The sequence below is a fragment of the Lientehia hominis genome (genome assembly GCF_021044755.1).
Classification (GTDB): Bacteria; Bacillota; Clostridia; order Lachnospirales; family Lachnospiraceae; genus Lientehia; species Lientehia hominis.
Genome location: NZ_JAJNOR010000005.1, coordinates 54,853 through 112,162, shown reverse-complemented (window position 1 = coordinate 112,162; position 57,310 = coordinate 54,853). Strand labels below are relative to the sequence as shown.

Here is a 57,310-nt window from a genome sequence, read left to right as displayed (position 1 = left end):
TGACTATCGCTCATGAGTTATGATATAATAGCCGCGGAGGACGAGGCGGAGGCTTCGTTTCTCAGATCAGACATACCATATCATAGCTTCGAGGGCGAAGAAGTTTTTCGTTTCAAATTCCCCTTGGAGAAGAAAGGGGTTTTAGAGTATGAAACGAGAAAAATTTTCATCCAGGCTTGGCTTCATCCTGATTTCCGCGGGCTGTGCCATCGGACTGGGCAATGTGTGGAGGTTCCCTTATGTGACGGGAAAATATGGCGGGGCGGCATTTGTCCTGATCTATATTTTCTTCCTGCTGGTTCTGGGACTGCCGATCATGGTAGCAGAGCTGGCTGTGGGAAGAGCGAGCCAGAAAAGTGCGGCCAAATCCTTTGACGTGCTGGAACCGAAAGGGAGCAAGTGGCATTGGTACAAATGGGGCGCCATGGCAGGGAATTATCTGCTCATGATGTTTTATACCACCATTGCCGGATGGATGCTTTATTATGTATATAAAATGGCGTCCGGTCAGTTTACCGGGCTGAACGCTGATCAAGTAGCCGGTGAATTTACGGGCATGACACAGCAGCCAGGCCTTATGACGGGATTTATGGTCGTCATTGTACTGCTTTGCTTCGGGATCTGTGCCATGGGGCTGCAGAAGGGCGTAGAGCGCGTCACAAAGTTCATGATGATCAGCCTGTTTATTATGATGATCGTGCTGGCAGTTCATTCTGTCACATTAAAAGGCGGCCAGGAGGGGCTTAAATTTTACCTGCTCCCGGATTTTGGAAAACTGCAGGAGCACGGCCTCTGGGAAGCCATCTATGCAGCCATGGGGCAGGCGTTTTTTACGCTGAGCCTGGGAATCGGAGCCATAGCCATTTTTGGCAGCTACATCAATAAAGAGAGAAGGCTGACAGGGGAGGCCATCAGCATTACAGCCCTTGACACACTGGTAGCATTAATCGCCGGTCTTATTATCTTCCCGGCCTGCTTTGCCTATAATGTCAATCCCGGCGAGGGCCCCAGCCTGATCTTTATCACTCTGCCCAATGTATTCAACGCCATGAAATTTGGCAATGTCTGGGGCACCCTGTTTTTTGTGTTCATGTTTTTTGCGGCGATCTCTACCGTAATTGCCGTATTTGAAAATATCATATCGTTTGCTACGGATTTGACGGGCTGTTCCCGGAAAAAGGCGGTTCTCGTAAACATTGTGGCGGTCATTGTGCTTTCCCTGCCCTGCGTGCTGGGCTTCAATCTCTGGAGCGGTTTTCAGCCTCTGGGCGCCGGCAGCAACGTACTGGATCTGGAAGACTTCATCGTCAGCAATAATCTGCTTCCCCTGGGAAGTCTGGTATATCTGCTGTTCTGTGTGACCAGATATGGATGGGGCTGGAAAAAATTTACCGGTGAGGCCAACGAAGGAAAGGGAATGAAATTTCCCGGCTGGGTGCGGGGATATGTGACCTTTATCCTGCCCTTGATCGTACTGTTCATCTTTGTATGGGGATATCTGTCCAAGTTCATCTTCCATTAAACAGCCGGTTCAGGGGAGTCTGAGAATCCGTACCAGGAAAGGAAAGACATAATATGGAAATGGATTCACAGATCATGCATAAGGCGGAGGTCCTCATAGAGGCGCTGCCCTATATCCAGCGCTTTAACCGGAAGATCATCGTGGTGAAATACGGCGGAAGCGCCATGGTGGACGGGCAGCTGAAAAAAAATGTCATCAAAGACGTCGTGCTTTTAAAGCTGGTGGGTTTTAAGCCGATTATCGTCCATGGAGGCGGAAAGGAGATCAGCAGCTGGGTGAAAAAGGTGGGAATGGAGCCGCAGTTCATAAACGGTCTCCGCGTCACCGACGAGCCCACCATGGAAATCGCTGAAATGGTCCTTAACCGGGTGAACAAAAATCTGGTGCAGATGGTCCAGGAATTGGGGGTCAAGGCTGTGGGGATAAGCGGAAAGGACGGCGGACTGCTGAATGTGGAAAAGAAGCTGCCGGACGGACAGGACATCGGATATGTGGGAAATGTAAAACATGTCAGTCCGAAGCTTTTGTATGACCTTTTAGAGAAGGATTTCCTTCCGATCGTCTGTCCTATCGGATATGACGACGGCTTCCGCACCTATAATATCAATGCGGATGACGCGGCCTGTGCCATAGCGAAGGCGGTCAATGCAGAGAAACTGGCTTTCCTCACTGATGTGGAGGGGGTCTACCGGGATTTTGAGGATAAGAGTACCTTGATCTCGGAGCTTACCCTGAATGAGGCAGAGCGGTTCGTAGCACAGGGAATGGCAGGAGGCGGCATGATACCAAAGCTTCAAAGCTGTGTGGATGCCCTGAAGCAGGGGGTTTCCAGAGTACATATCCTGGATGGCCGGATTCCCCACTGCCTGCTGCTGGAGATTTTTACGAACAAAGGAATCGGTACGGCGATACTGAACAGTGAGGAGGAGAGGTATTTTTATGAAGGCTGAAGAATACATGGCGCGGGGAGAGAGCGTACTTCTCCATACTTATAACAGGACTCCAATTGTGTTTGACCGCGGCGAGGGCGTCTGCCTCTATGACATCGAGGGAAAACGATATCTGGATTTTGCTGCGGGCATCGCGGTGTTCGGACTCGGCTACCATAATCCGAGATTTGATGCCGCGGTGAAGGCACAAGTGGATAAGCTGATCCATACCTCAAATCTATATTATAATGTCCCGGCCATTGAAGCGGCGGAAAAGCTGGTAAAGGTGACAGGGATGGACAGGGTCTTCTTTACCAACAGCGGTACGGAGGCTATAGAAGGCGCCATAAAGACCGCCAGAAAATATGCGGTGCAGAAGGACGGCCGGACGGATCATGAGATTATCGCAATGAACCACTCCTTTCATGGCAGGAGCATGGGAGCGTTGTCTGTCACAGGAAATCCCCATTATCAGCAGGATTTCCGTCCTTTGATCGGCGGGATCAGATTTGCGGAATACAATGATCTGGACAGTGTGCTGGCTCAGGTGACGGACCGGACTTGCGCCGTCATCCTGGAGCCAATCCAGGGAGAAGGAGGGATATATCCGGCAGATGCGGAGTTCCTCCGGGCTCTTCGGAAACTCTGTGACGAAAGGGACATCCTGCTCATTTTTGATGAGATTCAATGTGGGATGGGCAGGAGTGGGAAGATGTTTGCCTGTCAGCACGCGGGTGTCCTGCCGGATGTGATGACAGCGGCGAAAGCCTTGGGGAACGGACTTCCCATCGGAGCGTTTCTGACTACGGAAAAAGCCGCCTCCCTGGTGCCGGGAGACCATGGCAGCACCTATGGAGGAAATCCTCTTGTCTGCGCGGGCGCCCGGGCTGTGCTGGACATTTTTGAGAGTGAACATATTCTGGAGCATGTTTGTGAAGTGGGTGTTTATCTATGGGATAAGCTGGAGATGCTGAAGGAGAAATATCCGGTCATCAAGGAGCATCGGGGAAAAGGACTGATCCAGGGGCTCGAGTTCCGGAAATCTCCTGCTGAGATAGCAGCAGCGGCCATAAAGCGGGGCGTGATTCTGATAACTGCCGAAAACAACGTCATCCGATTTGTGCCGCCTCTGATCATCGAGAAAGAACATGTGGATGAGATGGCAGAGGTGTTGGAGGAATGTATAGAAGAATACCTTTGAATACCTTTCAAACAAACTTATCTTAACGAATCAGAGGAGGCAGGAGGAAGTCCGCTTCCCGCACCGAAATCGTGACGGCCCGGAACTTCTGCCGGTGTCTTTATCAGGGCCAATTGAATGATTCCAAAAAGTATCTTATATCTTGATTTGAAACGATTATTCCCTTTTGCATTCATAAAGCTTTCTGTTTTGGATAAACTAACAAAAATGTGAGTTGATTCAGAATGGAGGGCTTTTTATGTTTGGAATTCTTATTGCCTTATTGTCTGGCGCGCTTATGAGTGTCCAGGGGGTGTTTAACACAGAAGTGACTAAAGCCAGCAGTGTCTGGGTGGCCGCCGGGTTCGTACAGCTGACTGCGCTCATAACCTGCGTTGTGGCATGGTTCATCACCGGGAGGCAGCCAATCCTGGCTTTCTGGCAGGTAGAGCCTAAGTACATGCTGCTCGGGGGTGTCATGGGAGCTTTTATCACTTACACGGTAATAGAAGCGATGGGCAGTCTGGGGCCTGCCCGCGCCGCTATGCTGATCGTGGTCGCCCAGGTAGTCGTCGCCTATGTGATTGAATTATTTGGAATGTTCGGCGTGGAAAAGGCCGGATTTGAATGGCACAAGCTTGTCGGCATGGTAGTCGCGGTCGCCGGAATTGTGATTTTTAAGTGGTAAGCTCTTGTAAAGGCCGGGGGTTTCAGGTAAAATAAAAGAGTGTGAGATTTGAGAAGCGTCCGCCGGATGGAGGATGCTGTGAAGAGAAGAAGAAAGAAAAACGAGATAAGACGAAAGACGGTGCGGCCGGCTCTTTTGGCGCTGGCGGCGGTACTCTTGCCAAGTCTTTCCGGATGTGGAAGGACTGAACATGTATGGCTGGAGACGGAGAGCATACCAGCCGAAAAAACAGAGGCTTTTACGGATATGGATAGTGTGGGGCAGAATACGGCTGATCCCGCGGAGGATGAACCAGACACAAACATTTGGGTCCACGTGTGCGGCGCGGTATCCGTACCGGGAGTTTATGAGCTTCCGTTTGGAAGCCGGATCTATGAGGCCATAGAGGCAGCCGGAGGCATGGCGGAGGGAGCGGCGGCAGATTATCTGAATATGGCCGGGACTCTTTCAGACGGGGATAAAGTGGCAGTTCCCTTCCTTTCTGAGCTGTCCCAGGAAGAACAATACGGGGGAGATACAGCGGAAAACGGCGGTGAGCCGGGGGCCTCGAATGACGGTCTGATAGATATCAATCATGCGGAAAAAGAACTTCTGATGACCCTTCCGGGCATCGGGGAAGCGAAAGCGGAGGCGTTGATCGCCTATCGGGAAGCACATGGAGCCTTTGAGCGGCCGGAGGACATCATGCAGGTGTCCGGAATAAAGGAGGCAGCATATGAAAGGCTTAAAGATAAAATAACAGTCAGGTAAATGATTGAGAAGCAGGGAGAACGAGATGGCGAACAGAATTTTGGTTGTGGACGACGAAAAGCTGATAGTGAAGGGAATCCGCTTCAGCCTGGAGCAGGAAGGGATGCAGGTGGACTGTGCCTATGACGGACAGGAAGCCCTGGACTTTGCCAAAAAGAATGACTATGATGCGGTGCTTCTGGATGTGATGCTGCCGGTATATGACGGATTTGAAGTCTGTCAGCAGATTCGGGAGTTTTCCGATATGCCGATCATCATGCTCACCGCTAAAGGTGACGATATGGATAAGATTCTGGGGTTAGATATGGGAGCGGATGATTATATCACAAAGCCTTTCAATATTTTGGAGGTAAAGGCGAGAATCAAAGCCATCATCAGAAGGAACTCAAAGAGGGTGAAGGACGGAGAGGAGAAAAGTGTCCTGAAGGTCAAGGAATTGACCATGGACAAGGAGAGCCGCCGTGTGTTCATCGGGGAGAAAGAGATTAACCTGACGGCCAAGGAGTTCGATCTGCTGGAGCTTCTGCTCACCAATCCCGGAAAGGTATACAGCAGAGAAAAGCTGCTCAACATCGTATGGGGGTATGAGTATCCCGGCGATGTGAGGACAGTGGATGTACATGTGAGAAGACTGCGTGAGAAGGTGGAGGCGAATCCAAGCGACCCGCAGTATGTCTATACGAAATGGGGCGTTGGTTATTTTTTCAAAGGATAAGACACGGGAAAAGAAATTTAAGAGATTAAAGAGCCTGCGTTTGATATGGTTTGTCCTGTTGGTTTTGATCGGTTCTGTCCCTGTGGTGGTCATCAACCGGATCGTGCTGGCGACATCCGGCAATAATGAGGTCCAGTCCAGAATCTCCCGGATACAGAATCAGTGGATGATCGTGGCCGACCAAGTATCTAAGAGCGGCTACGTAGATAATCCGCAGAATGAAGTCGTCGAATCGGAGCTGGTACAGATGGCGAGTCTTCAGGACGGAAGGGCTATCGTAGTCAATCAAGGCTTTCGCACGATAAAAGATACATATGATATCGACACCGGAAAATATAATATTTCGGAATCCGTACTGAAGTGTTTTTCTGGTGAAGCAAATGTAAAATACAGTCCGGGGGCCCAGTATATCGAGTTCACCCAGCCCATCTACAGCTCTGACAGCACAAAAGTGGTTGGGGTCATGATTTTGTCTTCTTCCACCCGTTCCCTTGTAGAGCTGGCGGACAAGCTTGAAAGCCGTATCTGGATGCTGGAAATCATAGAATTCGGGATTCTGGTCGTTCTATCAGCGCTGCTTTCTTCTTGGATGACAAGGCCGTTCCGAAAGATAGCGGCTTCCCTTACCCATGCCACGGAGAACCCGCTTGGAGAGGAGATAAAGGTCAACGATTACACGGAGACCATGGCGATTTCCGATGCTTATAATAAGACACTCAAGCGTCTGCGTACCCTGGATGAATCCAGACAGCAGTTTGTATCCAATGTCTCCCATGAGCTGAAGACGCCGATCACTTCCATCAGGGTATTGGCAGACTCCCTTTTGTCGCAGGAAGATGTACCGGCGGAGCTTTATCAGGAATTCATGGCGGACATTTCCGAAGAGATTGACCGGGAAAGCCAGATCATCGAGGACCTGCTTACTTTGGTGCGGCTGGACAAGGCGTCAACAGAGCTGAATGTGACTCAGATCAATGTCAATGAGCTTTTGGAGTCGATTTTGAAACGGCTGAAGCCGATCGCTCAGCAGAAAAATGTGGAATTGGTCCTGGAAAGCTTCCGGCCTGTCCTTGCGGAGCTGGATAAAACGAAATTTACTCTGGCCATCAGCAATCTGGTGGAGAATGCCATCAAGTACAACAATCGGGATGGCTGGGTTAAAGTGAGCCTTAACGCAGACCATAAATTCTTCTATGTAAAGGTGGCGGATTCTGGCATCGGCATTCCGGAAAGCGATCAGGAACATGTGTTTGAGCGGTTTTACCGGGTAGATAAGGCGCGGTCCAGAGAAGCCGGCGGCACAGGGCTCGGCCTGGCCATTACCAAAGGAATCATCTATTCCCATCATGGGGCCATAAAACTATACAGCAAAGAAAATGAGGGCACAACATTTACGGTGAGGATCCCTCTCATATATATTGCATAGCAGGAGGGAAAAGCGATGAGACGGAATTTGAGATATCTGCTGCTCCTCCTGGCAGTAGTCTGCGGGCTGTCTGCCTGCGGAAAAAAAGAAGCGGCACAAGAGGAGTTAAAGGACGGAGAATATTATATTTATTATACGAACCAGGCATCTACAAAGCTGAAGACAGAGGTCTGCACCGCTTCGGCAGGAGAGGACGTCCGCGCCCTGGCAGATTTTCTTCTGAAAAAAATGCAGGAAACGCCTCAGAATATGGAGCTCATCACGGCGGTACCGGAGGAAGTTAAGATCATACGGACGGAGATGGGGGACAGAGGCCAGCTGTTTGTTTATTTCAATGCGGCTTACAACGGCATGGAGGCCATAAAAGAAATCATGTGCCGTGCGGCTGTAGTGAAAACACTCACTCAGATCGACGGAGTGGATTATGTGGGCTTTTATATCAATGACCAGCCGCTTCTGGACGCGTCTCAAAATGCCATAAACCTGATGTCGGCATCCTCCTTTGTGGAGAATACCGGAAGTGACACTGCGGAGCTTCAGAAGGTTCAGCTGACCCTTTATTATGCGGATAAGACAGGGACTAAGCTGGTGGAGACAGAGAAGAGCATAGTGTGCAGCATGGGGATATCCATGGAAAATCTGGTGGTCAGCCAGCTGTTAAAGGGAGGAGACGGTGAGAGCACGTATGACACGCTGCCAAGAGATGCGTCGGTTTTGAGCGTCACAGTTAAAAAAGGGATCTGTTACGTGAATTTTAACTCTACCTTTTCCACTGGAGCGCTGAACGTAAGTGATTATATTCCGATTTATTCCATTGTGAACTCTCTTACGGAGCTTCCCAATATCAATAAAGTGCAGATTTCTGTGGAAGGAGCCAGCAGTATAAAGTTCCGGGACAGCATTTCTCTGGAGCAGCCCTTTGAGCGGAAGATGGATTATGTGGACAATCCTGGAAGCGCAGAGATCATGGAGAGTGAGACTGCTAAATAGGATGTTAATGCAGACGAAAAGAAAGGATCATAAAGAGTGATAAAACGGCCGTTGCTGTGGTATGCAGGAGCTTTCGTACTTGGAGAGGTGCTCGCCCTGTATGGCTTTAGGGCCTCAGAGGCGGCGATGGTCAGAGGAACATTCTTATTAGGAGCGGCAGCGGTTTTTACCTGTATTTCGGTCTGCTGCCGTAAAAGTATCAGAATGGGGCAAAGTAAGCTGCTGTGGCTTGCTTTGCCTGTTTTTTTTGTGGCCGGAGCAGCTCTCGCCATGATGGCAGAAAAGGAAACTTACCTCGACCCGGTTTTTACGGCAGAAGATAAAGATGAGCTTGAGGCAGAAATCTCCGGAGTCATAGAAAGGATAGAAAGAAAAAGCAGGGATAAGGAGGAGATCCGGCTGTGCCTTAAGGATTGTACGGGAATCCTGTCCGGGAAAGAGACGATGAACGGCGGAAAAATATATGAGCTTGGCAGAGTGACCGTGATATTTAAGAAGACGCCGGCTTCAGTGCCGGAATCGGCAGAGGGAAGGCGGGTACAGGCCCGCTGCAGGCTGGCGGCCATGGAAGTACCAGGGAATCCTGGACAGTTTGACAGCAAGGGTTATTACCGGGCTCTGGGAATTTCTTATTTTGCTTATGGAGAAGATCTGGAGAAGGTGAGCGGAAGCTGTGATATCCTACGGGTATCCATGAGGAGACTTCGGGAATGGATGGCAGAGAATCTGGAACAGGCGGCCGGCGGGCAGGACGCGGGATTGTTCCGGGCTATGGTTCTGGGAGAAAAATGGGCGGCGGAGGAGGAAATAAGGAGCCTGTACCAGAATGCGGGGATCGGGCATCTCTTTGCGATCAGCGGTCTTCATATTTCACTGGCAGGTATGGGAATCTACCGGGTACTCAGAAAAGAAATGAAACGGTCCTTCACGGCGGCAGCCTTGGGCTGTGCAGGGGCATCCTACTGTTATTATCTGATGACGGGAGAGGGGACCAGCGCCGGCCGCGCATTTTTGATGCTCAGCGTATATGGGGCAGGGCAGGTTTTTGGACGGCAATATGACCTTTCGACAGGGGCGGCTTTTGCGGCACTGCTGCTGCTGGTGCGTTCGCCGCTCCTGCTGTTCCAAAGCGGCTTTCAGCTGTCCTTCGGTTCTGTATTGGCTCTGGGGATTTTATTTCCCTGTCTTCAGACGGCATTTCGGAGGGAAGAAAGGCCGTCCCAAACCAGAGAGGAAAGAGGGGTCAGAAAATGGAAGGGGAAGCTGACAGCGGCTCTGCTCTCCGGCCTGTCTATTCAACTGGCCACGATTCCGGTTCAGGCGGCTTCTTTTTATCAGGTGCCCGTTTTCGGCCTGTTGTTAAACTTATTGCTGCTTCCATTGTTTCCCATCATCGCGTCCTCCGGAATATTCGGTGCGTTATTGGGAGGACTGTTTCCCCGGATCACCAAAACCGTACTTTTTCCAGCCAGACTTCTGCTCCGCTTCTATGCGTCTGCCTGCGGTTGGAGCCTGAGACTTCCGGGAGCCATCTGGCGTACAGGCCGGCCGGAAAACGAGCAGCTTTTGTTATACGGTGTGCTTATGGCGGCTCTGCTCTGCTTTGGAAAAAGAAGAGCGGAAAAAGGGCGGACAGCATGGAGACGAACTGTGCGTATAGGAATATGGATCGTGCCGTTCTGTCTGATGCCGATTCCCTGGCACGGGCTGGAGCTCGTTTTCCTGGATGTGGGACAGGGTGACGGCTGCTTTGTCCGGCTTCCGCATGGACTGACATTCTTGATAGACGGAGGCAGCTCCAGCGAGAAAGAGCTTGGAAAATACTGCCTGGTCCCTTTTCTGGACAGCTATGCGGTGGATAAGGTGGACTATGTCATGGTCAGCCACGGAGATGAGGACCATATTAACGGGATTCGGGAACTGATGGAGGAGAAAAGAATCGCTCACCTGGTCTTGCCGGAGGGGCAGGAAAGGGAGCAGGAGGCTCTGGCCGGCATGAAGAATCAGGCAGAGCAGCTGGGGATTCCGGTGCGATATCTGAAACAGGGAGAGACCTTTCATGTGGGAGAGGCTTCTTTTACCTGCCTTTGGCCGGGCAACGGCAGAGGACAAACGGACAACGGCCTGGACAGTAATGAAGCTTCCATGGTGCTGTGGTTTTCCTACAGGAAATTTGACGTGCTGTTTACCGGTGATCTGGAGGGCACAGGAGAAGACGGAGTGAAACGGTATCTGGAGAGATGGGGCGGAAGGGAAGAAAAGAAAATAGATGTTCTGAAGGCGGCCCATCACGGATCCAAAAACGGATGCTCGGAAGAGCTTCTACAGGAAATAAATCCGCCGTATACAGTCATTTCCTGCGGACGGGGAAACCGATACGGCCATCCGTCAAAAGAAGCAATGCAGAGGCTGGAGGCGGTGCAAAGCCGCATTTTCCGTACAGATCAGGACGGAGCGGTGACGGTGAGGAGCGACGGTGTGTCTATGAAAATCCAGAAAACAAAGTGACATGGAAACGGGAACATGATATAATATTACACAATATAGATCATAACAAGAATCAATATAAGAGACCGTTTAGGAGGATACTATGAAGAGACTGATTTCTATCGGAGAGGCGCTGATTGACTTTGTGCCGCATCAGATTGGATGTGAGTTAAAGAATGTCAAGGACTTTAAGGGCGTAGTGGGGGGCGCCCCTGCCAATGTGGGAGGAGCTTATATCAAGCTGGGCGGACCGGCGGCGATGATCACCCAGCTGGGAGAGGATGCTTTCGGGGACCGGATCGTGGACGAATTCATGGGCCACGGCATTGACGTGAGCCATGTGCTGAGAACGGATGCGGCAAATACCTGTCTGGCATTTGTATCCCTTAAAGAAGACGGAAACCGGGAATTTTCTTTTTACCGGAAGCCCAGCGCGGACATGCTGATGAGTGCGGACGTGGTGAAAAAGGAATGGTTTGAAGATGCTTATGCCCTTCATTTTTGTTCCCTTTGCCTGGGAGATTTTCCGATGAAGGAAGCGCACCGAAAGGCCATTAGCTTCGCGCTGGAATGCGGCGATATGATCAGCTTTGACCCGAATATCCGCCTTCCCCTCTGGAAGGATTACGATGAACTCCGCAGGGCCATCCGGGAATTCATTCCCTACGCTCATGTGCTCAAGATTTCGGATGAAGAGCTGGAGTTCATAACCGGATGTACCAGAGTGGAAGATGCAAAGGATGCCCTGTTCCAGGGAAACGTTCAGCTGGTGATCTATACGAAGGGAGCGGACGGAGCGGAGGCTTATACGAAGACGGCATCTGCTGAAGCGCCGTCCAGAACGGTGAAGGCGATTGACACCACAGGAGCAGGGGATGCTTTTATCGGATCGTTTTTATATCAGCTGTCCAGGGACGGTGTTACAATCGATACCCTTAAAGACTTGACGAAGGAGCAGATGGAGAAATATCTGCTGTTCTCCAATCGCTACTGTGAATACAGCGTACAGGGGAATGGAGCGATCGCATCGTATGCGGCCAAAGAGCAGTTCGAGGAATTTTTGAAAGAGAAGTAGGAATTATATGAAGGTATTGAGCCAGGATATTAAAAACCATACGTTTAAGCCGGTCTACTGCCTGTACGGTGAAGAGGCCTTTTTGAAAAAGAGCTTCAAAAACCAGCTGAAAACAGCAATCATCGGAGAAGACACCATGAATTTTCAGAGCTTTTATGGAAAAGAAGTGGATGTGCCCGAGATCATCAGCCTGGCAGATACTATGCCGTTTTTTGCGGAAAAGCGTTTGATCCTGGTGGAAAACAGCGGTTTGTTTAAAAAGGACGCCGAGCCTCTCGCTTCTTATCTGCCCGGTATGCCGGACAGTACGATACTGATCTTTGTGGAGGAGCAGGTAGACAAGCGGAATAAGCTGTATAAAAAGGTAAAAGAGCTTGGGTATGCGGCAGAGCTTTCCAGACAGCCGGAATCCCAGCTCAAAACCTGGATCCTGAGAATTTTAAAGCAGGAAGGAAGACAGATTTCCCAGACGGCCATGGAGCTTTTATTGAGCTCCGTGGGAGATGACATGGAGCATATCCGGACGGAGCTTGAAAAGCTCCTTGCTTATACGGAGGGAAGAGAAGGGATTACACCGGCTGATGTGGAGGCCGTCTGTTCGGTGCAGATCACGGGACGGATTTTTGATATGATCACGGATATCGCTGCCAGAAGACAGACCAGGGCGTTGGAGAAATATTATGATCTGATGGCGCTCAAAGAGCCGCCGATGCGGATTCTGTTCCTGATAGCCAGACAGTTCAACCAGCTCTTGATCGTGAAGGAGCTGACTGCATCGGGCAGGGGAAAGGATGAGATAGCCAAAAAGGCGGGTATTCAGCCCTTTGTGGCGTCGAAGGCCATTGCCCAGTCAGGGAGCTTCCGGATGGAAGAGCTGCGGGACTATGTCAGGAAATGCGTCGAGGCAGAAGAAGCGGTCAAGACGGGACGTATGGCGGACAGCCTGGCGGTGGAGCTTCTGATAACGGAGTTTTCCAGGAGCAGGTCTTAAATTTTATACCTTTGAATACCTTTCAAACAAACTTATCTTTGCAGATCAGAGGGGACAGGAGGAAGTCCGCTTCCATCCAGGCGGGTCGCTGGCAGCCGTAACCAGCATCTTTGCGGCCTTCAGTCGGTCCTTTCCAACTGACATGGATAAATCGATGTTTTTCCATGTCAGATTCCAACAAAAATCCGCATGATATGCGATTTTTGCCTCCCTGCGGCCGGTGTTCCCCAAACGGAGGGAGGCAGAAACGGAAATACCGATTCCGTTTCTGAGCGAACAGGAGACGGGAAATCATAAAGATTTCCTGTCGACATGTGAGCGGTACTGCCGGAGCGGGGATAAAGCGGCCCCTGCATCGCCAGCGAGCCGAAATCGTGACGGCTCGGAATTTCTGCCGATTTCTTGACTAAAACTAATAGAATGATTCCAAAAAGTATTTAGTATCATATAAATAAAAAGACCGGGAATGTGTCTGCCCGGTCTTTTTGATTGTCAAAAGCTAAATTAGATATGTTTTATTATTTCTTCTGGGCGGCCAGCTTTGCTTTTTTGCTGAACCACATGCCTTTTCCCCTCACGGGAGAACCGTCTTTCTTGAAGATCGCAAATCCTGTCAGCCCATAGATGATTGCCATAACGGGGCAGAGGAGCGGCAGGAACGAATACGGCAGAGAAGATATCGTGGGCACGCCCAATACGCCGGATACATAGATTGCCGCCATGGACCAGGGCACGAGGAAGGAGAAAATGGTGCCGCCGTCCTCCAGGGTCCTGGAAAGTACATAGGGGGCCACATCAGCTTTATCGTAGGAATCCTTGAAGATTTCACCGGGCAGCAGAATCGATACATATTGGCTGGCGGTGAGCACTACGGTCAGAAGGCAGGTGAACAGAGTGGTGATGACCAGCGGACCGGGCTTGCGCACCAACGCTTCCAGTTTGCCCAGGATGGCGCTCAGCACACCCATTCTCTGCAGAAGCTCGCCAAAGGAAAGACAGAGCAGGGAAAGAGAGACCGTGGTCATCATGCTGGAGATACCGCCGCGGTTGAACAGCTTGGCTACAACTTCATTTGCAAAGTCAAATTTGAATCCGGTGGCCATGGAATCGAATACAGTCGCAATGCTGAACTGGGGCTGAGCGATGAAGGCCACGATGATACCGGCAATGGTTCCGGCCAGCAGAGCCAGGAAGGAAGGCACCTTCCGGATTGCAAGTACAATGGTCAGAATCGGTATCAGCAGCAGGAAAGGAGATACGTTGAAGGTCGAAGTAATACCTTCGGAAATCGCCGTTACGTTGCCCAGATCCACGTTGGATGCGTTGTACTGGAATCCGAGTACGAAGTACAGGATCGCTGAAATGATCGTAGCGGGGACCGTGGTAAACAGCATGGATTTGATATGCAGGAAGATATCCGTGCCGGCAACAGCAGGGGCAAGGTTCGTGGTATCGGAGAACGGAGACATCTTGTCGCCGAAAATGGCGCCGGAGATGACCATACCGGCGGTGAGGCCGGGGTTGATGCCGATGCCGTAGCCGATGCCCATAAAAGCAACGCCCAGGGTACCTGCAGCTGTATAGGAGCTTCCGGTGAAGAAGGAAACGATACAGCAGATGATGAAGCCGACCAGCAGGAAATAGGACGGAGACAGGATCTTCAGTCCGTAATAGATGATGGAAGGCACTACGCCGGATACGATCCAGGTGCCGACTACCATACCTACGCTCATCAGAATCAGGATGACCAGTATAGCCTTCTTACATCCGTCCAGGATGATCTCCTGGACTTCATTCATGGAAAAGCCGATGCACATGGCGATGATGGCCATGGCCACCAAAACCAGTGCAAATACGGTAACTGTGGTCAGTTTGAGAACTGCCAGCCCGACTGCCATGATCGCCACCATCACGATCAGGGTAAAGATGGCCATCGGAAATCCCATTCGTTTCGATTCTTTTTCTTTACTCATCTTTCATCCTCCTTATTTGCAGCCGGGTAACAGGTGTTTTTGGTCTCCAGGCTGATTTTTCCCTCTTCGTAATCTTTTTTTACCTTATTAATATCACGCTTTGCAGGGTCTCCATATCCGCCGCCTCCGGCCGAAACTAAAGTTACAGTGTCTCCAGATTCCAGAGGGACGTTGCGTACCTTGTTCTGCGTGTTGATTTTCCTGCCTTCATGGCAGACATCCAGATAGGACGTGGAACCTCCCATGCCGCCCTGCAGTCCCCAGGGCTTCGTCCGGCTTCTTTCTGTGGAAGCGGCCGCCAGCACGGTGTTTTCGCTGTCGTCCAGGATGCAGATGCCTCTGCGGATGCCCATGCCGCCCCGGTACATGCCGGGACCGCCGCTGTCCTCTTCCAGCGCATATTCTTTGACTAAAAGGGGATACTCCATTTCCAGAGATTCGATGGGGAGGTTGGAGCTGTTGGTCATATGTACCTGTACGGCATCCAGGCCGTCTTTATTGTAACGGGCACCGTTTCCGCCGCCGATGGTCTCCACATAGACATAAGGCTTACCGGAACGGGCGTCCTGTCCGGCGATACTGAAAAAGGTTACGGCTCCGCAGCCCGCGGCGATGACATTTTCCGGGTCAATCTTTGCGAAGGCGCCGAAGATAACGTCTGCCAGACGCTGGGTCGTAGTCTCACGGTCAAATGTGGGTGCCGGCTCGCTGGCGCAGACGATAGTGCCGGGCTCTGCCTTTACGTCGATGCTGTCAAAGAAACCGGAGTTTGCGGGTATGGTCTTATCCAACAGGCATTTCACCGAATAGAATACTGTGGCCAGCAGAGCACTTTTTACACAGTTATATGGGCCGGTCACCTGAGGATGGCTTCCGGAAAAGTCAAACAGGAGATGGTCCCCGGAGACGACCAGCTTTACCCGAATCTGCAGGTTTTCGTTGCCGTTCCCGTCATCATCCAGGATATCTTCAAATTCGTATTCTCCGTCCGGCAGGTTTTGGATTGCTGTCCTGGCTTTCTTTTCTCCGTATTTGAGCCATTCCCGGCAGAATTCAAAATACGTTTCCAGTCCGATCTTTTCACAGAGCTCTACGATCTTGTCCGCGCCGAATTGGTTGGTGATGAGCTGCGCCTGGATGTCTCCGCGGCGCTCTTCCTTGAGCTGGAAGTTGAGAAGGATCAGGTCATAGATATCTTTATTGAGCTTCCCTTTTTCATAAAGCTTCACCACGGGAATGCGGAGGCCTTCATCGAAGATAGTCGGACCCCTTCTGGAGCGGTCCGCGTGATGGCCGTTGTTTACCACAAAGGCAATCAGCTTTCCTTCATAAAAAACAGGCTTTACCAGGGCAATGTCCGGAAGATGAGAGCCGCCGCCGGTATAAGGATCGTTGGCGATGTAGACATCTCCGTCGTATATTTCCGATTTATCCCATCTTTTCAGGAGCTCCTCCACCGCGCCGAAGAGGGAGCTGAAATGGATCGGAATATGCTGAGCAAGGGAGAGGACCTTGCCGTCTGCATCGAAGATGGCCACGGACAAGTCCTTTCTCTCTTTGATATTTGTGCTGTATGCGGTTTTAGTCAGGATGACTCCCATCTGCTCCGCGATGGAGAGAAGGCCGTTGCTGATGACCTCCAGGGTAATGGAATTAATGTGACTCATGGAAACGTCCTCCTGTTCTAGTAATGATCATATTGAAATATTCGTCCACCACGGCTTTCTGGTTTTTGAGGATAATGGTGGTGGAATCCATCTGCTCCACGATTGCAGGACCTGGAATCACATTGCCGCAGTGAAGCAGGTCGCGGTCATAGAGAATGTATTTTTCACGGCTGCCGTCCTCCATGAGCACCATACGGCTGCCCATGACAGCGGCAGAAGCGTCTTCTCCCACGAAGTCCTCCCGCTCGATCTGAGGCTTGCTGATATGGCCGATGGCGGACAGACCAAAATTGACGATCTGAATTTCGTCGGCGGAAGTATAGGAATACAGCCGCATATAAGTTTCAGTGAACTGTCTGGTCAGGTCTTCCATGGAGGCAATGCTGTCATCTACGGATACGACGATCTCATAGTTCTGCCCCTTGTAGCGCATGTCCAGATAGTATTCCAGCTGGCGGTTCTCTTCCAGGATGTTTTCCTTGTCAAACCATATCACAGCCTCTTTTTTCAGGCGGCTGTACATATCCGTGATGCAGGAGAACGGCGTATGGTTCAGATCCATGACGCTGGTCTGCACAAAGTCACGCCGCATATCCTCCGTCAGAAGGCCGTAAGCAGCCAGGAGGCCGGGGGCCTTTGGAATGATCGCGGTGGACATATTGAGCTCTTCTATAAGCTCGGCCGCATGAAGCGGACCGGCTCCTCCGAAAGCTACCAGTGAAAAGTCAGTGGGATTGTAGCCTTTTTCCACAGTGACGTTTTTGATTTCCTTCACAATATTGGAATTGCCGACGGTGATGATGCCGCGGGCCGTTTCTTCCACATTCATATTAATCTTCTCAGAGAGGCTCTCCACTGCTTTGAAGGAGAGGGTGGAATCAATGGGAAGCTGGCCGTTCAAAAGCTCTTTATTATTCAGATGTCCGAGGATTACACGGGCGTCTGTAATAGTAGCTTCCTTTCCGCCGCGGGCATAGCAGGCAGGACCGGGCTCGGCTCCGGCGCTCTGAGGGCCAACCTTCAGGATGCCGCCGCTGTCCACCCAGGCAATGCTGCCGCCGCCGGCTCCGATGGTGGATATATCGATAGAGGGAATCCTTACAGGATACCCGCTGATGTTTTTATCCTTGGAGCTCTCGATATTGCCGTTAACGATCATGCTGATATCGGTACTGGTCCCGCCCACATCGAGGGTGATGACGTTCTTGTAATCGATCAGATTCGTCAGATACTGGACGCCGATGACACCCGCGGCCGGGCCGGAGAGGCCGGTCTTTATGGGATAAGCAGCAGCCTCCCGGATGGACATAAGTCCGCCGTTGGAATGGTTGATATATACCTTTTTGATTCCGATCTGCTCCAGAGTGTGTCTCAGGCTGTCCAGATATTTTTTTACCTCGGGCCCTACGAAGGAATTGAGGACCGTACCGCAGAGCCGTTCAAACTCACGGAACTGGTTGGAAATCTCACTGGAGGTAGAAATATAAATTCCGGGCAGATGCTCTTCAATGAGGGCTTTTACCCTTGCTTCATTCTCAGGATTTAAGTATGCGTTTAAAAATAAAACGGCCACAGCCTCGGCGCCGCTCTTCTTGAGCTCTTCTATCAGCGCCAGGATCTCTTCGTCCTGGAGTGCCTCCAGGATCTCGCCCTTATAGTTCATACGTTCCGTCAGTTCAAATCTCAGATTCCTGGGAACCAGGACGGGAGCCTTGTCCATCTGGAGATCATAAAGGTCCGGACGTTTCTGCCGCCCGATCTCCAGAAGGTCACGGAAGCCCTTTGTGGTCACCAGGGCCGTGCGTGCTCCCCGGCTTTCCAGGATGGCATTGGTCGCTACGGTAGTGCCGTGGATAAAGCGGTCTACATTTTCATAATTCAGACCGTATTTTTCCACGATCTTACGGACGCCTCCCACGACTGCCTGGGATTGGTCCTTTAAAGAGGATGGCAGTTTATAGACCATCAGCTCGCCAGTTGTTTCATCAATTGCGCATATGTCGGTGTTGGTGCCGCCGACGTCGACGCCGATTCTGATTTTGTTCACGTTAAATCTTCTCCCCTCATTCTGTCTGATATGGCCTCCCCTCAGGATACGTTTCCCGTCGGAGAGCATTTGCTGTTTTGGAACTCGAATCTGTATAGGAAATCTTTCCTATATAATAAAAGAGCAGCCACATGCACGGTATATGCACATGGCTGCTTTACATCATTGTAAGCTGTAATCCAAAACGTTCCGGCTGCGGTACGCCCGGAAAAGCTGGCATTAATGTCCTGTAGTGTCAAACTCACTTTATCTGTCGTCCAATTAACTCCATGCCCCCAGGTATATCATAGTGCTCTTTTGAAGCTTGGCGGGCTTCAAAAACAGTCTTGCACCTATTCGATGCAAGCCCAAGCGCAAAACGCTTTCGGCAGATTTCCCTTTCCCACAGGCTGTGGTACTGATGATTTCCGCGCCCCTATACATACCTAACAATTATAGCGAATCAAAACGTCAAAGTCAACTGAATCCCTTTACTTTTCAAAAATATCGGCAATTACCTTTAACTGGTCCATGATTTTGATGTGCTGCGGGCAGTGGCCCTCACAGCTGTGACATTCAATACAGTCGGACGCGGCGCCGCGCCCGAGGGCCTGGCGTCGATAGTGCATCTGAGGAAAATTGTTCTGCCCATACTGCATCATCAGGTTATAGACGGAAAAATAGCCGGGGATGTTGATATTCATCGGACATTCATCGACGCAGTATTTGCAGCTGGTGCAGGGAATGGCTTGAATCTCCCGGAGAACATCTGTCACGCGGGAAATCTGTTCCAGTTCCTCTCTGCTGAGGGGGTGAAAATCATCCATATAAGAAAGATTGTCTTCCAGCTGGGAAGGAGAGGACATTCCGCTGAGTACCATCATGACCCCTTCCTGGGATGCGGCGAATCGGATGGCCCAGGATGCCGGAGAAGCGTCCGGAGAATATTCACGGAAGATTTCTGCTGCCTTTTTGGGGAGGTTTGCCAGACCGCCTCCCTTGACCGGCTCCATGACGATGACCGGCTTTCCAAATCTGCGGGCTGTTTCCCAGCATTTTCTGGATTGGATGATCTCACTGTCCCAATCTATGTAATTGAGCTGAATCTGGACGAATTCCATCTCCGGATGGGCGAGGAGAATCTCCTCCAGGACATCGGCGCGGTCATGGAAGGAAAAACCGATGTGACGTACTTTTCCCTCCGCCTTCAGTTTTTTCATGAATTCAAAGCCGCCGTACCGTGTGGTTTCTTCAAAACGGTCTCTTCCCATGTTATGGAGCAGATAGTAATCAAAATAATCCACCTGGCAGCGTTTGAGCTGGGTATCAAAAAAACGTTCATAGTCTTCCGGCCCTTTGACCAAGAAGGCAGGCATTTTATCGGCCAGAAGATAGGCATCGCGGGGATATCTCTTTACCAGCGCTTCACAGACCGCCTCTTCGGAATGCTCCTTATGGTACGGATAGGCGGTGTCGATGTAGCAGAAACCCTGGGCGAGATATCGGTCGATCATTTTGGAATAAGTGCCGATATCAATGGATGTGGGGTCATCGGGATTCAGGAGCGGAAGACGCATTGCGCCGAAACCCAGTCTTTTTTGCGGATTCAGTTCTGCCATAGAAATTCTCCTTTTTTAATTTAGAATAACAAAGAATCCTGTCAGCACACCATTCTGACAGGATTCCACTTCGGTTTATTCAAGTTATGATTTATGCGATTCCGTTTACCGCTTTTGTCAAACGGGCAACTTTTCTGGAAGCTGTGTTCTTGTGATAGATACCTTTGGAAGCAGCTTTGTCAATCTCACTGATAGCAACCAATAAACCTGCCTGTGCTGCAGCCTTGTCACCGGCAGAAATAGAAGCTTCAACCTTTTTCACCATGGTCTTGACCTTTGATTTAATTGCTTTGTTCCTGGCAGCTTTTGCTTCGGCCACCAGAACCCTCTTCTTTGCGGACTTAATATTTGCCAATTTGTACACCTCCAAATCAAATAAAATTGTCTTCATTTATCTGGTTTGCATTAAAGCCGGACACGGACAGTCTAATGTAAACATACTTTTATATTCTATAGGAAAAAGCAATAGCTGTCAATACATATTTCGGGAAAAATTGTAAAAGCTAGTAGCAAAAATGAACAGGAAAAACTGGCCGGCGGAAAGAGAAAAAGAAGGAAGCCAGAGGAAAGGACAGGAGAAATATGGAAAAGACAGACAATAATGCAAATGACCTTTGGACGGAAGACGAGTTACTTGAAAAAACAGAGGGTATACAAGTTCATACAGACCTGGCTCTGGAGGCCAGAGAGTCAGTCACGGAGGGGGAAGAAGGAATCCCGGGGGTACGGATAGAGGAATCCTGCAACGAAAATTCTGGTGTTAAGGTGACGCGTGTGGAGATAGTGGATGAACGGGGTGAGAAGGCAATAGGGAAACCAAAGGGAATCTATATCACCTTAGAAGCAGAACAGATGGCGGTGCCGGATGAGGGCTACCACCGTGAAATCTCGAAGGAACTCGCGCATTATATCGGGGAACTTTTGGAAAGCTTCGGATGCCCGCAGTCTGTGTTGGTGGTAGGATTGGGAAATCATGAGGTGACCTCCGATTCTCTGGGGCCGAAGGTGCTGGACAACCTGATGATGACCAGACATCTGCGGGGCGGGAATACAGATGAAAAACGAGAAAAAGGTGTCCGGATCGTCAGCGGGATCGTGCCCGGCGTCATGGCACAGACCGGAATGGAGACTGCGGAGATCGTCAGAGGCGTGGTAAAGGAGACGAATCCGGAGGCAGTAGTGGTGATAGATGCCCTGGCGGCGAGGAGCGTCAGCCGTTTAGCTACGACTATCCAGCTGAGTAATACGGGAATCCAGCCGGGTTCGGGTGTAGGGAATCACCGGCACAGCCTGACGAAGGAGAGCCTGGGGATTCCGGTCATCGCGGTGGGAGTTCCCACTGTTGTAGCGGCGGCCGCCATTGTTTACGATACGGTGGACGCTCTGTCGGAGCTTTTGGAGGCGGCGGGGGCTTCATCTGCCGCGGACGCGGTGGAAGGGATGCGGATGGACGAGCGGTATCAGATGGTAAGGGAGCTCATAGAGCCAAGATTCGGTCCGATGTACGTAACTCCCGGCAATATCGATGAACGGGTAAAAAGGCTCAGCTTCACCATTTCGGAAGGGATCAACATTGCTTTTCAGGGTTGAGATTAAAGGAATCATCTGCATGTCCTGGTCATATGATGGTATGAAGTGACCGGCGGTTTTCCGCGCGGATAATACAAGCCCTGGGGACATGGATATGGCCGCGGGTTTCCGGGAATGTCCGGGAAAGGAGGAAGGTATCTTGAGTTTTTTCAACAGGCACCACGATTCACGGGGGAGCGGGGCGGCGTTGGTCGTACTGGTGGCATTCGGCTGGTTTCTTCTGCGGGGAGGGCCGGCGCGGCTCACTGCTCTGGCCGCCCGGCTTCCCATGTCCTCCTTTGTATCGAAGGAAGAAGCCCGGGCCGTGTCCGCCGGGGAGGGGGGAAGCGGGGCCTTTGGTCTTAACACGGGCCAAAAATTCCTGGAATTGGCGTCGGGCGTACATTCTATCTCCCTGTTCCTCGGAGAACAGGATGCGGCTCTGGCACAGGCGCAGCCGGATCCGGCCTATCAAAATTTCCAAAAAGAAAATGAAATGCATGGTGAGACACAGGATGAACCAGAATCGACCGCCGAAGCCGGAGCAGCCAGTGCGTCTGAACCGGCGGAGACGACCGCGGCCGGGCAGACAGAGACGGACGGGAGCGCGCCGGAAAATGAGGGCGGGGCGGAAACGGCTGCGGAAGGAATCGGGGAGGCGGCGGGCCAGCCGGCCATGGCGGCCACGGAGATCAAAGGTACAGTATATACGGCGGAACAGCTGTCGGATTTTGATTTTTTGAAGAGCAAGTTTTTTTACGTACATAAATCAACGACCGCATATCCGGAACAGCTGGATGCCAATATGCTGATGAGTAAAGACCTGAGCCTGCCGGAGAGCGGAGAACCGCAGATTCTTCTATTCCATACCCACGGCAGCGAAGCCTTTTCTGATTCTGCCGAGGGAGACCCGAACATGACCGTTGTAGGAGTCGGAAATTATCTGGCGCAGCTGCTGTCGGAGCAGTATGGGATTCAGGTCATCCACAATACGGAGGTCTTTCCTTATTCTGATTCGTATTCTATGGCTCTTGGCATGCTGAATCAAACACTGGCGGAGAATCCAAGCATCCAGGTGACCATCGATCTGCACCGGGATTCCGGTGGACATGACGTGGTGGATATCAACGGGAAGCCCACTGCGCCGATTATGTTCTTCAACGGAATGTGCCAGACTCCCGACGGACCGTTGGACGGTGTCGAGAATCCATATCTGCTCGACAACCTGGCCTTTAATTTTCAGATGAAGCTGAAAGCAGAGGCCTATTATCCGGGATTTACCTTAAGGACTTTCCTGAAAGCTTACCGGTACAATCAGCATGTGCTGCCCAGGGCGACTCTTGTGGAGGTGGGTACGGAAAACAATACCTTCGAAGAGGCCAAAAATGCAATGGAGCCTCTGGCGGATATTCTGTATAAAGTGCTGAGGGGAAAATAGTGATGCCTTCCATACATCACCGCTAAAAAGCCTTGCGGGAAAAATAAACTCGTTGTACAATTGAGTAGCAAACTTCGAGTGAGAGAATATACCGATCATATACAGGAGGAAACTATGGCAGCAGACCAGAGTAAGATTCGGAATTTTTGTATCATCGCCCATATCGACCACGGGAAATCTACACTGGCCGACAGGATTATAGAGAAGACTGGCTTGCTCACCAGCCGGGAGATGCAGTCCCAGGTGCTTGACAATATGGAACTGGAGCGGGAACGGGGAATCACCATTAAATCTCAGGCTGTCCGCACCGTCTACCGGGCGGAGGACGGAGAAGAATATATCTTCAATCTGATCGATACTCCCGGACACGTCGATTTCAATTACGAGGTATCCAGGAGCCTGGCGGCATGTGACGGGGCTGTGCTGGTCGTGGACGCCGCCCAGGGAATCGAGGCGCAGACCATGGCGAATGTGTATCTGGCCCTGGACCACGGTCTGGAGGTGTTTCCGGTTATCAATAAGATTGACCTGCCGAGCGCGGAGCCCCAGAGGGTGATCGATGAGATCGAGGATATCATCGGAATCGAGGCTCAGGACGCACCGCAGATTTCCGCAAAGTCAGGTATTAATATAGAAGAAGTGCTGGAACAGATCGTGAAGAAGATTCCGGCTCCTTCGGGAGACCCGGAAGCTCCTTTACAGGCCCTGATCTTTGATTCCGTTTATGATTCTTATAAAGGCGTCATCGTATTCTGCAGAATCAAGGAAGGAACCGTGAAAAAAGGAACGAGGATTCGCTTCATGGCCACGGGAGCCGAATTTGAGACTGTGGAGATAGGATATTTCGGAGCCGGACAGTTCATACCCTGCGACGAGCTCTCCGCCGGCATGGTCGGCTATGTGACGGCCAGCATAAAAAACGTTAGAGACACGCGGGTGGGCGATACGGTGACGGATGCGGAAAGGCCCTGTGCAGAGCCTCTGCCCGGATATAAGAAGGTAACGCCGATGGTATACTGCGGCCTTTATCCGGCGGACGGCGCGAAATACAACGATCTGAGAGACGCTCTGGAAAAGCTTCAGCTGAACGACGCTTCCCTTCAATTTGAACCCGAGACCTCCATCGCTCTGGGATTCGGATACCGCTGCGGATTCCTGGGCCTCCTCCATCTGGAGATCATCCAGGAACGGCTGGAGCGGGAATATAACCTGGATCTGGTGACGACAGCGCCGGGTGTGGTGTATAAAGTCTACAAGACTAATGGAGAGATGATGGAGCTTACCAATCCGTCCAACCTGCCGGACCCCGCGGAAATTGAATATATGGAAGAACCGGTCGTGAAAGCGGAAATCATGGTAACGACAGAGTTCATCGGCGCGATCATGGGACTCTGCCAGGAGCGGCGCGGCGTGTATATGGGCACGGAATACATGGAAGATACCCGCGCACTGCTTCGGTATGAGCTGCCGTTAAATGAGATCATCTATGACTTTTTTGACGCTTTGAAATCCCGTTCAAGAGGCTATGCTTCTTTTGATTATGAGCTGAAGGGATATGAGAAGTCTGAGCTTGTTAAGCTGGATATTCTGATCAATAAGGAGCAGGTGGACGCCCTTTCCTTTATCGTTCATGCCGACACTGCTTATGAACGGGGCAGGAGGATGTGTGAGAAGTTAAAGGAGGAGATACCGAGGCACTTGTTTGAGATTCCCATTCAGGCGGCCATTGGAAACCGCATCATCGCCAGAGAAACCGTAAAGGCCATGAGGAAGGATGTGCTGGCCAAGTGTTATGGCGGCGATATCAGCCGGAAGAGAAAGCTGCTGGAAAAACAGAAGGAAGGAAAAAAACGGATGCGCCAGGTGGGAAATGTGGAAATTCCTCAGAAGGCTTTCATGAGTGTGCTGAAGCTGGATGATAAGTGATGAGCGGGGTACGCAGAACGCCTCTGGAGCTGTACGTACATGTTCCCTTTTGCATAAGGAAATGCGCCTATTGTGATTTCGTATCCGGCCCTGCGGACGCAGAGGAAATGGCGGGATACGTAAAAGCTCTTCTGTCGGAGATACAGGCCGCCGGCAGGATGGAAAAAGTTTCTGGATATGAGGTGGTGTCCGTCTTCTTCGGAGGAGGGACTCCTTCTATTTTAAAAGCGTCTGATGTGGAAAGGGTCCTGAAGAGTATCCGGATGGTATTTTTTATGGAAGAAGGGGCGGAGATCACACTGGAAGCGAATCCGGGGACCCTCACGCCGGAGAAGCTTACGGCTTACCGCCGGGCAGGAATCAACCGTCTCAGCCTGGGGCTGCAGTCGTCTGATGACAGAGAGCTGGCCCTTTTAGGGAGGATTCATACGTTTGACGTATTTCTGGAAAGCTATCGTATGGTCCGTGACGCCGGATTTTCCAATGTGAATGTGGATCTGATGGCGGCTCTGCCGGGACAGACAGAGGTAAGCTTCCGCAAGAGTCTTGAGGCTGTGGCAGAGCTGGAGCCAGTGCCCCCGGAGCACGTTTCTGTATACAGCCTGATCATAGAGGAGGGAACTCCCTTTTATGCCGCCTACCACGAACAGGCTGAGGCCAGAGCGGCTGGTGAAGCGGACACCGGCCTGCTTCCATCGGAAGAGGCGGAGAGGAACATGTATTACATGGCCCGCAGCTTTTTAAAGGAGCGGGGATATGACCGCTATGAGATTTCCAATTTTTCGCGTGCGGGATATGAATGCCGCCATAATATCGGCTATTGGACTGGAGTCTCCTACCTGGGTTTTGGCATATCCGCTTCTTCTTATATAGAAGGAAAACGTTTTATCAACGGTGAGGACCGTAAGGCATATGTGGAGGCCATGGGGGAACTGGAAGAGAAGAGAAATAGCGGGGCAGTTTTGAGGAAGGTCCGCAGAGAAGAAGAAATCGTCACCAAGGACCGGGCGATGGAGGAATTCATGTTTTTGGGGCTTCGGATGATGTGCGGTGTTTCTGAAAAAAGATTTGCGGAGCGGTTTGGAGTGTCCATGGAAGAAATATACGGCCCGGTTTTGGAAAAGATGGCCCGGGACGGACTGATGGTCCGGGATGGAATACGGTCGGCATGGAAGCTGACGGAAGCCGGAATTGACGTGAGCAATTATGTGCTCGCAGATTTTCTGCTGTGAAAAGAGATGGATAAAAAGCATGCGGGAAAGGGTCGAGGCTTTCCCGCGTGAGAGTTGGTGGAGTAAAAGAGGTTGGCAATATCTTTTACAAGTATTATCATACTTGTGGAAATGAAAGAGTTCCATCAATATTTTGGCTGAAACTATAACAATCCTGCGGCAGGCGTATCAGGTCTCCCCATTGTGGGGGCAGATACGCCGCTTTCATTATATAATAAGAAAGTCCTTAGTGTTGATTTCTGATTTTATGAAGGAAATGTGAATTTCAAAAAAAGATGTTGACAAAGTGAAATGGTAGTGCTATCTTATTGTTATGAATATTAGCACTCTATCAAGTTGAGTGCTAACAAGAGATGGGAGGCGTGAGGGATGGAATTGGATGAACGGAAGAAAAAGATTCTGAATGCCATCATCCGCAATTACCAGGAGACCGGCGAACCGGTTGGCTCACGCACCATTTCCAAATATTCGGATTTACAGCTGAGTTCGGCCACCATCCGGAACGAAATGGCAGATTTGGAGGAGCTGGGACTCATCGTTCAGCCCCATACTTCAGCGGGCAGGATTCCTACAGACAGGGGCTATCGCCTTTATGTGGATCAGATGCTCGGAGATGCCGTCAATGAGCCGGAGCATGAAGTGACCGGAACACAGGACTTTCTCGTGGAACGTATGGACAGGATGGAGCAGGTCCTGAAGCAGATGGCCAAGATCATGGCCGTCAATACGAATTACGCTTCTCTGATCTCGGCTCCGAGATATAACCGGAACAAGGTGAAATTCATTCAGCTGTCCCGGGTGGAAGAGCATAAGATTTTGGCCGTTATCGTGGTAGAGGGAAACATCATAAAAAATTCCATTTTTGATGTGGATGAGGTGGTCACAGAGGAAGACCTCTTTTCTCTGAATCTGATGCTGAATACCAATCTGAATGGACTGACCATTGAAGAGATCAATCTGGGAATAATTACAAAATTAAAAGAACAGGCAGGTACTCATACTGATGTAGTAGGGAAAGTCCTTGACGCGGTTGCGGAAGCCATCCGGGTAGATGAGGAAGACCTTCAGATATATACCAGCGGCGCCACCAATATTTTCAAATATCCGGAGCTTTCAGACAGCAGCAAGGCAAGGGAGATCATTCAGGTATTTGAAGAAAAGGAACAGCTTACCAACCTTCTTACGGATAAGCTGAACGAGGACGGAAAGCAGGGCATACAGGTCTACATCGGAAATGAGACGCCGGTACAGAGCATGAAGGACTGCAGTGTGGTCACAGCCACATATGACTTGGGAGAAGGCCTGCAGGGGACCATCGGTATTGTGGGACCGAAGCGGATGGATTATGAAAAAGTCGTTTCCACGCTCCATACGGTTATGAGCCAATTGGATACCATGTTCAAAAAAGAGGAATAGAAAGGCGGAATCAACGTGTCGGATACAGATAAGAACTATACAGAAGAGATGATGGAAGACCTGGAATCAGATTCAGCGGAGGATACCCTGGAAGAATCGGTTCTAGAAAGTGACGGAGAAGACGGCCAGAGACAGGAAGCCGGGAGCGGAGAGACTCAGGCAGGCGGACAGGAAAAAGAAGCCGGAGAAGAAAAAGAAGAGCCGGAGAAAAAGGGGTTTTTCAAAAAGAAAGAAAAGAAAGATAAAAAAGATGTCCAGATAGAAGAATTGAATGACAGGCTGAAGCGTTCCATGGCGGAATTTGAAAATTTCCGGAAAAGAACGGAAAAAGAGAAAGCGGCCATGTATGAGATCGGAGCCAAAAGTGTGATCGAAAAGATTCTTCCGGTGGTGGATAATTTTGAGCGCGGTATGGCGACGCTTAGTGAGAAAGAAGCCCAGACTCCTTTTGCAGAGGGGATGGATAAAATATATAAGCAGCTTCTTACGACCCTTGAATCCATGGATGTGAAGGCCATAGATGCGGTAGGGCAGGAGTTCAACCCGGATTTCCACAATGCGGTGATGCATGTGGAGGATGAGGAAAGCGGTGAGAACATCATCGTTGAGGAATTCCAGAAGGGCTATCTTTACCGGGACAGTGTGGTTCGCCACAGCATGGTAAAGGTTGCAAATTAAGTCACAGAAACAGAAGTTTATACATTTTGAGAATATAGGAGGAAATTATTATGGGAAAAATCATAGGCATTGACTTAGGTACAACAAATTCATGCGTAGCAGTTATGGAAGGCGGCAAGCCTGTAGTTATCGCGAATACAGAGGGCGTGAGGACAACTCCTTCTGTCGTTGCTTTTACAAAAAATGGTGAAAGACTGGTAGGCGAGCCGGCAAAACGTCAGGCAGTCACCAACTCCGAGCGGACCATCTCTTCCATTAAAAGACATATGGGAACCGACTATAAGGTAGATATTGACGGAAAAAAATATTCTCCTCAGGAGATTTCCGCGATGATCCTTCAGAAGCTGAAAGCCGACGCAGAGAGCTATCTGGGAGAAAAGGTGACAGAAGCTGTCATAACTGTTCCCGCTTATTTCAATGACGCACAGCGTCAGGCAACCAAGGACGCGGGCAAGATAGCCGGCCTGGATGTGAAGCGGATTATCAATGAGCCGACGGCGGCAGCTCTGGCTTATGGACTTGACAATGAAAAAGAGCAGAAGATCATGGTATACGATCTGGGCGGCGGTACCTTCGATGTATCCATTATCGAGATTGGTGACGGTGTGATCGAGGTTTTGGCAACCTCCGGCGACAACCGCCTGGGCGGCGATGATTTTGACGCAAAGGTCACAGATTATATGATCGCAGAATTCAAGAGGACAGAGGGCGTTGACCTGTCAAATGACAAGATGGCCCTTCAGAGACTGAAGGAAGCGGCTGAAAAGGCGAAAAAGGAACTGTCTTCCGCCACGACTACGAACATCAACCTTCCCTTCATCACTGCAACTAGTGAAGGACCGAAGCATTTCGATATGAATCTGACCAGGGCAAAATTTGACGAGCTGACCCACGATTTGGTGGAGAGGACGGCAGTGCCCGTACAGAACGCCCTGAGGGATGCGGGACTGTCTGCTTCCGATCTGGGAAAGGTGCTTTTAGTCGGCGGTTCCACTCGTGTGCCTGCCGTACAGGACAGAGTAAAACTCCTGACCGGCAAAGAGCCCTCCAAGAATCTGAATCCTGACGAATGTGTAGCGATCGGCGCTTCTATCCAGGGCGGCAAGCTGGCAGGGGATGCAGGCGCAGGCGATATCCTCCTTCTGGATGTCACACCTCTTTCCCTGTCTATCGAGACCATGGGAGGCATAGCTACACGGCTGATCGAGCGGAATACTACCATTCCGACAAAGCACAGCCAGGTGTTCTCCACGGCCGCAGATAATCAGACCGCTGTGGACATCAACGTACTTCAGGGTGAGAGACAGTTTGCAAAGGACAACAAGAGTCTCGGCCAGTTCCGCTTAGACGGAATTCCGCCTGCAAGAAGAGGTGTGCCGCAGATTGAAGTTACCTTTGATATTGATGCTAACGGTATCGTAAATGTATCCGCAAAGGATCTTGGTACTGGAAAAGAGCAGCACATCACGATTACAGCCGGTTCCAATATGTCGGAAGACGATATTGACAAAGCGGTGAAAGAGGCGGCTGAGTTCGAGGCACAGGATAAGAAACGGAAAGAATCCATCGATGCAAGAAATGAAGCGGATTCTCTGGTGTTCCAGACAGAGAAAGCGCTGGAAGAAGCCGGCAGCAAGCTGGACGCTTCCGAAAAAGCTGCGGTGGAGGACGACTTGAAAGCACTGAAAGCAGTGGTAGACGCTACGGCAAACGGAGAGATCTCCGATACTCAGCTGGATGAGCTGAAAGCCGGAAAAGAGAAGCTGATGAACAGCGCCCAGGCTCTCTTTGCTAAGATGTATGAACAGGCTCAGGGTGCGGCAGGCGCTCAGGGCGCAGGCCCTGACATGGGTGCCGGAGCAGGCCAGGCAGACGATGACGTGGTAGATGCGGATTATAAAGAAGTTTAATCCCCCTCCCTTTTTCCTATGATTCAGGGCGGCCCCTTCCGGGGTCTGCCTTGAATCTTTTGGCGTGTTTCAGGACAATAGAAAACAGGGGAGAATATAGAGAAAGGTGAAGAGAAGTGGCTGAAAATAAGAGAGATTATTATGAGGTTCTGGGCGTTCCCAAAGATGCCGATGATGCGGCGCTTAAGAAGGCATACAGGGTCCTTGCCAAAAAATATCATCCCGACACCAATCAGGGGAATGCAGATGCGGAAGCGAAATTCAAGGAGGCTTCTGAGGCATATGCCGTTCTGAGCGATCCGGAAAAACGGCGTCAGTATGACCAATTTGGCCATGCGGCTTTTGAAAATGGAGCGGGCGGGGCAGGAGGCTTCGGCGGTTTTGATTTCAGCGGCGCAGATATGGGCGATATTTTCGGCGATATCTTCGGCGATCTGTTCGGAGGCGGCAGAAGCCGCGGCCGCGCGGGCAACGAACCCATGCGCGGAGCCAACCTGCGGACCAGCATCCGGATTACCTTTGAGGAAGCGCTGTTTGGCTGTGAACGGGAAATTGAGCTGACGACTAAAGACGAATGCAAGGATTGTCATGGCACCGGGGCCAAACCGGGAACGAAGCCGGAGACCTGCCCGAAATGCAACGGGAAGGGCCAGGTGGTCTATACGCAGCAGTCCATGTTCGGCATGGTAAGGAACGTCCAGACGTGTCCCGAGTGCGGAGGCACGGGGAAGATCATCAAAGAGAAGTGTCCTGCCTGCAGAGGGACAGGAAACACGAGCTCAAAGAAACGGATCGCGGTATCCATTCCTGCCGGTATCGACAACGGACAGAGTGTCCGTATCCGGGGAAAAGGAGAACTTGGCGTTAACGGCGGAGAGCGGGGGGATTTGCTGGTGGAGGTCGTGGTCTCCAATCATCCCATCTTCAAACGGCAGGATACCAGCATCTATTCGACAGTTCCGATTTCCTTTGCTCAGGCGGCGCTGGGCGGCGAGATAAAAATCAGGACCGTGGATGGAGAGGTCCTTTATAATGTGTCGCCCGGGACGCAGACGGATACGAAGATTCGGCTGAAAGGAAAAGGCGTGCCTTATCTGCGGAACAAGAATGTCAGAGGCGATCACTATGTGACTTTGGTAGTGAAGGTGCCGGAGAAGCTGACAAAGGAGCAGAAGGAGGCGCTTCAGAAGTTCCAGGAGACAATGGGAGAGGCCGGAGAAGCAGGTTCTGCGGAAGAGAAGCATAAAAAGAAGGGTTTTTTTAAATAATATATTTTGAACAGCTTTTCTCATCGGAAGGTTTCCTTTTTGGGAAAAATGTGTTATGCTGGAAAATAGAAAATTTTTAGATTGCGGGATGAGAAAATGGATAAAAAACAGGCAAAGAAAGTGATTCTGCGCAGGCTTCTCGGGGTATTCGTACTTCTTATCGCTTGTGCGGCGGGCGGTACGCTCATGTCGGGTCCCAGGCGTTCTCAGGCCTCGGCCTTGGATGGACAAGCGGAAGTCCAGGAGGCGGAAGCGGTTCCGGCGGCTTCTTCCGGAGATACCGATGGCGAGAGCGATCAGTTTATTTATTACTTTATGATTGCCCTGATTATCTTTGTAGTGATCGTGGGAGCAGTGATCGCTGTGGTCAGTACCATTTCATCCGTGTCGGCTGCCATTGCAGAGGAAGACGGAGAAGAGGACTGAAAGCGGAAAACGGCTGATATTAAAGGGTTGTCGTGAAATGTGTGAAATTTTGCGGCAGCCCTTTTTCTTGTATTATAGGAAATACTATAAAAGGAACGAGCGAGGGGTATGAAATGGAAAAAGTGAGAGAAAAGGGAAATATCTGGGGTCTGCTCCCCATCGGTGTATTTTTGGTCCTGTTTCTGGGAGTGGGTTTAATAAGCGGGGATTTTTACGCGATGCCGGCCATTGTGGCGTTTCTGATCGCCCTTTTGGTAGCTTTCGTACAGAACAGGAAACTGCCATTTTCCGAGAAGCTCAAGGTGATAGCAAAGGGAGTGGGGGACGAGAACATCATCACCATGTGCTTGATCTTTTTGGCTGCCGGGGCGTTTTCAGGCGCAGTAAAGGCAGCGGGCGGGGCGGACAGTACAGTAGCCCTGGGTCTTTATATCCTTCCGCCGAAGATTGCTGTGGCAGGGCTCATGCTGATAGGGTGCTTCATGTCGATTTCCATGGGCACCAGCATGGGGACCATAGGAGCGCTGGCTCCTATAGCTGTGGGAATCAGCCAGAAGACAGGATTTTCCATGGCTATCTGTATCGGGGCGGTGGTCAGCGGAGCTATGTTCGGCGACAATCTGTCCATGATTTCTGACACCACCATCGCAGCGGTTCGTACTCAGGGCTGTGAGATGAGGGACAAATTCAGGGAAAATTTTCTGCTGGTCCTTCCGGCGGCGGTGGTCTCGCTGGTCATATATGTGCTCATAAGCCGGAATACTTCGTTTCAGGTGGCTCTGGAGGGGAGCTTCAATCTCTGGCAGGTGCTTCCCTACATCGCTGTGCTGATCGGAGCGCTGGCAGGAGTCAATGTATTCCTGGTGCTGATTGGCGGTACGGTCCTCTCTCTGATCGCCGGAGCAGGCACCGGGACAATCGCGTTGTCCCAGATGTTTTCCGTAATGGGAGAAGGTGTGACTTCCATGTATGATATCACAGTCATTTCCATCATTGTGGCCTGTATTGTTTCCTTAGTGAAAAAAAACGGAGGAATCACCTGCATCCTGAATCTGATCCATAAGAGGATCCATGGGAAAAAAGGAGGCGAACTGGGGATTGCTGTCCTGTCGGTGCTGGTGGATATGGCAATGGCCAACAATACTGTGGCGATTGTGATCGCCGGGCCGATCGCAAAGGAGATCAGTACAGATTATGGGATTTCACCCAGGCGGACAGCTTCACTGCTGGATATTTTTGCCTCTGTGACCCAGGGACTGATTCCCTATGGAGCGCAGCTTTTGCTGGCGGCGGGGCAGACGGGGCTGTCGCCTCTTCAGATCATTCCGTACACGTTTTACCCGGTGATAATGGGCGTGACCGTCGTCATTTTTATCATGCTGAGAAAGCAAAGGCAGACGGAATAAAAGGTTTCTCCGTATGGAGCCTGTCCGGCGAATAAACTGGACGAACGAAAAAGCTTATGCTAGAATAGATACGATAGGCACGCATAAAAGAGAACAGGACAGAAAGGCGTGGATTCATGAAATTATTGATAAAGAATGGACGTGTTATTGACCCGGATACCGGGAAAGACGGAATTTATGATGTGCTGACGGAAGATGGGAAGATCCTCCGGGTAGCGCAGGATATTGAAGAAGAGGCCGGAAGAGTCGTAGATGCGGAAGGCCTCTATGTGATGCCGGGCATTATCGATCTGCATGTACACCTTCGGGATCCGGGACTGGAATATAAGGAAACACTTTATACCGGCGGCCTGGCGGCAGCCAGGGGGGGCGTCACTACCATGTGCGCCATGCCCAATACCATACCGGTCACGGACAGTCCCGAAATGATCAGAAGTCAGACACTGCGGGCGGCGGCAGAATGCCCGGTACACGTTTCCTTCATTGGGGCGGTGACGAAAGGGCAGCAGGGCGCGGAGATCACGGATATCGCCGGAATGAAGAAGGAAGGTATGGCTTTTATCAGCGAGGACGGCAAATCGGTGATGGACGCGGGGCTGTACCGGGATGCCATGAAAACGGCGGCCTGCGAGGGAGTCACTGTGCTTGCACACTGTGAGGATAAGAACATGGTGGCCGGCGGAGTGATGAATGAGTGCGAAAAATCCAGAGAAATGGGACTGCCCGGCATCACAAACGGTGTGGAGGATGTGATAGTGGCGAGGGATATCCTGATCGCAAAGGAAACAGGGGCTAAGCTGCATCTGTGCCACTGTTCCACAAAAGACAGCGTGGAGATGATCCGGCTTGCCAAAGAAGCGGGCCTTCCGGTGACGGCAGAGGTATGCCCCCATCACTTTACCCTGACCAGCGGCGATATCCCGGAGGACGATGCCAATTATAAGATGAACCCGCCTCTGCGGGAAAAAGAGGATGTGGACGCTTTGATCGACGGACTGAAGCGCGGCATCATTGATGTGATCGCCACAGATCATGCGCCCCATGGAGAAGAGGAAAAGGCAAAAGGCTTTGCGGGCGCGCCCTTTGGCATTGTGGGGCTGGAGACATCAGTGGCTGTTACCATGACGGAGCTGGTGCATAAGGGTATCCTGACGCCTATGGAGATGGCAGAGCGGATGAGTCATGCGCCCGCCAGGATACTGGGAGTTGACAAAGGAAGCCTGGCAGAAGGGAAATGTGCCGATATTGTCCTGATCGATCCCGACAGAGAATATGTCATTAATAAAGAAGACTTTGTATCAAAGGGAAAAAATACGCCTTTTGATGGAAAAAAGGTGAAGGGCCAGGTGGTGATGACCATTGTGGACGGAGCCGTCGTATACGAAGCAGAATGATAGCAGGAGGAAACAAATGATCAACAAGCTGTGTGAGAAAATAAAAAAATTGGGAGCCCCCGTCGTGGCAGGCTTAGATCCGATGCTCTCTTATGTGCCTGAGCATATATTAAAAAGTTCATTTTCGGAATATGGAGAAACCTTAAAGGGAGCGGCAGATGCCATTTGGCAGTTCAACAAAGGGATCGTGGATTCTGTCTGTGATTTGATTCCTGCTGTGAAGCCCCAGGCAGCCATGTACGAGCAGTTTGGTGTGGAAGGTATGGAAGCATATAAAAAGACGGTGGATTACTGCCATGAAAAGGATCTGGTCGTGATCGGTGATGTGAAGCGCGGGGACATTGGCTCCACTTCGGCGGCGTATGCTGCGGGCCATTTGGGCAGAGTTCAGGTGGGGAATACGGTCCTGAAGGTTTTTGACGAGGATTTTGCCACGGTCAATCCATATCTGGGAACTGACGGCATCAAACCTTTCATAGATGTCTGTAAGGAGGAAAAGAAGGGAATCTTCATCTTAGTCAAGACCTCTAATCCATCCAGCGGGGAATTTCAGGACAGGCTCATGGACGGCCGCCCTCTGTATGAGTGGGTAGGAGAAAAGGTGGCCCAGTGGGGAGAATCGTGTATGGGAGACTCCTACAGCTATGTGGGCGCTGTAGTAGGCGCCACTTATCCGGAAATGGGAAAGGTGCTGAGAAAGGTCATGCCCAAGTCCTTCATCCTGGTTCCCGGCTATGGAGCTCAGGGCGGAAAAGCGGCGGATCTGGTCCCTTATTTCAACGAGGACGGCCTGGGCGCTATTGTCAACTCTTCCAGAGGCATCATTGCTGCATATAAAAAAGAGCCTTATGTGAAGTTTGGAGCGGAGAATTTTGGAGAGGCAGCCAGACAGGCAGTGCTCGATATGATCGCAGATATAAACGGGGCGCTGCAGGCACACAAATAAGGCGGACTATAAAAGATAAAGATCAGGAGATCGTTCAGGTATGGCGAAGAGAAAAGAGTCGGCCAGAGTCCTTTCGCAGGAGTCTCTGGCGCCGGGCATATACAGTATGTGGATTGAAACGGATATGGCAGAGGAAGCCGGGCCGGGGCAGTTCCTGTCCCTTTACAGCAAAGACGGTTCCAGACTTCTGCCGCGTCCCATAAGTATTTGTGAGATCTCGAAGGGGCGTATCCGCCTGGTTTACCGGATTGCCGGGAAAGGGACCGAGGAATTTTCGGCATATAAGGCCGGTGACTCGATTCCTGTCCTTGGGCCCCTGGGGAATGGATTCCCCCTGGAGGCGGCAGAAAACAGGCGGGCATTTCTGATCGGAGGAGGGATTGGAGTGCCTCCTATGCTGGAGCTGGCGAAGAAGCTTCCCGGAGAGAAAAAGCTGATTATGGGATACCGGGACAGTCATATATTCTTAAAAGAGGAATTTGAACAAGCAGGACCGCTTTATGTGGCGACGGAGGATGGAAGCTTTGGAACTGCGGGAAATGTTCTGGATGCCATCAGAGAGCATGGCCTTTCGGCGGATGTGCTCTATGCCTGCGGGCCTGCGCCGATGCTCCGGGCTCTGAAGGATTATGCGTCGGAGCGGGGAATCGAGGCATGGATATCGCTGGAGGAAAGGATGGCCTGCGGCGTCGGCGCGTGTCTGGCATGTATCTGTCGGTCAAAAGAAGTGGACAGCCACAGTCAGGTGCATAATAAGAGAATCTGTAAAGACGGGCCGGTATTCCGGGCGGAGGAGGTGGAGCTTTGATGAATTTGTCGGTAGATCTGGCAGGAGTGACCCTTAAAAACCCAGTGATGACGGCGTCCGGAACCTTTGGCTCCGGACAGGAATACAGTGAATTTGTGGATTTGAGCCGTTTAGGAGCCGTGGTGACAAAAGGCGTGGCCAATGTGCCCTGGCCGGGGAATCCTGTACCCAGGATCGCGGAGACCTATGGAGGGATGATCAATGCCATCGGCCTTCAGAACCCGGGAATCGATGTGTTTATCAAGCGGGATATTCCGTTTCTCAGACAATATGATACCAGGATCATCGTCAATGTCTGCGGAAAGACCACGGAAGACTATGTGGAAGTGGTGGAACGCCTGGCGGATGAGCCGGTGGATATGCTGGAGATCAATATTTCCTGTCCAAACGTAAAGGAAGGCGGGATTGCTTTCGGACAGGATACAAAGGCGGCTGAGGCCATCACGAGAGCTGTGAAAGAAAAAGCGGCTCAGCCGGTCATCATGAAGCTGAGTCCCAATGTGACAGATATCGGAGAAATGGCAAAAGCGGTTGAGGCCGGCGGAGCTGATGTGATCTCTCTTATCAATACCATTACAGGAATGAAGATTGATATCCATAAGAGGACATTTGCCGTGGCAAATAAGACAGGCGGGCTGTCGGGCCCTGCAGTGAAGCCGGTGGCGGTACGCATGGTATACCAGGCGGCGCAGGCAGTGAAGGTGCCTGTCATCGGGATGGGGGGTATCCTGTGCGCGGAGGATGCTCTGGAATTTATTCTGGCCGGCGCGTCAGCAGTATCCGTGGGGACGGCGAACTTCCATAATCCTTACGCTTCTGTAGAGGTGGCGGATGGAATCTGTGCATATATGGAACGCTATGGAATTGAGGATATCAGGGAGCTGATTGGAGCAGTACGCTGAGCCGGAAGCGGCTGCTGCAGGGACGGGAAGCGGCGTCGGAAAGGAGCATGTGACAGGAAATGGAACAATACAAGGCGGAATTCATCGAATTTATGGTGGACTGTAAGGTCCTCAAATTTGGAGATTTTGTGACGAAGAGTGGGAGAAAGACTCCGTTTTTCATCAATACGGGGTTTTACCGGACGGGAGAGCAGCTGAGACGTCTGGGAGGTTATTATGCAAAAGCAATCGCGGACAGGTTCGGGACGGATTTTGATGTGTTGTTTGGGCCGGCTTATAAAGGGATTCCGCTGAGCGTGGCGGCTTCCATCGCGATCAGCGCCCAGTATGGCGCCGATATCCGTTACTGTTCCAATAGAAAAGAGATCAAAGACCATGGGGACAAGGGGATTCTTCTCGGCAGTCCCATTGAGGACGGAGACAAGGTGGTCATCATCGAGGATGTGACCACGGCGGGGACTTCCATAGGTGAGACACTGCCCATCATAAAGGCACAGGGTGACGTAGAGGTGCTAGGTCTGGTGGTTTCAGTGGACCGGATGGAGCGGGGACAGGGAAGCAAATCTGCTCTGAAAGAGATCCATGAAAAATATGGTCTGGAGACTGCATCTATCGTGACCATGGCGGACGTGGTGGAGCACCTGTACAACAGGCCTTATAAAGGCGAGATTATCATCGACGATACATTAAAAGCAGCTATTGACGCATATTATGAAAAATATGGAGCGGAAGAGTAGGAGGTGTCCGAATGGGTGAAAAAGTATATAGAACAATGAAGAGCACAGGCACCTTTTCCATTGTGATGGGAATCGTCATCATAGTCGCGGGCCTCGTGGTAGGGATTGGAAGTATCGTGAGCGGTGCCTTTTTACTGAAACGGAAATCAGACATTACTTTTTGATGGAACGCAAGGTGATCTGCATTGAAAAAACATTTTAGTACCAGAGCCGTCCGTTCCATCGGATGGATTCTATTTATATTTTATCTGGCGGGACTCACTTATTTCATGTTTTTTTCGGAGTCGCTGGGGAGGACAGACTTATCCGTGGGATACCGGTATAATCTGGAGCCCTTCCGGGAGATATATCGCTGTATTCGGTATTGGGATGTATTGGGTCCCCTGAACGCCAGCATGAATCTTATTGGGAATGTAGTCGCATTTATGCCTTTTGGGTTCATACTCCCGATGCTGTGCCTGTCCAACAGAAGGTGGTATATCGTGTTTCTATTGGGCCTGCTCTGCAGCCTCTGTATAGAGAGCCTTCAGCTGGTGACCAGGCGCGGCAGCTTTGACGTGGATGATCTGATGCTGAATACTCTTGGCAGCATGGCAGGTTATTGGTGTTTTTTGATCGCGGCCCGGCTCAGAAGGCAGCTCCATAAAAAGAGATAAGAAACCAGTCAGGAGAGACTTATTTTGAACAGTTTGAACAGGAAGAAAACAAAGCTTTTCATAATTCATTTTTCCACAGCAGGAATGGTATCCATCCTGATATTCGTAGGCTCCCTGCTTTTTTTGGCAGCAGGGCTGGCCATCGCGTTCCGCACCTACGGGCATGGGGACGCGACCATAGCGGCTCTTGGATTTCTGGCATTTTTCCTGAATATCCTGGGCCTTATTTTTCCTATACGAGATGCGAGGAAAAGGGCGAAGGAAGAAGGCATGCCGGTATTGTCTAAGGTAGCCATCGGCCTAAACCTGGCGGGAATTGCAGGTATCATAACCATTTATGTAATGGGGATCATAATTTAGAAGGAATGAGTATGAAAAAAGATCACGATACGGAAAAGCGGGAAATAGATGCGGACAGGCTGAAAAAACAGATGTCCTTTATTCTGGAGATGGATAAGAGCAAGCAGATTTTTCGGCAGACCTATCTTTCCGACGCAAGCAGAAAGGAAAATGATGCGGAGCATTCCTGGCATCTGGCTCTTATGTGTGCCCTGATGAGTGAATACGCGAATGAGCCGGTCGATGTGGCAAAGACCATGACAATGGTGCTTATCCATGATGTGATAGAAATAGACGCAGGAGACACCTATGCTTATGACGAGGCCGGAAACACGACAAAGAGAGATCGGGAGGTAAAAGCCGCAGACAGGATCTTCAGCCTTCTTCCGGAGGATCAGGGGAAGTGGTTCCGCAGTCTGTGGGAAGAGTTTGAGGCGGCGGAGACACCGGAGGCGAAATTTGCGCTGGCACTGGATAAGATACAGCCGGTTCTGTTAAACGATGCGACGGACGGGCGGGCATGGGAAGAGCATGGCGTCCGGGTGTCCCAGATCCTATCGAGGAACAGGAAGACGCCGGAGGGCTCAGAGGAGCTTTGGGAGTATACAAAGGGACTTATTGAGAAGAATGTAGCTTTAGGAAAGATACAGGACGACAGGGAGAAATAGTGCCTGAGGTACGTACTATAGGAAAAGAGGAAAAAGAAAATGTCAATCAACTCGTCATTCAGCTTTATCATAGCCGTAGTATTTTTGTTCATGGGAGTACAGGTGCGTGGAGGGAAAATGGATTTCCTGGGAAAGAATGCTCAGGAACAGATAAAGCCTGAGGACAAGGCGGCTTATTGCAAAGAGATGAGCGTGCCGATATTTGTGCTTGCCGTGGTGGAGGCCATAGACGGCGTCCTCCAGACCATGGTGGATTTCAGCGGCTGGTCCATGCTCATGCTGGGCGCCGGCCTGGTCGTATGTTTTCTCTGGATCTATCTCATTCAAAGAAAATACAGCCGTTAATAGGAAACAGGGAGCTGACGGGATTGGAGAATACGATATTGTTGGAACGATACGAATTGTCAATGGGGCGTATCCGGGAAATTTATGCGGAATGCGGAATAGCTGCAGCATATTTTAAAAGGCATGCGGGCTTTCTGCTTTATCTGGATGAAGTTTATATGGCGCTTAAACGGGAGAAAAGGGAAAAGACGTTTCCTTCAATGGAAGTGCTTCGGGAACGGAACCGCCGACTTTACGAGGATATTTTAGGAGCTGCCTATGAATCGAGCTATACGAATCCGGCGTATGCTGTGAAAGAATTCGGTTTGGAAGCAGGCCGGATGTTGGCCTTTCTTTCATCGGAGCTTCGCGGGGGCATTGCTTATATCTATGAAGACCGTCTGGAGGAATGGGCGCCGTGCCTGGAATTGTTTATTGAAATATATAACTTATACGAGTCTAAAGAAACGAATGAGTTGACAAAAGAAACGTTTTTGTCAGAGATGAAAGAAACTCTCTATTATTTTGTAAGTGATTATTGTGATGTGACGGTGGTCAGGAGGATCCGGGAGCAGATCGATCCGTCCCTGGACTTCGCCGTGAGAATCATCATGGATCAGGAGCTTTCCGATCTGAGATACCTCTATCAGTTTGGAGAATATATTTCAGAGAATGAGCTGCGGACAGCTGCTTTTCTGAACAGCCTGCCGGAGGAGACCATTGAAAAAATGGCGTCGGTATATACAAAAGGGTACCGCAGGGGGTTTGAGCTTGCCGGAATCGATCTTTCCAAAAAAAAGACAGTGGAGATTCGGTACTGTGTCGGTTTTGAACGGGTAGTCCGCCAGGCGGTGCGGCAGTTTGAAAAGATGGGCCTGTCGCCCGTTCTTTTCCGTGCGGCGGTGGGAGCCGCCAATAAACGGCAGCATCTGAAGATCGGTTATTATGGCGCTTATGCCAATAAACAGTATGAATATGACCACAGATTTGACAGCGCTCTTTTTCTTGACAAGGCATATAAGGAGCGGAAATTGTCCGTGATGCGGGTGGCATATGAGGAATACAAGGAGCTGGCGGCAGTCTACGCCGGCCCGGCAGTGATGGAGACCTTTGGGGAAACACCGTTTTCCTACCAGAATAAGCCGGAGGCGTTTTCTCTGAATGAAAGACAAAAACGTCTTTCTGTGGAGCTGGCTTCCCAGTCTGGTGAGATCGTAAATCAATATATCAAAGGTGAGGAACGGAGCTTTACGATTATTTCCTGGCCGGTCCCTGAAATCGGAAAAGATTTTGAAGAGATATTTAAAGAGACCATCCGGATCAATACGCTGGATTATGAGCAGTACAAGAAAATCCAGGGGATTTTGATCGATGCGCTCGATGAGGGAGAGTTTGTGGAGATAAGGGGAAGGAACGGAAACCGAACGTATCTCAGAGTCGCCCTGCATGTCCTGAAAGACCGGAAAAAGGAGAGCAACTTTGAAAACTGCCTGGCCGATGTGAATATCCCTTTGGGAGAAGTCTTTACGTCCCCCAGGCTTTCTGGGACTGACGGGGTGCTCCACGTATCTCAGATCTATATAAACGAGGTGGAGTATAAAAATTTGGAGATTCATTTCCGGGACGGTATGACCACGGAGTATTCCTGTTCTAATTACGAAACGGAAGAAGAGAACAGAAGCCTGGTAGAGGAAAATCTTCTATATAATCATCCTGCCCTTCCCATGGGGGAATTTGCCGTTGGGACTAATACAGCCGCATATGCCATGGCAAAGAAGTATGGGATCATAGACAGACTGAAGATTCTGATCATAGAAAAGATGGGGCCTCATTTTGCCATTGGGGACACCTGCTACAGCCATTCGGAGGATGTGAAGGTTTATAATCCCGACGGAAAAGAGATTGTGGCAAGGGATAACGAGTGTTCCCTGAGAAGAAAAGAAGATCCTCAGAAAGCGTATTTCAACTGCCATACAGATATCACGATCCCTTACGATGAGCTGGGAGAGATTGCCGTCCTGCATGCGGACGGCAGCAGGACACCGGTCATCCTGGACGGTAGATTTGTACTGAAGGGAACGGAGATGCTCAATGAGCCTTTTTAAATTTGAGTTTGCAGTCTTGTATATTCCAGGTGGTTTATGTTAGAATAAATAGGTTGAGATTTTGTAAAATATTATCATATATTGTCAATAACAAACATTAGAAAAAGAGGAGAGAAAACATGGCAAAAGTAGGAATTATCATGGGAAGCGATTCTGACCTGGCCGTTATGAGCAAAGCGGCTGATATTCTGGACAAACTTGGCGTGGATTACGAGATGACGATCATTTCCGCCCACAGGGAGCCGGATGTGTTTTTCGAATATGCGAAGTCAGCCGAGGCAAAGGGATTTAAAGTGATCATTGCGGGCGCCGGGATGGCCGCTCACTTACCCGGAATGTGCGCGGCGATCTTTCCCATGCCCGTCATCGGTGTTCCGATGCACACCACGTCCCTTGGCGGACGGGATTCCCTTTATTCCATCGTACAGATGCCTTCCGGCATTCCCGTGGCGACTGTAGCAATAAACGGCGGAGCCAACGCGGGTATTCTGGCGGCGAAAATTCTTGCCACCTCCGATGAGGCGCTGCTCGGACGCCTGAAGGAGTATTCCGAGGAGCTTAAAGATCAAGTAGTTGCCAAGGCGGATAAGCTGCATGAGATTGGCCATAAAGAATATTTAAACCAGAAATAAGGTACGGGAGGATAAGTATGGATTACAAAAAAGCAGGTGTGGATATCGAGGCCGGTTACAAGGCTGTGGAGCTGATGAAAAAACATGTTCAGAGGACGATGCGTCCCGAGGTCTTAGGCGGGATCGGCGGGTTTTCCGGCGCTTTTTCCATGGACGCTTATAAAAGCATGGAGCATCCGACCCTGGTATCCGGTACCGACGGAGTAGGAACGAAGCTCAAGCTTGCCTTTGCCATGGATAAGCATGATACGATAGGGATTGACTGCGTTGCCATGTGCGTGAATGATATCGCGTGCGCGGGCGGTGAACCGTTATTTTTCCTGGACTATATTGCCTGCGGTAAAAATGAACCGGAAAAGATCGCCACGATCGTGGGCGGTGTGGCGGAAGGATGCAGACAGGCAGGAGCGGCGCTGATCGGCGGAGAGACCGCGGAGATGCCCGGTTTTTATCCCGTGGATGAATACGACCTGGCCGGATTTTCTGTAGGGATCGTAGACCAGAAGGATCTGATCTCTGGAAAAGACCTGAAGCCCGGTGACGTGCTTATCGGCATGGCTTCCTCCGGTATACACAGCAACGGATATTCTCTGGTACGCAAAGTGTTTTCCATGTCCAGGGAGAGTCTGAACACTTACTGTGAATCTCTGGGATCGACTCTGGGAGAGGCTCTTTTAGTTCCCACGAAGATTTATGTGAAAGCGCTGAAAGCCATCCGCGAGTGCGGCGCTGTCATCAAGGCCTGCAGCCATATCACAGGCGGTGGATTTTATGAGAATGTGCCCAGGATGCTGGTGGACGGCACCCACGCGGTGATTGAGAAAAACAGCTATCCGGTGCCTTCCATTTTTGAGATGCTGGCCAGGGACGGAGACATCGAAGAACAGATGATGTACAATACATTCAACATGGGAATCGGTATGATTGTGGCTGTGGACAAAGATGACGTGGAAAAGACCATGGAGGCGGTAAAGGCAGCCGGCGAAGCGCCTTATGTCATCGGCCGGGTAGAGGCTGGTGAAAAAGGAGTTACCTTATGCTGAGGATAGGCGTATGCGTATCCGGCGGAGGGACGAACCTGCAGGCGATCATTGACAAAATAGAAAGCGGTGAAGTCACCAATGCAGAGATTGCCGTAGTGGTCAGCAATAATCCCGGAGCTTATGCTCTTCAGAGAGCGGAAAAGCATGGGATTCCGGCAGTTTGTGTTTCCCCGAAGGCTTTTGAGAGCAGAGAAGCTTTTAATACTGCCCTCGTGGATACCATGGACAGCTTCCGGATAGATCTGATCGTGCTGGCAGGCTATCTTGTTGTGATTCCGCCGGTGCTGATAGAGAGATATAGAAATAAGATCATCAATATCCATCCTTCCCTGATTCCGTCCTTCTGCGGAACTGGAAACTATGGGCTTACAGTTCATGTGAACGCTTTGAAGCGAGGAGTCAAGGTGACCGGTGCGACGGTACATTTTGTGGATGAGGGTACGGATACGGGGCCGATCATTCTTCAGAAAGCGGTAGCTGTGGAGGATGGCGATACACCTGAGATCCTTCAGAGAAGAGTGATGGAGCAGGCAGAATGGGAGATACTTCCCAAAGCCATTGATCTGATAGCCAATCAGAAGATACGAGTGGCCGACGGACGGGTAGTGAGCCGTTCCTGAGAGCTGTTCGGAGGATTCTGCGGCACAGGGTCCTGTTTAGAGAAACTGATAAACGATTGTTACAGGAGGCGGTCATGAACGTACTGATAGTGGGGAGCGGAGGCAGAGAGCATGCCCTCGCTTGGAAGATATCGAAGAGCAGCCGTGTGGATAAAATATACTGTGCGCCGGGAAACGCGGGTATCGAGGAGTATGCAGAATGTGTGCCCATCGGCGTGCTGGATTTTCCGGCACTGACGGCTTTTGCCAAGGAAAAGAAGATTGGCCTTACGGTCATAGGGATGGACGATCCGCTGGTGGCGGGCGTCGTAGATGCTTTTGAGGCGGAAGGGCTTCGGGTATTCGGGCCTTCAAAGGCCGCGGCTGTCCTGGAGGGCTCCAAAGCGTTTTCCAAAGATCTGATGAAGAAATACAATATCCCTACGGCAGGATATGAGAATTTTGAGGACGCAGACAAGGCCTTGGCTTATTTGGAAACCGTGGATTTCCCCATCGTGCTGAAGGCAGACGGACTGGCGCTGGGAAAAGGAGTCCTGATCTGCAACAGCCTGGAAGAGGCGCGGGCGGGCGTGAAAGAGATCATGCTAGACAAAAAGTTTGGAAGCGCCGGAAACCAGATGGTAATAGAAGAATTCTTGACCGGACGTGAAGTGTCTGTGTTGTCTTTCGTAGACGGAAATACGGTCCGCATCATGACTTCCGCCCAGGACCACAAACGGGCCGGAGACGGTGATACGGGCTTGAACACCGGCGGGATGGGGACATTTTCTCCCAGCCCTTTTTATACCGAGGAGGTAGATGAGTTCTGCCAGAAATACATTTATCAGGCAACGGTGGATGCCATGAAGGCAGAAGACCGTACATTTAAAGGAATCATTTTCTTTGGACTCATGCTGACGGAAAAAGGCCCTAAGGTATTGGAATACAACGCGCGGTTCGGCGATCCAGAGGCCCAGGTGGTCATACCCAGGATGAAAAATGACATCGTGGATGTGATGGAGGCCTGTATAGACGGCCGGCTCTCGGAAATCAGCCTGGAATTTGAGGATAATGCGGCGGTGTGTGTGGTGCTGGCCTCCGACGGCTATCCTGTGAAGTATGAAAAGGGCTTTTTGATAGACGGCCTGGATACGGTGAAAGCGAAAGAAGGGGAAGGCTATTACGTTTTCCATGCCGGTACAAAGAAGACGGACAAAGGTATCGTCACAAACGGAGGCCGGGTGCTGGGCGTGACGGCCAAGGGAGCGGATTTAAAGACCGCCAGAGCCAATGCGTATAAGGCGGCGGAATGGGTGAATTTTGAAAATAAATACATGCGCCATGATATCGGAAAAGCCATTGACGAGGCATAAAACAGGAAACTTCCGGAGATCGCCGCTGTGATCCCGGTTTACAAAAGACTGGCTGAGCGGCCGGTCTTTTGTTTGGGTATACCTTTGAATACCTCTCAAACAAACTTATCTTTGCAAATCAGAGGAAACAGGAGGAAGTCCGTTTCCATCCAGGCGGGTCGCTGGCAGCCGTAACCAGTATCTTTACGGCCTCCGATTGGCCTTTTCCAACTGACATGGATAAATCGATATTTTTCCATGTCAGATTCCAATAAAAACCTGCATGAAATTCGGTTTTTACCTCTCTGCGGCCGGGAAGATCCTGCCAACGCCTTTGCAGCGCTCCCCTTACGATGGAATCGGATCATTCCTCCTGCTCCTCTTTCCGCACCGAAATAAGCTTTTATTTGCTGTGAAAGCCATTGGAGCGGCCACGGAGGCCCGCTGCCGTAAGGCGCGGGTGCCGTGTGGATATCCAATCCTTTTCTGGAATCAGGATTATGGCTCATGTCTGTAACGGTGCGGCAGACAGAAAACCGGCAGGAGGATTCCGGGCCGGCCTAAAGGTGAGCGCCGCAGGGCAGCGGCCGGTGTTCTCCAGGAGGAGGGAGGCAGAAACGGAAATACCGATTCCGTTTCTGAGCGAACAGGAGACGGGAAATCATAAGGATTTCCTGTCGACATGTGAGCGGTACTGCCGGAACGGAGATAAAGCGGCCCCTGCATCGCCAGCGAACCGAAATCGTGACGGTCCGGAACTTCTGCCGGTGCTGAAATGGAGCTTGATCGGAGCCTGCAAAAAACGATTCCAAAAAGTATTTTGTATCATGTTATAATAGACGCGGTTAAGGACGGCTGAGAAAAGAAGAAGGGCGGACAGAATGGAGAGGAAAATACGAGAACTGCGGTATCTGGTGATTGGGGCAGGCGGTACGGGAGGCTGTATTGCCGGTTATCTGGCAAAAGGGGGACGGGACGTGGCCGTTATCGCAAGAGGCGCTCACCTGGAAGCAATAAGGCGGAACGGCCTTAAAATCATCAGACCGGACAGAGTCCTTACAATCTCCGTGCAAGCGGAGGAGGAAAAAGAATATAAAGAAAAAGCGGATGTGATTTTTGTATGTGTGAAGGGTTATTCATTGGACAGCACATATGAGTTGATAAAAAAAGCAGCTCATGAGGATACGGTGGTGATTCCTCTGCTGAATATTTACGGCACAGGCGAGCGTATGTCCGAAAGGCTTCCGGGAATCCGGGTGCTGAACGGCTGTATCTACATAGCAGGTTCCATTGAGCGTCCGGGAGTGCTGCGGCAGAGCGGAGAAATATTCAGGATTATATACGGTTCTGTGGACGGCGGCACGGAGAATCCAGTCTGCCGGCAGGCGGAAGTGGATCTGAGGGCGTGTGGAATAGAAGCGGTATACAGCGACGATGTCCGGAGAGATACCTTTAAGAAATACTCCTTCGTATCTGCAATGGCTGCCGTCGGGGCATTTTATGGCTCCAATGCGGGCGACGCCAAACGGGAGGGCGCTGTCCGAAGCATGTTCGTAAGCTGTGTGAAAGAAATAGAGGCGCTGGCTGAAGCCATGGGGATTGATTTTGGAGAGGATATGGCGGAAGCGAATTTAAAGATTCTTCACGGTCTCGCTGATGACTGTACCGCTTCCATGCAAAAAGATTTGGAAAAAGGCGGACAGACAGAGATGGATGGTCTTGTATTTGAAGTGGTGAGGCTGGGGAACAAATACCATGTTCCGGTACCGGACTATTTGCGTATTGCTGAAAAATTCAAGTTTCATTTGGAAGACGGGCGGGCCGTCCAGACCAAATAGATGGAGGAAGTGGATGCTGCGGAACTATAAAATGACGGTGAGTTATGACGGTACACGCTATAACGGATGGCAGAAGCAGAAGAATACGGAAACGACCATACAAGGCAAATTGGAACAGATACTCTTCCGGCTTACGGGAAAAGAGATTTCTGTGCAGGGCGCCGGGCGTACGGATGCGGGTGTACACGCTTTGGGTCAGGTGGCTAATTTCCGGCTGGACACGGATTTATTTGAAGAAGAGCTTCTTTCTTACTTTAATGAATATCTGCCGGACGACATCGCCGTGCTGTCCTTAAAGGCAGCGTCAGAGAGGTTTCACAGCCGCCTGAGTGCAGCAGGGAAGATATATTGTTACCGGATGTATACGGGAAATGCAAAGCCTGTGTTTGACAGGAGATACATGTGGAAGCCGGACGAGATTCCGGATGCGGAGCGGATGAGGAGGGCGGCGTCTTTTCTCATGGGGCGCCATGATTTTAAGAGTTTCTGCGGCAATCGTCATGTGAATAAATCTACGGTGCGGAACCTGGAGAGAATCTCCATTGAGGAGTCAGGCGGGGGCAGAGAGCTTCGCTTGACCTTTGAAGGAGAAGGATTTCTTCAGAATATGGTCCGGATACTGACAGGAACTTTGTTTGAATGTGGAATCGGGGAGCGTGAGCCGGAGGAAATGACCGGGATACTGGAAGCGCTTGAACGGAGCCGGGCAGGACAAATGGCTCCGGCGAAAGGACTCACTCTCATGGAAGTGAGATACTGATTTGGAGGAATGGATTTCATGACAGACTTTCTGGTACGCAGATTTGTAAAGGATTATAATCAGACTCAAAGGGCCAGCGTCCGAACTTCCTATGGGATATTGTCCAGTATCGTTGGGATAGGGTGCAATCTGTTTTTGTTTTTAGCAAAACTGATAATCGGCATTTTTCTGAACAGTATTTCAGTAATGTCCGATGCTTTTAATAACCTTTCCGATGCCGCTTCTTCTATTATAAGCTTTATCGGCGTGAAAATGGCCGGACGGCCGGCAGACAAAGACCATCCTTTCGGACACGGCAGAATTGAATACATTTCGGCGCTGATCGTTTCTTTTCTGGTAATTGAAGTGGGGTGGACGTTTATGAAGACTTCCTTCACAAAGGTGAGAAGTCCGGAGGCGCTCAGCTTCAATATGGTCTCGCTGATCATTCTGGTTCTGTCCATCGGAATGAAGCTCTGGCTGTCCTTTTTCAATAGAAAACTGGGGAAGCGGATTGGTTCCAAAGTGATGGAAGCGACCGCGGCGGATTCTCTGGGCGATGTGCTGGTAACCGCGGCGACAATCCTTTCCGTGGCGCTTTATGGGGCCTTCGGATGGAACATAGATGGATTTATTGGTATGGCTGTGTCAGTGGTAGTCATCGTTGCGGGAATCAATATCGCCAAAGACACCCTGAAGCCGCTGATTGGTGAAGCCATTGATCCATATGTCTACCGGAAGATTAAGACCTTTGTGGAAGGCTATGACGGCATTTGGGGAACCCATGATCTGATAGTCCATAATTATGGACCTTCTACCAGTATGGCATCCATCCATGCGGAGGTGGACAGCCACGGGAACATGGAGGATATCCATGAAATCATCGATCAGATCGAGCGGGAGGCCAAAGAGCAGCTGGGTATTTTTCTGGTCATCCATATGGATCCCATTGAGACAAATGATCCTCTGGTAGAGGAACGGCGCCGGATGGTGCTGGAATGTCTGGATGAGCTGGACGGACGAATCACGCTCCACGATTTCCGCATGGTGGACGGGAGGAAGCAGGTTAATCTGATTTTTGACATTGTAGTTCCATACGAGATGAAGGAGAAGGAAATAGAAGAGGTCACAGCGCATCTGGAGGAGAAGCTGCGGCTTTTGGACGGGCGTTTTCACTGTGTCATTACAGTGGATAAAAGCTATATCGCGGAAAATTAAAAAAATTTACAAATAGGGCTTGTCAAATCCAAAACTTTAGGTTATAATACATTTCGTTGCAGAGATTGCAGCGCGTTGGGTTGTCGCCAAATGGTAAGGCACTGGACTCTGACTCCAGCATTTCAAGGTTCGAATCCTTGCAGCCCAGGAAGAGCAGCCGCACTGAGAAATCAGTGCGGTTTTTTATTTTACAGGAAAAAACATCCTATGTAATAAAAGCGTTCCATGCAGGCTGCCCACTCCGTTCTTCTATAGCAATACTTTTTATGATAAAAGCCATAGCATGTTTGGAGCACGGAAAATAGTTGGTAATTGATTTGATTAATCGTATAATGTGAATAACAGCCAGGCGGGAACTGACTGGCGGGAAGTTTAGCTCAAATGACAGAAGGGAGATACGGTATGTATGAGTCAAGATGCGGAATCTGCTGTGATTCCTGTGAGGGAAGAGGTAATGTGAACTGTAAAGGATGCCTGAATATGGAAATACCTTTTTGGGGAGGAAACTGTGAAGTGAAATCCTGCTGTGAGGCGAAAGGGCTTAACCACTGCGGGGAATGTACAGATTTTCCCTGCGAGGCGGTGTCTTCCATGGGAAAGGAACAGGGCTATGATCCGGAACCGAGGCTTTTGAAGTGCAGACAGTGGGCAGAAAAGTAAGAATGTACGGTTTGGGGGGGCATAAGCCGGAAAGAGAGTGCGGAATGGCAGAGGAGAGGAAGCTTAGAAAACTGGGCCTGGTGGGCGGAATGGGACCGGAGTCCACGATTCTTTATTATCACGGTATCGTCTATGAAACTCAAAAAAGAACCGGGAGGAAGACGTATCCGGAACTGCTCATAGAAAGCGTGAATGTATTTGAAGTTTTGAAGTACTGTGAAAGAAAAGAGTACGAAGAACTGACAGGTTATCTGCTCGGGGCAATTGAAAATCTGGCGGCCGGCGGCGCCGATTTCGCCGCGTTGTCTGCCAACACGGCACATGTTGTTTTTGATGAATTAAAAAAGCGCTCTCCGATACCGCTTGTCAGTATCGTGGAGGCGGTTTGCGAGGAAGCAGATTGCCGGAAACTGACAAAGATTGGTCTTCTGGGTACTAAGTTCACCATGGAAGGGACATTCTTCCAGAAGCCGTTCCTGGAAAAACAGATAGAGATCACAGTGCCCGATGAGCAGGAAAGAGAATATGTAAGCCGGAAGATATCGGAGGAGCTGGAAGCAGGAATCGTCAGAGATGAAACACGGCGGCATTTTATGGATATTATCAGAAGAATGACAGAAGAAGAGGGAATAGAAGCCGTGATCCTGGGATGCACGGAGCTTCCGCTGCTGTTTGACAGAGCATACGAGAATATAGAATTTCTGGACACGGTGAAGATTCATATCCGCACATTGGTGAACAGGATAGTGGTGACATCAGAGAAGAAGGGATAAGACAGGAATGGAGGAGTTCAGTGTGAATACCCTGTCAGAGTATATATAAAGATATTATTGCGGAGATGGCTGGAGTAGAGAAAAGGGACATTGAGAAGATACTGTCCAGACGTATGGATCAGTTGGAAGATGAGAAGAAATACCGGACGGCGGCAGCGGTTATGTGCCTGCGGTTTTTCCTGAAGGAAAATGAGCCCGGACAGAGGAGGAGCGGATGACTGACGGATATAGGATTGTGGATTATAAGACATGGAAACGGGCCGTACATTGTGAAGTGTTTCGGAATCATATGGTGCCGCAGTACTGTGTGAGTCTGGAACTGGATATCACGAATTTTCTTGAGAAAATAAAAAAACAGGGATATTCTTTTACCTTTGCCATGACATATGCGGTGGCGAGGTGTGCGAACGAGATTGAAGAGTTCCGCTATCGCTTTGTGAACGGACAAGTGGCGCTGTATGACAGGATCGATACGTCCTTTACGTATCTGGACCGGGCGACAGAGCTTTTCAAGGTGGTCGAGGTAAAGCTTATGGACACTATGGAAGAGTATGTGAAAGCAGCGGGCGAGGCGGTTAAGAATCAAAAGGAATATTTTACAGGGCCTCCGGGAAATAACGTTTTTCAGTTTTCTGCTATGCCCTGGGTATCTTATACCCATATTTCACATACAGAATCCGGTAAAAAGGATAATGCCACTCCGTTGTTCGATTGGGGCAAGTATTTTGAAAGGGACGGAAAGATATTTCTTCCGTTTTCTATTCAGGTCCACCATTCCTTTGTAGATGGGCTGCATATCGGAAAGCTTGCCGAGACGCTGCAGGATTACTTAAATCGATACGGAAAAAATCACTCATACTGAGAAAGAAAAGGATATGATGCGGTGTCCGTGAGAGACATTGCAGGGGCAGTGGGGATAAAAGAGAGTACTCTTTGTTATGATACAAGATACTTTTTGGAATCATTTATAATCAGCTCCGATCAAGTTCCGGTTCAGCACCGGCAGAAGTTCCGGACCGTCACGACTTCGGTTCGCTGGCGATGCAGGGGCCGCTTTATCTCCGCTTTGGCAGTACCGCTCACATGTCGACAGGAAATCTTTATGATTTCCCGTCTCCTGTTCGCTCAGAAACGGAATCGGTATTTCCGTTTCTGCCTTCCTCCGCCTGGAGAACTCCGGCCGCTGCCCTGCGGCGCTCACCTTTAGGCCGGCCCGAAATCATTCTGCCGGTTTTCTGTCTGCCGCACCGTTTCAGACATGAGCCATAATCCTGATTCCAGAAAAGAATCGGATATCCGCAGGGCCAGCATGCCTTACGGCGGCGGGCCTCCGTGGCCGCCCCAATGGCTTTCAAAGCAAACTGGAGGTTATTTCGGTGCGGAAAGAGGAGCAGGAGGAATGATCCGATTCCATCGTAAGGGGAGCGCTGCAAAGGCGTTGGCAGGATCTTCCCGGCCGAAGGGAGGCAAAAATCGCATATCATGCAGATTTTTGTTGGAATCTGACATGGAAAAATATCGATTTATCCATGTCAGTTGGAAAAGACCGACTGAAGGCCGCAAAGATGCTGGTTACGGCTGCCAGCGACCCGCCTGGATGGAAGCGGACTTCCTCCTGCCTCCTCTGATTTGCAAAGATAAGTTTGTTTAAAAGGTATTCAAAGGTATGATTAAGAAGATAAAATGGTTCCGAAAGAGTCTTCCGGCTTTTAAGGGAAAGAAGAAGGCCGTTTTCGTTGTGGGGGCCAGTCCCATGGGAAATCCGGAGATTGAAACTTCTTTAAAAGGGATTTTTTCTGAAGAGGAGCAGGTAAAAGTGTTTTATCTGCAGGGCGGACTCCGCTATGAGAGAATGGGGACCTCCTCCAGGATGATGATGAAAATGTTTTCTTCCATGGTGGCGAAGAAAAAGAATAAAAGTCCGGAGGAGGAAGAAATGGCGCATATGATAGGGTGTTCTTATGATATATCTGACCGGAGATTCATAAGTCCTGTCGCGGCATATTTCAAAGAGCAGCAGGATTAGTGGAGAAGAGTCTCCAATACATCTTCTACAGAGTCACAGATATGGCGGCAGGCAGCGATGACCTCAGGCTTTCCGTCAGAGACGGCATAGCTTTCCTCCGCACATGCAAGGAGCTCCAGATCATTATAATTATCGCCGAAGGCCATGATTTGTTCCCGGGAGATATTTACTGTTTCCATGAGGGCGCGCATGGCGTGGCCTTTGTTGATGCCGTCGGGGATGAAATCGATCCAATGGTCGCAGGTTGAGGCGAGGGTAAAGACTCCCTTCCACCGCTCTTTGAATTCCCTGAGGCGCTCTTCTGTCTTGTCTCCGTGGACATACGCCGATATCTTGATATAATCTTCTTCTGTCTTAAATATATCCCTGACCTCAGTCACGTCATTTTTCAGAACGTTTTTAAGATGCCAGGTATAGGAAGGATCCTTAGCCTGGATATAAGCGGTCCTGACCCCTGAAAGCTGAATTTCACAGCCGTCCCTGGACCAGATGTCCCGCATCAGCTCCTGTCCGAGATCTCGCTCCATAGTGGCTTTATATATAATTTTTCCGCTGTGGACCGCGAACGCGCCGTTTTCACATATATAGTCTACGGAATCGGCTGCCGGTCCCATAAGTCTTTTCAAATTGCCGTACTGGCGTCCGCTGGCGGCGACAAAACCAATTCCTTTTTCTCTGAGCCTCTCAATGATCGGAAGTATGCGGGGCGGCAGAGTCTGAGCGCCGTTTTTAAGAATCGTACCGTCCATATCGCTTGCGATGAGTCGAATCATAAAATCCTCCATGTAGTCATATTGAGTGCGGCAGGCGGCCTGCTCCATCTGTGGAGCGGAGAACGCGCTGCCTTGTCCAGTATATCACAAAACCAAAAAAAACAAGAGCAATTTGGAAATAAATATGATATAATGTCCTGAGATATGGAGGAGTTATGTATTCGTTTGACAGTAAGGTGAGATATAGTGAAGTGGGAGCAGACGGCAGGCTGAGCCTGTGCTCTGTCATCCATTATATGCAGGACTGCAGTATCTTCCAGTCAGAGATGCTGGGAGTAGGAGTCCGTGCACTGCAGGAGAGGGGCAGGGCGTGGCTGCTCTCAGCCTGGCAGGTGGAGCTCTTTAGGAGGCCGGAGCTCGGTGAAACGGTAAAAGTCGGGACCTGGGCCAGCGGATTCAAGGCGATGTACGGCTATCGGAATTTTGTGATCTTGGATGCTGCCGGCGCTTATATGGTGAAAGCGAATTCCATATGGATCTACATGAATCTGGAAACCGGGCGTCCTGAAAGAGTGGATAAGACGCTTTCGGATATTTATCAGGCAGAAAAGCCGCTGGATATGGAGGCGGACGGACGTAAGATAAAGATTCCGGATAATCTGGCAGAATTTCCATCATTTCCCGTCAGAAGATATCAAATCGATACCAATGGGCATGTGAACAACGGACAGTATATTCAGATGGCAGAGGAATGGCTTCCAGGTGATAATGATATCAGGAAGCTGCGGGTGGAATATAAGAAAGCGGCGGTATACGGCGATACGATCATACCTATGGCCGGAGGGGAAACTGATTCTGCCACAGTAGTGCTGAAGGGATCTGAGGGACAGATTTATGCCGTAGTTCAGGCGGTCTCCAGAAAAGGATAAAAGACGGAAGGACGAAAAATATGATAGAGCTGGGAAAGAAACAGACGTTGAAGGTGCTTCGGCAGAAAGAGATCGGCGTATATTTAGGAGAGGGAATTGCCGGTGAGCCGGGGGTTCTCCTGCCCAAACGGCAGGTTCCGGAGGGAACAGCCGTCGGCAGTGAAATAGAAGTTTTTCTTTATAAGGATTCAGAGGACAGGCCAATCGCCACTGTAAGGGAACCGCTGCTTTCTCTGGGGGAGCTGGAGGTCCTGGAGGTCGTTGAAGCAGGGCGGATCGGAGCATTTTTGAACTGGGGGTTGGAAAGAGATCTTTTCCTTCCTTACAAGGAGCAGAAATGGAAGGTCAGGCCGGGGGAAAAAGTACTGGTGGCTTTGTATGTGGATAAGAGCCAGAGACTTTGTGCGACTATGAAGGTAGATGACTATCTGAGCGCGGATTCACCCTACGAAAAAGACTCTTCCGTGACAGGTGTCCTCTATGAGATCAACCAGGATCTGGGAGCTTTTGTGGCGGTGGATAACCGATATTTCGGACTGATTCCTGCTGGAGAAGTTAATCGGGAAATGAAGACCGGAGTTACGGTGGAAGCCAGAGTGGCGCGAGTCCGGGAAGATGGGAAGCTGATATTGAGCGTCAGGGAAAAGGCATATAAACAGCTTAATGTGGACGCGGAGGCTGTTCTTTCCTTGATTGAGGCTTATGGCGGTGTCCTTCCGTTTACGGATAAAGCGGACCCGAGTCTCATCAAGCTGGAGACAGGACTGAGCAAGAACGCATTTAAGCGGGCTGTGGGCCATCTTCTGAAAGAAGGTATGATTCAAATAAAAACTGAAACTATAGAATTGATCAGGAGGTAATGTATTATGAAAAAAGTAATTTCTACAGACAAGGCGCCGGCGGCTATCGGACCCTATTCTCAGGCGGTTGAAGCAAACGGTTTTGTGTTTGCATCCGGTCAGATTCCGGTGAACCCGGCGACCGGGGAAATTCCGGAAGGTATTGAAGCACAGGCCAGACAGGCGATGGAAAATGTCGTGAATCTTCTGGCGGCGGCAGGGACTACGGCTGAGAATGTGGTAAAGACTTCTGTATTCATCAAGGACATGAATGATTTTGGCAAGGTGAATGCGGTCTACGCAGAATATTTTAAGGAAGAGTGCCCTGCCAGAGCATGCGTTGAGGTGGCAAGACTTCCCAAGGATGTGCTGGTTGAGGTAGAGGCAATTGCAGTAAAGTAAAGTTATCAAGACTGCAGAAAAGACGTAAGAAAGCGGGATTCGAGAGAATCCCGCTTTTGGATTTCATGGGAATGTTCTTTGGAAACTGACTGTCACAGCTCTACAGCCAGGTAGTTATGGCCTGTATACGGGAGAAACTTATCGAGCAGATCCTTTGTGGACAGCCTCAGGCTGGAAGTATTGACACAAGGGTGACATCCGAGATAAGGGGCTTCCAGGACTTTTTTGTCGATCAGAAGATGTACTTTATTCTGCTTATCATTCATCAGGCCCATGACGCTTACGGAACCGGGCGCTATATCCAGGTACTGCTCCATGTATTCAGCAGGGGCGAAGGAAAGTCTCGAGGTGCCGATCTGCTTGGAAAGGGCCGCTGTGCGGAATTTTTTTGTGCCAGGCAGCATCAGCAAGTAGAAATCCGTTTTCTGGGAATTGCAGAGGAAGAGATTTTTACAGATTTCGATTCCCAAAAGCTCGTCCACATGCTGACATGACTCAATGGAAGGGGTCACATCATGGTCGATTCGTACATAGGGCATTTTAAGAGAGTCGAGCAAATCGTATACCCTCATTTCTTTTGGGAGGCGGCCGTCGGGAGAGGGACGGCCTGTATACAGGTGTTCATCAATCCATATTCCGTTCATATCATCCAGTCTCCTATCAGTCATTTATCGATACTATAGCTCATTTTCCAGAAAAAGACCAGAGGGAATGGAGGAATATACTTGCAGAAATGCCGTTTTTCATGCACAATGAGGGAAGCAGGAGATGAAAAACAATCATTTTACAGAAGGAGTATACAGATCATATGGAGGAACAGATTTTAGACCAGCTGTATGCGGATATGGAAGTTCTGGAAAAAGAGAACGATATGCTTCCGCCGGTGAAACGGATAAAGGAGGCGTCGGTCCCGCTTCTCCAGTGGTATCGGAGACACGCACGCACACTTCCCTGGAGGGAATCTCCCACACCTTATCATGTATGGGTGTCAGAGATCATGCTTCAGCAGACCCGCGTAGAGGCCGTCAAAGCATATTATGAAAGATTCCTGGCAGAGCTGTCGGACATTCAGGCTCTTGCGGATGTGAAAGATGAGCGTCTGATGAAGCTGTGGGAAGGCCTTGGATACTATAACCGGGCCAGGAATCTAAAAAGAGCGGCCGAAGAGGCAGTTCTGACATATGGAGGAAAATTGCCGGATTCCTACGAGGAGCTTTTGAAGCTTCCTGGAATTGGCTCCTATACGGCAGGTGCAGTCGCATCCATCGCATACGGAATACCGGTCCCGGCGGTAGACGGAAATGTACTGCGGGTAATATCGAGGCTTTTGGCAAGCACAGAAGATATTCTTAAGCCCTCAT

59 protein-coding genes, 1 tRNA gene and 1 riboswitch (2 of these 61 running past the window's edge) are annotated in these 57,310 nt (G+C 50.4%); of the genes, 52 read left to right on the top strand and 8 right to left on the bottom strand.

All coding sequences use genetic code 11. The annotated features are described in order from the left end of the window. From argJ to LQE92_RS09375, 13 genes are all read left to right on the top strand, one after another. Positions 1 to 16: the final stretch of a bifunctional glutamate N-acetyltransferase/amino-acid acetyltransferase ArgJ gene (gene argJ, locus LQE92_RS09435; protein ID WP_231062902.1), read on the top strand. Its footprint begins 1,208 nt before the window's first position; 16 of the gene's 1,224 nt are visible here — the last part of the coding sequence; its start codon lies off the left edge, out of view; it ends in the stop codon at positions 14 to 16. A gap of 132 nt (positions 17 to 148) precedes the next feature. Further along, complete coding sequence (locus tag LQE92_RS09430) at positions 149 to 1,522, top strand: sodium-dependent transporter (protein WP_231062731.1); 1,374 nt, start codon at positions 149 to 151, stop codon at positions 1,520 to 1,522. A 53-nt stretch (positions 1,523 to 1,575) separates the two neighbouring features. Further along, entirely contained in the window at positions 1,576 to 2,472 is an 897-nt protein-coding gene (gene argB, locus LQE92_RS09425; protein ID WP_331001277.1) for an acetylglutamate kinase, read from the top strand. Further along, entirely contained in the window at positions 2,462 to 3,652 is a 1,191-nt protein-coding gene (locus LQE92_RS09420) for an aspartate aminotransferase family protein (RefSeq protein WP_231062730.1), read from the top strand. The genes argB and LQE92_RS09420 overlap by 11 nt, the downstream gene beginning before the upstream one ends. A gap of 238 nt (positions 3,653 to 3,890) precedes the next feature. Next, positions 3,891 to 4,319 carry a DMT family transporter gene (locus LQE92_RS09415; protein ID WP_231062729.1) on the top strand — a complete coding sequence of 143 codons (429 nt, stop codon included), beginning with the start codon at positions 3,891 to 3,893 and terminating at the stop codon, positions 4,317 to 4,319. Between the two features lie 78 nt (positions 4,320 to 4,397). Further along, complete coding sequence (locus LQE92_RS09410) at positions 4,398 to 5,069, top strand: ComEA family DNA-binding protein (RefSeq protein WP_231062728.1); 672 nt, start codon at positions 4,398 to 4,400, stop codon at positions 5,067 to 5,069. A gap of 25 nt (positions 5,070 to 5,094) precedes the next feature. Then, a complete protein-coding gene (locus tag LQE92_RS09405; RefSeq protein ID WP_231062727.1) occupies positions 5,095 to 5,784 on the top strand; it encodes a response regulator transcription factor in 690 nt (229 codons plus the stop codon). Beyond that, positions 5,741 to 7,210 carry a sensor histidine kinase gene (locus LQE92_RS09400; protein WP_231062726.1) on the top strand — a complete coding sequence of 490 codons (1,470 nt, stop codon included), beginning with the start codon at positions 5,741 to 5,743 and terminating at the stop codon, positions 7,208 to 7,210. The genes LQE92_RS09405 and LQE92_RS09400 overlap by 44 nt, the downstream gene beginning before the upstream one ends. A 15-nt stretch (positions 7,211 to 7,225) precedes the next feature. Then, a complete protein-coding gene (locus LQE92_RS09395; protein ID WP_231062725.1) occupies positions 7,226 to 8,200 on the top strand; it encodes a GerMN domain-containing protein in 975 nt (324 codons plus the stop codon). Between the two features lie 36 nt (positions 8,201 to 8,236). Then, the gene (locus LQE92_RS09390) at positions 8,237 to 10,708 is read left to right on the top strand and encodes a DNA internalization-related competence protein ComEC/Rec2 (protein WP_231062724.1); all 2,472 of its coding nucleotides are present in this window, start codon (positions 8,237 to 8,239) and stop codon (positions 10,706 to 10,708) included. An 82-nt stretch (positions 10,709 to 10,790) separates the two neighbouring features. Then, entirely contained in the window at positions 10,791 to 11,762 is a 972-nt protein-coding gene (locus tag LQE92_RS09385) for a carbohydrate kinase family protein (RefSeq protein ID WP_231062723.1), read from the top strand. Positions 11,763 to 11,769: 7 nt separating this feature from the next. Beyond that, positions 11,770 to 12,753, top strand: coding sequence for a DNA polymerase III subunit delta (holA, locus tag LQE92_RS09380; RefSeq protein WP_231062722.1), 984 nt, complete (start codon positions 11,770 to 11,772; stop codon positions 12,751 to 12,753). A gap of 220 nt (positions 12,754 to 12,973) precedes the next feature. Then, positions 12,974 to 13,159 (top strand): hypothetical protein, encoded by a 186-nt coding sequence (locus LQE92_RS09375; RefSeq protein ID WP_231062721.1) that lies wholly within the window; start codon positions 12,974 to 12,976, stop codon positions 13,157 to 13,159. Between the two features lie 112 nt (positions 13,160 to 13,271). Here the strand turns inward: LQE92_RS09375 and nhaC are convergent, their stop codons facing one another. From nhaC to rpsT, 5 genes are all read right to left on the bottom strand, one after another. Next, positions 13,272 to 14,726: a Na+/H+ antiporter NhaC gene (gene nhaC / locus LQE92_RS09370; RefSeq protein ID WP_231062720.1), complete on the bottom strand. Its 1,455-nt coding sequence runs from the start codon at positions 14,724 to 14,726 to the stop codon at positions 13,272 to 13,274. Then, positions 14,723 to 16,393 (bottom strand): hydantoinase B/oxoprolinase family protein, encoded by a 1,671-nt coding sequence (locus tag LQE92_RS09365; RefSeq protein ID WP_231062719.1) that lies wholly within the window; start codon positions 16,391 to 16,393, stop codon positions 14,723 to 14,725. The genes nhaC and LQE92_RS09365 overlap by 4 nt, the downstream gene beginning before the upstream one ends. Beyond that, positions 16,380 to 18,440, bottom strand: a complete 2,061-nt coding sequence (locus LQE92_RS09360; RefSeq protein WP_231062718.1) for a hydantoinase/oxoprolinase family protein — start codon at positions 18,438 to 18,440, stop codon at positions 16,380 to 16,382. The genes LQE92_RS09365 and LQE92_RS09360 overlap by 14 nt, the downstream gene beginning before the upstream one ends. A gap of 279 nt (positions 18,441 to 18,719) precedes the next feature. After that, a riboswitch (Lysine riboswitch) is annotated at positions 18,720 to 18,866 on the bottom strand. 44 nt (positions 18,867 to 18,910) lie between these two features. Then, positions 18,911 to 20,038, bottom strand: coding sequence for an aldo/keto reductase (locus LQE92_RS09355; RefSeq protein ID WP_231062717.1), 1,128 nt, complete (start codon positions 20,036 to 20,038; stop codon positions 18,911 to 18,913). A 91-nt stretch (positions 20,039 to 20,129) separates the two neighbouring features. Continuing rightward, positions 20,130 to 20,393, bottom strand: a complete 264-nt coding sequence (gene rpsT, locus LQE92_RS09350) for a 30S ribosomal protein S20 (protein ID WP_231062716.1) — start codon at positions 20,391 to 20,393, stop codon at positions 20,130 to 20,132. A 227-nt stretch (positions 20,394 to 20,620) separates the two neighbouring features. On the opposite strand from rpsT, the gene gpr reads away from it, so the two are divergent. From gpr to LQE92_RS09180, 34 genes are all read left to right on the top strand, one after another. Continuing rightward, positions 20,621 to 21,628: a GPR endopeptidase gene (gene gpr / locus LQE92_RS09345; RefSeq protein ID WP_231062715.1), complete on the top strand. Its 1,008-nt coding sequence runs from the start codon at positions 20,621 to 20,623 to the stop codon at positions 21,626 to 21,628. Positions 21,629 to 21,767: 139 nt separating this feature from the next. Continuing rightward, positions 21,768 to 23,045: a stage II sporulation protein P gene (spoIIP, locus tag LQE92_RS09340; protein ID WP_231062714.1), complete on the top strand. Its 1,278-nt coding sequence runs from the start codon at positions 21,768 to 21,770 to the stop codon at positions 23,043 to 23,045. 114 nt (positions 23,046 to 23,159) lie between these two features. Further along, positions 23,160 to 24,971, top strand: coding sequence for a translation elongation factor 4 (lepA, locus tag LQE92_RS09335; RefSeq protein ID WP_231062713.1), 1,812 nt, complete (start codon positions 23,160 to 23,162; stop codon positions 24,969 to 24,971). After that, on the top strand, positions 24,971 to 26,203 hold the full coding sequence (gene hemW / locus LQE92_RS09330) for a radical SAM family heme chaperone HemW (RefSeq protein WP_231062712.1): 1,233 nt from the start codon (positions 24,971 to 24,973) through the stop codon (positions 26,201 to 26,203). The genes lepA and hemW overlap by 1 nt, the downstream gene beginning before the upstream one ends. 369 nt (positions 26,204 to 26,572) lie before the next feature. Next, entirely contained in the window at positions 26,573 to 27,619 is a 1,047-nt protein-coding gene (hrcA, locus tag LQE92_RS09325; RefSeq protein WP_231062711.1) for a heat-inducible transcriptional repressor HrcA, read from the top strand. Positions 27,620 to 27,670: 51 nt separating this feature from the next. Then, positions 27,671 to 28,297 (top strand): nucleotide exchange factor GrpE, encoded by a 627-nt coding sequence (gene grpE / locus LQE92_RS09320; RefSeq protein WP_231062900.1) that lies wholly within the window; start codon positions 27,671 to 27,673, stop codon positions 28,295 to 28,297. A gap of 50 nt (positions 28,298 to 28,347) precedes the next feature. Further along, positions 28,348 to 30,207: a molecular chaperone DnaK gene (gene dnaK, locus LQE92_RS09315; protein ID WP_231062710.1), complete on the top strand. Its 1,860-nt coding sequence runs from the start codon at positions 28,348 to 28,350 to the stop codon at positions 30,205 to 30,207. Between the two features lie 116 nt (positions 30,208 to 30,323). Further along, a complete protein-coding gene (gene dnaJ / locus LQE92_RS09310; protein WP_231062709.1) occupies positions 30,324 to 31,475 on the top strand; it encodes a molecular chaperone DnaJ in 1,152 nt (383 codons plus the stop codon). Positions 31,476 to 31,571: 96 nt separating this feature from the next. Next, positions 31,572 to 31,901: a hypothetical protein gene (locus tag LQE92_RS09305; protein WP_231062708.1), complete on the top strand. Its 330-nt coding sequence runs from the start codon at positions 31,572 to 31,574 to the stop codon at positions 31,899 to 31,901. Between the two features lie 113 nt (positions 31,902 to 32,014). Then, positions 32,015 to 33,307: a Na+/H+ antiporter NhaC family protein gene (locus LQE92_RS09300; protein WP_231062707.1), complete on the top strand. Its 1,293-nt coding sequence runs from the start codon at positions 32,015 to 32,017 to the stop codon at positions 33,305 to 33,307. Positions 33,308 to 33,423: 116 nt separating this feature from the next. Further along, on the top strand, positions 33,424 to 34,701 hold the full coding sequence (locus LQE92_RS09295) for a dihydroorotase (RefSeq protein ID WP_231062706.1): 1,278 nt from the start codon (positions 33,424 to 33,426) through the stop codon (positions 34,699 to 34,701). 16 nt (positions 34,702 to 34,717) lie between these two features. Next, positions 34,718 to 35,647, top strand: a complete 930-nt coding sequence (pyrF, locus tag LQE92_RS09290) for an orotidine-5'-phosphate decarboxylase (RefSeq protein ID WP_231062705.1) — start codon at positions 34,718 to 34,720, stop codon at positions 35,645 to 35,647. A gap of 40 nt (positions 35,648 to 35,687) precedes the next feature. Beyond that, complete coding sequence (locus LQE92_RS09285) at positions 35,688 to 36,455, top strand: dihydroorotate dehydrogenase electron transfer subunit (protein WP_231062704.1); 768 nt, start codon at positions 35,688 to 35,690, stop codon at positions 36,453 to 36,455. Beyond that, complete coding sequence (locus tag LQE92_RS09280; RefSeq protein ID WP_231062703.1) at positions 36,455 to 37,357, top strand: dihydroorotate dehydrogenase; 903 nt, start codon at positions 36,455 to 36,457, stop codon at positions 37,355 to 37,357. The genes LQE92_RS09285 and LQE92_RS09280 overlap by 1 nt, the downstream gene beginning before the upstream one ends. A gap of 59 nt (positions 37,358 to 37,416) precedes the next feature. Beyond that, positions 37,417 to 38,094, top strand: a complete 678-nt coding sequence (gene pyrE, locus LQE92_RS09275) for an orotate phosphoribosyltransferase (RefSeq protein ID WP_231062702.1) — start codon at positions 37,417 to 37,419, stop codon at positions 38,092 to 38,094. A gap of 11 nt (positions 38,095 to 38,105) precedes the next feature. Further along, complete coding sequence (locus tag LQE92_RS09270) at positions 38,106 to 38,258, top strand: hypothetical protein (RefSeq protein ID WP_231062701.1); 153 nt, start codon at positions 38,106 to 38,108, stop codon at positions 38,256 to 38,258. A gap of 21 nt (positions 38,259 to 38,279) precedes the next feature. Next, positions 38,280 to 38,750, top strand: a complete 471-nt coding sequence (locus tag LQE92_RS09265) for a VanZ family protein (protein WP_269141911.1) — start codon at positions 38,280 to 38,282, stop codon at positions 38,748 to 38,750. A gap of 24 nt (positions 38,751 to 38,774) precedes the next feature. Next, entirely contained in the window at positions 38,775 to 39,110 is a 336-nt protein-coding gene (locus LQE92_RS09260; protein WP_231062700.1) for a DUF6142 family protein, read from the top strand. Between the two features lie 11 nt (positions 39,111 to 39,121). Next, on the top strand, positions 39,122 to 39,757 hold the full coding sequence (locus tag LQE92_RS09255; protein ID WP_231062699.1) for an HD domain-containing protein: 636 nt from the start codon (positions 39,122 to 39,124) through the stop codon (positions 39,755 to 39,757). A 39-nt stretch (positions 39,758 to 39,796) separates the two neighbouring features. Further along, on the top strand, positions 39,797 to 40,102 hold the full coding sequence (locus tag LQE92_RS09250) for a hypothetical protein (protein WP_231062698.1): 306 nt from the start codon (positions 39,797 to 39,799) through the stop codon (positions 40,100 to 40,102). 62 nt (positions 40,103 to 40,164) lie between these two features. Then, complete coding sequence (locus LQE92_RS09245) at positions 40,165 to 42,186, top strand: aminopeptidase (protein WP_231062898.1); 2,022 nt, start codon at positions 40,165 to 40,167, stop codon at positions 42,184 to 42,186. A gap of 119 nt (positions 42,187 to 42,305) precedes the next feature. Further along, entirely contained in the window at positions 42,306 to 42,818 is a 513-nt protein-coding gene (purE, locus tag LQE92_RS09240; RefSeq protein ID WP_231062697.1) for a 5-(carboxyamino)imidazole ribonucleotide mutase, read from the top strand. Between the two features lie 17 nt (positions 42,819 to 42,835). Beyond that, positions 42,836 to 43,861 (top strand): phosphoribosylformylglycinamidine cyclo-ligase, encoded by a 1,026-nt coding sequence (purM, locus tag LQE92_RS09235; RefSeq protein ID WP_231062696.1) that lies wholly within the window; start codon positions 42,836 to 42,838, stop codon positions 43,859 to 43,861. Then, positions 43,855 to 44,481 (top strand): phosphoribosylglycinamide formyltransferase, encoded by a 627-nt coding sequence (purN, locus tag LQE92_RS09230; RefSeq protein ID WP_231062695.1) that lies wholly within the window; start codon positions 43,855 to 43,857, stop codon positions 44,479 to 44,481. The genes purM and purN overlap by 7 nt, the downstream gene beginning before the upstream one ends. Positions 44,482 to 44,555: 74 nt before the next feature. Next, positions 44,556 to 45,833, top strand: coding sequence for a phosphoribosylamine--glycine ligase (purD, locus tag LQE92_RS09225; protein ID WP_231062694.1), 1,278 nt, complete (start codon positions 44,556 to 44,558; stop codon positions 45,831 to 45,833). A gap of 479 nt (positions 45,834 to 46,312) precedes the next feature. Further along, entirely contained in the window at positions 46,313 to 46,648 is a 336-nt protein-coding gene (locus tag LQE92_RS09220) for a hypothetical protein (RefSeq protein ID WP_231062693.1), read from the top strand. Between the two features lie 45 nt (positions 46,649 to 46,693). After that, the gene (locus LQE92_RS09215) at positions 46,694 to 47,650 is read left to right on the top strand and encodes a ketopantoate reductase family protein (RefSeq protein ID WP_231062692.1); all 957 of its coding nucleotides are present in this window, start codon (positions 46,694 to 46,696) and stop codon (positions 47,648 to 47,650) included. A gap of 13 nt (positions 47,651 to 47,663) precedes the next feature. Then, positions 47,664 to 48,410 (top strand): tRNA pseudouridine(38-40) synthase TruA, encoded by a 747-nt coding sequence (gene truA / locus LQE92_RS09210; protein ID WP_231062691.1) that lies wholly within the window; start codon positions 47,664 to 47,666, stop codon positions 48,408 to 48,410. A gap of 18 nt (positions 48,411 to 48,428) precedes the next feature. Further along, complete coding sequence (locus LQE92_RS09205; RefSeq protein ID WP_231062690.1) at positions 48,429 to 49,607, top strand: cation diffusion facilitator family transporter; 1,179 nt, start codon at positions 48,429 to 48,431, stop codon at positions 49,605 to 49,607. A gap of 76 nt (positions 49,608 to 49,683) precedes the next feature. Continuing rightward, positions 49,684 to 49,755 (top strand) — tRNA-Gln (locus tag LQE92_RS09200). 254 nt (positions 49,756 to 50,009) lie between these two features. After that, a complete protein-coding gene (locus tag LQE92_RS09195) occupies positions 50,010 to 50,267 on the top strand; it encodes a DUF3795 domain-containing protein (RefSeq protein WP_231062689.1) in 258 nt (85 codons plus the stop codon). Positions 50,268 to 50,311: 44 nt separating this feature from the next. After that, complete coding sequence (locus LQE92_RS09190) at positions 50,312 to 51,040, top strand: aspartate/glutamate racemase family protein (protein WP_231062688.1); 729 nt, start codon at positions 50,312 to 50,314, stop codon at positions 51,038 to 51,040. A 26-nt stretch (positions 51,041 to 51,066) separates the two neighbouring features. Beyond that, on the top strand, positions 51,067 to 51,258 hold the full coding sequence (locus LQE92_RS09185; RefSeq protein WP_331001282.1) for an HTH domain-containing protein: 192 nt from the start codon (positions 51,067 to 51,069) through the stop codon (positions 51,256 to 51,258). Beyond that, the gene (locus tag LQE92_RS09180) at positions 51,255 to 51,902 is read left to right on the top strand and encodes a chloramphenicol acetyltransferase (protein ID WP_231062686.1); all 648 of its coding nucleotides are present in this window, start codon (positions 51,255 to 51,257) and stop codon (positions 51,900 to 51,902) included. Before LQE92_RS09185 ends, LQE92_RS09180 begins: the two co-directional genes overlap by 4 nt. 99 nt (positions 51,903 to 52,001) lie before the next feature. Here the strand turns inward: LQE92_RS09180 and LQE92_RS09175 are convergent, their stop codons facing one another. After that, positions 52,002 to 52,241: a hypothetical protein gene (locus LQE92_RS09175; RefSeq protein WP_231062685.1), complete on the bottom strand. Its 240-nt coding sequence runs from the start codon at positions 52,239 to 52,241 to the stop codon at positions 52,002 to 52,004. Positions 52,242 to 52,706: 465 nt separating this feature from the next. On the opposite strand from LQE92_RS09175, the gene LQE92_RS09170 reads away from it, so the two are divergent. Beyond that, positions 52,707 to 53,066: a hypothetical protein gene (locus LQE92_RS09170; protein WP_231062684.1), complete on the top strand. Its 360-nt coding sequence runs from the start codon at positions 52,707 to 52,709 to the stop codon at positions 53,064 to 53,066. Here the strand turns inward: LQE92_RS09170 and LQE92_RS09165 are convergent. After that, positions 53,063 to 53,839 carry an HAD family hydrolase gene (locus tag LQE92_RS09165; RefSeq protein WP_231062683.1) on the bottom strand — a complete coding sequence of 259 codons (777 nt, stop codon included), beginning with the start codon at positions 53,837 to 53,839 and terminating at the stop codon, positions 53,063 to 53,065. The genes LQE92_RS09170 and LQE92_RS09165 overlap by 4 nt on opposite strands. A 155-nt stretch (positions 53,840 to 53,994) precedes the next feature. Between LQE92_RS09165 and LQE92_RS09160 the strand changes: the two genes are divergently transcribed. Genes LQE92_RS09160 through LQE92_RS09150 form a run of 3 tightly spaced genes read left to right on the top strand, consistent with a single transcriptional unit; the run spans position 53,995 to position 55,949 of the window. Next, positions 53,995 to 54,708, top strand: a complete 714-nt coding sequence (locus LQE92_RS09160) for an acyl-[acyl-carrier-protein] thioesterase (RefSeq protein ID WP_231062682.1) — start codon at positions 53,995 to 53,997, stop codon at positions 54,706 to 54,708. Between the two features lie 20 nt (positions 54,709 to 54,728). Further along, a complete protein-coding gene (locus LQE92_RS09155; protein ID WP_231062681.1) occupies positions 54,729 to 55,568 on the top strand; it encodes a CvfB family protein in 840 nt (279 codons plus the stop codon). A gap of 6 nt (positions 55,569 to 55,574) precedes the next feature. Then, entirely contained in the window at positions 55,575 to 55,949 is a 375-nt protein-coding gene (locus LQE92_RS09150; RefSeq protein ID WP_231062680.1) for a RidA family protein, read from the top strand. 92 nt (positions 55,950 to 56,041) lie between these two features. On the opposite strand, the gene LQE92_RS09145 is transcribed toward LQE92_RS09150, so the two are convergent. Next, the gene (locus LQE92_RS09145) at positions 56,042 to 56,593 is read right to left on the bottom strand and encodes a prolyl-tRNA synthetase associated domain-containing protein (protein WP_331001274.1); all 552 of its coding nucleotides are present in this window, start codon (positions 56,591 to 56,593) and stop codon (positions 56,042 to 56,044) included. 164 nt (positions 56,594 to 56,757) lie between these two features. Between LQE92_RS09145 and mutY the strand changes: the two genes are divergently transcribed. Further along, positions 56,758 to 57,310, top strand: partial view of an A/G-specific adenine glycosylase gene (gene mutY / locus LQE92_RS09140; RefSeq protein WP_231062678.1) — the 5' end (the start) only. 590 nt of this gene lie beyond the right edge of the window; the window shows 553 of its 1,143 coding nt (coding positions 1-553); it begins with the start codon at positions 56,758 to 56,760; its stop codon lies off the right edge, out of view.

Excerpts from the sequence above, each read along its gene's own strand:
- gpr (WP_231062715.1), top strand. The coding sequence starts at position 20,621 with ATGGAAAAGACAGACAATAATGCAAATGACCTTTGGACGGAAGACGAG.
- LQE92_RS09280 (WP_231062703.1), top strand. The coding sequence starts at position 36,455 with ATGAATTTGTCGGTAGATCTGGCAGGAGTGACCCTTAAAAACCCAGTG.
- LQE92_RS09355 (WP_231062717.1), bottom strand. The coding sequence starts at position 20,038 with ATGGCAGAACTGAATCCGCAAAAAAGACTGGGTTTCGGCGCAATGCGT.
- dnaK (WP_231062710.1), top strand. The coding sequence starts at position 28,348 with ATGGGAAAAATCATAGGCATTGACTTAGGTACAACAAATTCATGCGTA.
- LQE92_RS09220 (WP_231062693.1), top strand. The coding sequence starts at position 46,313 with ATGGCTCATGTCTGTAACGGTGCGGCAGACAGAAAACCGGCAGGAGGA.
- LQE92_RS09430 (WP_231062731.1), top strand. The coding sequence starts at position 149 with ATGAAACGAGAAAAATTTTCATCCAGGCTTGGCTTCATCCTGATTTCC.
- purD (WP_231062694.1), top strand. The coding sequence starts at position 44,556 with ATGAACGTACTGATAGTGGGGAGCGGAGGCAGAGAGCATGCCCTCGCT.
- LQE92_RS09170 (WP_231062684.1), top strand. The coding sequence starts at position 52,707 with ATGATTAAGAAGATAAAATGGTTCCGAAAGAGTCTTCCGGCTTTTAAG.
- nhaC (WP_231062720.1), bottom strand. The coding sequence starts at position 14,726 with ATGAGTAAAGAAAAAGAATCGAAACGAATGGGATTTCCGATGGCCATC.
- LQE92_RS09190 (WP_231062688.1), top strand. The coding sequence starts at position 50,312 with ATGGCAGAGGAGAGGAAGCTTAGAAAACTGGGCCTGGTGGGCGGAATG.
- holA (WP_231062722.1), top strand. The coding sequence starts at position 11,770 with ATGAAGGTATTGAGCCAGGATATTAAAAACCATACGTTTAAGCCGGTC.
- LQE92_RS09165 (WP_231062683.1), bottom strand. The coding sequence starts at position 53,839 with ATGATTCGACTCATCGCAAGCGATATGGACGGTACGATTCTTAAAAAC.
- pyrE (WP_231062702.1), top strand. The coding sequence starts at position 37,417 with ATGGAACAATACAAGGCGGAATTCATCGAATTTATGGTGGACTGTAAG.
- LQE92_RS09270 (WP_231062701.1), top strand. The coding sequence starts at position 38,106 with ATGGGTGAAAAAGTATATAGAACAATGAAGAGCACAGGCACCTTTTCC.
- LQE92_RS09245 (WP_231062898.1), top strand. The coding sequence starts at position 40,165 with ATGGGGCGTATCCGGGAAATTTATGCGGAATGCGGAATAGCTGCAGCA.
- LQE92_RS09365 (WP_231062719.1), bottom strand. The coding sequence starts at position 16,393 with ATGAGTCACATTAATTCCATTACCCTGGAGGTCATCAGCAACGGCCTT.
- LQE92_RS09385 (WP_231062723.1), top strand. The coding sequence starts at position 10,791 with ATGAAGAGACTGATTTCTATCGGAGAGGCGCTGATTGACTTTGTGCCG.
- hrcA (WP_231062711.1), top strand. The coding sequence starts at position 26,573 with ATGGAATTGGATGAACGGAAGAAAAAGATTCTGAATGCCATCATCCGC.
- pyrF (WP_231062705.1), top strand. The coding sequence starts at position 34,718 with ATGATCAACAAGCTGTGTGAGAAAATAAAAAAATTGGGAGCCCCCGTC.
- LQE92_RS09295 (WP_231062706.1), top strand. The coding sequence starts at position 33,424 with ATGAAATTATTGATAAAGAATGGACGTGTTATTGACCCGGATACCGGG.
- lepA (WP_231062713.1), top strand. The coding sequence starts at position 23,160 with ATGGCAGCAGACCAGAGTAAGATTCGGAATTTTTGTATCATCGCCCAT.
- truA (WP_231062691.1), top strand. The coding sequence starts at position 47,664 with ATGCTGCGGAACTATAAAATGACGGTGAGTTATGACGGTACACGCTAT.
- LQE92_RS09155 (WP_231062681.1), top strand. The coding sequence starts at position 54,729 with ATGATAGAGCTGGGAAAGAAACAGACGTTGAAGGTGCTTCGGCAGAAA.
- LQE92_RS09250 (WP_231062698.1), top strand. The coding sequence starts at position 39,797 with ATGTCAATCAACTCGTCATTCAGCTTTATCATAGCCGTAGTATTTTTG.
- purE (WP_231062697.1), top strand. The coding sequence starts at position 42,306 with ATGGCAAAAGTAGGAATTATCATGGGAAGCGATTCTGACCTGGCCGTT.
- hemW (WP_231062712.1), top strand. The coding sequence starts at position 24,971 with ATGAGCGGGGTACGCAGAACGCCTCTGGAGCTGTACGTACATGTTCCC.
- LQE92_RS09180 (WP_231062686.1), top strand. The coding sequence starts at position 51,255 with ATGACTGACGGATATAGGATTGTGGATTATAAGACATGGAAACGGGCC.
- LQE92_RS09205 (WP_231062690.1), top strand. The coding sequence starts at position 48,429 with ATGACAGACTTTCTGGTACGCAGATTTGTAAAGGATTATAATCAGACT.
- LQE92_RS09405 (WP_231062727.1), top strand. The coding sequence starts at position 5,095 with ATGGCGAACAGAATTTTGGTTGTGGACGACGAAAAGCTGATAGTGAAG.
- argB (WP_331001277.1), top strand. The coding sequence starts at position 1,576 with ATGGAAATGGATTCACAGATCATGCATAAGGCGGAGGTCCTCATAGAG.
- grpE (WP_231062900.1), top strand. The coding sequence starts at position 27,671 with ATGGAAGACCTGGAATCAGATTCAGCGGAGGATACCCTGGAAGAATCG.
- LQE92_RS09395 (WP_231062725.1), top strand. The coding sequence starts at position 7,226 with ATGAGACGGAATTTGAGATATCTGCTGCTCCTCCTGGCAGTAGTCTGC.
- LQE92_RS09215 (WP_231062692.1), top strand. The coding sequence starts at position 46,694 with ATGGAGAGGAAAATACGAGAACTGCGGTATCTGGTGATTGGGGCAGGC.
- LQE92_RS09145 (WP_331001274.1), bottom strand. The coding sequence starts at position 56,593 with ATGAACGGAATATGGATTGATGAACACCTGTATACAGGCCGTCCCTCT.
- LQE92_RS09160 (WP_231062682.1), top strand. The coding sequence starts at position 53,995 with ATGTATTCGTTTGACAGTAAGGTGAGATATAGTGAAGTGGGAGCAGAC.
- LQE92_RS09150 (WP_231062680.1), top strand. The coding sequence starts at position 55,575 with ATGAAAAAAGTAATTTCTACAGACAAGGCGCCGGCGGCTATCGGACCC.
- purM (WP_231062696.1), top strand. The coding sequence starts at position 42,836 with ATGGATTACAAAAAAGCAGGTGTGGATATCGAGGCCGGTTACAAGGCT.
- LQE92_RS09415 (WP_231062729.1), top strand. The coding sequence starts at position 3,891 with ATGTTTGGAATTCTTATTGCCTTATTGTCTGGCGCGCTTATGAGTGTC.
- purN (WP_231062695.1), top strand. The coding sequence starts at position 43,855 with ATGCTGAGGATAGGCGTATGCGTATCCGGCGGAGGGACGAACCTGCAG.
- LQE92_RS09255 (WP_231062699.1), top strand. The coding sequence starts at position 39,122 with ATGAAAAAAGATCACGATACGGAAAAGCGGGAAATAGATGCGGACAGG.
- LQE92_RS09300 (WP_231062707.1), top strand. The coding sequence starts at position 32,015 with ATGGAAAAAGTGAGAGAAAAGGGAAATATCTGGGGTCTGCTCCCCATC.
- LQE92_RS09285 (WP_231062704.1), top strand. The coding sequence starts at position 35,688 with ATGGCGAAGAGAAAAGAGTCGGCCAGAGTCCTTTCGCAGGAGTCTCTG.
- LQE92_RS09305 (WP_231062708.1), top strand. The coding sequence starts at position 31,572 with ATGGATAAAAAACAGGCAAAGAAAGTGATTCTGCGCAGGCTTCTCGGG.
- LQE92_RS09195 (WP_231062689.1), top strand. The coding sequence starts at position 50,010 with ATGTATGAGTCAAGATGCGGAATCTGCTGTGATTCCTGTGAGGGAAGA.
- LQE92_RS09420 (WP_231062730.1), top strand. The coding sequence starts at position 2,462 with ATGAAGGCTGAAGAATACATGGCGCGGGGAGAGAGCGTACTTCTCCAT.
- LQE92_RS09400 (WP_231062726.1), top strand. The coding sequence starts at position 5,741 with ATGTCTATACGAAATGGGGCGTTGGTTATTTTTTCAAAGGATAAGACA.